Genomic DNA, 55,842 nt, shown 5'->3' on the forward strand with positions numbered 1-55,842 from the left:
CGCGCGCCGCACCTACGCCAACGTGCCCTCGCCCTCGCCGGAATTCGACCGGCTGGAGCCGAGCCTGGAAAACCGCGCCGGCGAGACCGAAGCGCCCTATTCCTACGACGAGTCGATCGAGGAGGCCGAGCGCTACGCGCCGCAGCCGCCGTCGCCGCGTCCGCGCATCGCCCCCGATCGCGACGTCAAGAAGCGCGCCCGCACCGGCTCCGCCTTTCCGTTCAAGAGCGCGATTGCCGTCGGCATCGTGCTCATCCTGGTCGGCGCCGGCATTCTCTGGGGCAAGCAACTGGTCCAGATCGTCAACGGCTTTCTCAAGCCGTCCGCGACGCAAGTTGCTGACACGCCGACGACGCCGGCGCAGCCGCAGAGCAAGCCCAAGATTCCCGATCGCGTCGGTCAGCCCTCGGCGGACCAGCCGGTCGCGCCGGTGGCGCAGAAGGTCGTGCTCTACGACGAGGATCCGTCCGATCCGAAGGGCAAGCAATATGTCGGCTCGGTGGTGTGGCGGCTCGAGCCGATCAAGGCCTCGGGCAACCAGAAGGCCGATGTCGCCGTGCGCGCCGACATCGAGATTCCCGACCGCAAGTTCAAGATGACGATGTCGTTCCGCCGCAACACCGATTCCTCGTTGCCGGCGAGCCACACGGCGGAGCTGACCTTCATCCTGCCGCAGGATTTCCCCGGCGGCAGCGTCTCCAACGTGCCGGGCATCTTGATGAAGTCGAACGAGCAGGCCCGCGGCACGCCGCTCGCCGGCCTCGCGGTCAAGGTCACCGACGGCTTCTTCCTGGTCGGCCTCTCCAATGTCGACGCCGACCGCGCCCGCAACGTCCAGCTCCTGAAGGAGCGCTCCTGGTTCGACGTGCCGCTGGTCTACGCCAACCAGCGCCGCGCCATCATCGCCATCGAGAAGGGCGCACCCGGCGAGCGCGCCTTCAACGACGCCTTCGCGCAGTGGGGCGATTAAGGCTCTTCTGTCATTCCGGGGCGCGCATAGCGCGAACCCGGAATCCATTTCACCGCGTACATGCCGCCCGATGGATTCCGGGCTCGTGCTTCGCACGCCCCGGAATGACGTCCGAGAGGACTACTGCGCCGCGGCTTCCCGCTTGCGCGATGCCGCGGCGGCGGCGTGCTGGCGGTCCATCACGGCGCGGCAGCCGGGGCTGACCTGCGCCTTGTTCCGCACCATGCAGGCGGTGATCCGCGGGATGTCGGGAATCTCGCTTGAGCACAGCCGCATGGCGTCACCCGAGCACATCTGCTGGGCTTCTTGCGTGAAGGCGAGACTGGGTGAGGTCTGGAGAGCGAAGGTGGTGGCGACTGCGAAGAGCGAAGCGATGGTCCGAAGGCGTGTCATGTGGAATGGATCCCCGAGTTCCCTTAAGGCTTGAGCCGCTTGGTTTTGGGGCGCCGCACGCGGCTTGATCTGCCGCATGTCGCAGCCTTCACATCGGGAGCTTCGATCCCGCGTGTGGTCGCTCGACTTCTTGATGCTCGAATCGAAAGTGCTGCGCCGCCCGAGCGAAGTATGCGCCATTGTCACGCGCCCGCAATGGCCGGCACAAAGGAATTCGCAATTGTTGCACGCCAGTCACGTCGCGCGATCAGATCAGCCGATCGGAGATGCTTGTTCCTCATCGCTCGCGCCGAGAGCGGCGGCGTGCTCCTCGACAGCGGTGACGCCCTTGGGCGTCAGCTCGAACAGATCGCCGTCCTTCATCACGTAGCCGTCGGCGATCAATTGCCCCATCTTGCCCTGCCGGTCGTCGGCAAAGGCAACGGACTGGCTGATGTCCCGCAGGATCGAGAGCTCTTCGTCGTGCAACATGGCGTCACTCTCCGTTCGCGGGTATGGGTCCGTCCTCACATGCCGTGGCTCTGAAACACCTTGCTGCAGGACTTCGACAGCTTGGCCCGGTTGGCTTGCAGGCAGCCTTGCACTGCCATCTCGTTGCCAAGGTCCTTGCGGCAGAAACGCTGAGCGTCTCGCGTGCAGGCCTGCCGCTCCTGCGGCGTGCCCATCTGACCTTGGGCCAGCGCGGGTGCCGTCGGCAGGCTGCTCAAGGCCGCCAGCGCAATCGTCGCCAGGAGAAGTCTGGCCGGGAGTAATTTGCGGGCCATTAGTCTAGCGGCTCCAGTCTGCCAGGGTTGAATTCAGGTCCAGCATGAACTCATCGCCTTGCCACTTGTTCCCCTTAAAGGAGCCCGGCGCCCGCTGTTCAAGGTTCCCGCTGCGCTGCTATAACGCCTGCAGAGTGTGAGGTGCTTGATGAAACGCTATCTGGTATTTGCGCTGGTCGTCCCATTCATCGGCGGGTTCCTGCTGCTGCTGACGACGACCTACCAGTCCGGCTATTGGGCCCAGACCAACCTCGGCGAGGTCGGCAAGCTGTTCGCGGTGTTCTTCAAGACGCTCCAATACAGTTACCTGTTCGGGTTCTTGCCTGCGCTGATGATCGGCGCAGTCGATGACATCCTGATCCACATCCGCCGGATTGGGCCGGTCTTGCGGATGCTCCTGGTCGGCCTGTTCGCCTTCGCTCTGGCCTCGCTCACCCACAGCTCGCGCGGGCCGGATTCGGGCGCGGTGCAGTTCATCCTGTACGGGCTCGTCGGTTTCGTGCCGGCGGTGATTTCATCCTGGCTGGTGCATCGCTACGTCGAGGAGCCGCAAGCCGCGCCGGTGCCGACCTGACGCGCGGCGTTCGGGCGCGGCCGCAACCTCCGCCGCGCTGGCGCGTTCACTGAAGGCCATGGCCATGCAAGACGACGACATCCTCGCTCCGCGCAAATCCCGTTCCGGGAGCGGCTCGCATGCGCGCTTTTCGCGCGACGAGGCGCGCGGCCCGATCATCGACCAGGACGGCCACGAGATCAGGCCGGAAAGCCTGGAGCAGGGATTTCGCGAGTTTCGTTTCGAGTTCGGTCAAGGCAGCCCGTTCGGCAATCTGACGCGCGAGCAGCGGATCGCGCGGCTCGAGGCGATCGCCAAGCTGCTCGACGTCGCCTTCATCCTGCCCGGCACCAACATCCGCTACGGCATCGACGGGCTGATCGGATTGATTCCCGTCGTCGGCGACGTCATCACCACCGCGATCTCGCTGTGGCTGGTGCGCGAAGCCCGCGCGCTGGGCGCGCCCTGGCACATCACGGCGCGCATGCTCGGCAATGTCGCGGTTGACGGCGTGGTCGGCCTCGTCCCGTTCGCGGGCGATGCCTTCGACGTCATGTTCCGCGCCAACACGCGCAACGTCCGCCTGCTCCAGCGCTGGCTGGAAAAGCAGCCGCGGATGTAGCCTGGCTGAGAGCGCTCGCCGCGAGTCCGACTGGTCGACAATGCGCTCGATCTCCCTGCGTCGTCATTGCGAGCGCAGCGAAGCAATCCAGAATCTTTCCGCGGAGGGACGCTGGATTGCTTCGCTGCGCTCGCAATGACGGATGAGAGATAGCGGGTGAGAAAGCCCCCAAACACAAAAGGCGCGACGACCTTTCGGCCATCGCGCCTTCTGCGCACATCGAACTTTGTTGCGAAAGCTTACGCCGCGTCGGCGTCGGCCTCCGCGGCCGGGGCCGGCTTGGGCCGGCGGGGCAGCGGGAAGGCATCGCTCTCGTACAGCGAGCGGATGCCGTTCTGGTCGAAGCGCGCTTCCTCGACCTGAAGATAGGCGCCGTTCAGCGAGTCCGTCGGCAACTGCTCCATCGCGAACTGCACGGCCTCGGCCGCAGTGCCGAACCGCCGATAGGTGAAGCCCGCGCGCTTCTTCTTGCGGATGGCGGCGGGGAAGAGCTCGGCGGAGGTGTTGAAGTTGAACGGACGCAGTGGACGCATGGTCAAAGACCTCGTGATCTTCTCTGGGGCTTTAAGCGCGTGGGGTTGGGGAGGGCAGGGGCCGCAATCGAGCGGGCCCGCCGCATGTCGTTGTCGCCCTCTAATATAGGCCGATTTGACAAAAATGCGACCCCCGCGATGCGAGATGATGAATCAGCGCATGGCAGCCCCGCGGAGACGAAACCTATCGATATATCAAAGGCTTATGTGACTTAAACTTTGCCAAGAAGCAGCAGCACGACCAGGATGATCAGCACGACCCCGCCGATCCCGATGCCGGAATGGCCAAGGCCATAGCCGTAGCCGCCGAACCGGCCGGACAGGCCGCCGACGAGATAGATGATCACCAGGATGATCAGGATGGTCCCAAGCGCCATGGCATCCTCCCTGGCGGCCACCGAAATGCGATGATCGGCCGCACCGCCAGAGCAGAAAAGCACATCGCGCCGCCGGGTTCCATGGGGGAACCCGGCGGCGGGCTTGGGTTTATTTGGGCTCGAGCTTCAGGGCCGCGGAATTGATGCAGTAGCGCAGGCCGGTCGGCCCGGGGCCGTCGGGGAAGACGTGGCCGAGATGGCCGCTGCATTTGGAGCAGAGCACCTCGGTGCGGATCATGCCGTGGCTGGTGTCCCGCTCCTCGTCGATGTGGCTCTCGATCGCGGGCTGGGTGAAGCTCGGCCAGCCGCAGCCGGAATCGAACTTGGCATCCGACTCGAACAGCACATTGCCGCAGCCGGCACAGACATAGGTGCCGGCACGGTGGTCGTGCTCATATTCGCCCGAGAAGGGACGCTCGGTCGCCTTCTCGCGCAGCACGGCGTATTGCATCGGCGTCAGCTCGCGCCGCCACTGCTCTTCACTCTTGATGACCTTGTCGTCGGTCGCTTTCGTCTTGGTGTCGGGCATGGGTCTCCCGTTGCTTTGGGGATCTCGCGATCAGTTGGTGGCCTTGCCGGCATTCACCAGCGTCGGCTTCTCGATGTAGTTATCCGCGAACAGCTTTTTCAGGTTCTCGACCTTCGGGATGTCGTTATAGACGATGTAGGGCTGGTTCGGGTGCAGCGTCAGATAATCCTGGTGATAGGCCTCCGCCGGATAGAACGCCTCCAGCGCGCCGACCCTGGTCACGATCGGCTTGTTGAACACCTTGGCGCCGTTGAGCTGGGCAATATAGGCCTCCGCGACCTTCTTCTGCTCGTCCGACGTGGTGAAGATGGCCGAGCGATATTGCGGGCCGACGTCGGGACCCTGGCGGTTGCGCTGGGTCGGGTCGTGCACCACCGAGAAGTAGATCTGGAGGATCTTGCCGTAGGAGATCTTCTTCGGGTCGTACTTGATCTCGACCACCTCGGCATGGCCGGAGCGGCCGCTCGACACGGTCTTGTAATCGGCGGTCGCCTTGGTGCCGCCGGCATAGCCGGAGACCGCGTTGACGACGCCTGCGGTGTGCTGGAAGACGCCTTGCACGCCCCAGAAGCAGCCGCCGGCGAGCACGGCGGTCTGGACGCCGCTCGCTGGCGCCGCGTCCAATGTAGGGGCTGGGATCACGACCGCCTCCTCCGCGGCCCGCGACGGCATCACGAAAGCCAGCGTCAGGGCGGTGGTTGCGGCGAGCAGGGTGGCGAGGGCGGTTCGGCGCATGGCATCCTCTTTCGGAAGGGCTGACAGTCTAGGGCGGTCGGGACCGGGCGAACAGCCTGCCCGGCCGCGTTTTCGCATCATCCGAGATACGGGCCGTACCGCAGATTGTTACGCCGGGGCGGACACGAGACCGTGAGGACGCGGCTGACGCGGCGACGGGCCGGCTTGGCGGGATGCGGAACTCCGCGCTAGATGAACCGGCGCGATCGATGATCGACCAAATGGTGGCTGGAGCTGGCCTGACAATATGCTGCGCGTCGTACTCCTGATCCTGGCCGTCCTCGCCGCCGGCACTTGCTTTGCCGCGGCCGATCCCCGAGCCGGCGACGATCTCGCTTTGTGCCGCGACCGCCAGGCTGAGCTGCAGGCCCGCGCCGCCGCCTGCGAGAATCTGCTGAGCGCCGATCGCCTCACCGCCAAGGACAAGGCGATCGCCCTGTCCGCACGTGGCAATGTCCTGCTCAACAAGCGCGACCATGTCCACGCGATCGAGACGCTGTCCATGGCCATCGACCTCGATCCCGACAACGTCGTCGCGCTCAACCTGCGCGGCCTCGCCTATGAGCGAAGCGGGCAGGAGGATCTCGCGATGGCCGACTACAACCTCGCGCTCCGGAAACGCCCGGCCTATGGCGTTCCCTACAACAACCGCGGCGTCATCCACGCACGCCGCGGTGCGCTGCAGAGCGCGATCGACGATTTCAGCCTGTCGGTCAAGTACACGCCGAAATTCCTGCTCGCCTGGACCAATCGCGCCCGCGCGCGCACGCTGATGAAGGATTTCGACGGCGCCATCGCCGATTTCGCCGAGGCCGAGAAGATTGATGCGGCTGCGCCGCAGATCGCCGGCAACCGCTGCGTCACCTACGGCATGATGGGCAAGTTCGACCGCGCCCTGGCCGATTGCAATGGCCTGATCGAAAAGCAGCCCAGGAACGCGTTCGCGATTAACAACCGCGCCGACGTCAACATGATGAAGGGCGATCTCGACGCCGCGCTGAAGGATTACAACACGGTCATCCAGATCAACCCGAACAATGTCCGCGCCCATTCCGGCCGCGGCCAGATCTACGAGCGCAGGAAGGATCTCGCGCAGGCCCGCGCCGATTATCGCGCCGCGGCCTATTCGCTGACGAGGTTCGACGAGACCGAGGTTGCGCGTGCCCGCGCCATCGCGCAGGAGCGGCTCGCCGCCCTGACGCCGAAGAAGGCGGCGAGCGCGACGACCGGCCGTCGCGTCGCGCTGGTGGTCGGCAACGGCGCCTACAAGAACGTCCATGCGTTGCCCAATCCGCCGCGCGACTCGAAGCTGATCGCGGGCGTGCTGCGCGACCTCGGCTTCCAGACCGTGATGGACACCAGGGACCTCACCCGCGATGCGTTCTTCCAGACGCTGAAGGCCTTCGCGGAGGAAGCGGAAAAGGCCGATTGGGCCATGGTGTATTATGCCGGCCATGGTTTCGAGATCGGCGGGGTGAACTATCTCGTTCCGGTCGACGCCAAGCTCACCGCCGACAAGGACGCCGAGACCGAGGCCGTCGCGCTTGAGCAGGTGATCGCCGCGGTCGGCGCGGCGCGAAAAGTGCGCCTCGTGGTCCTCGATGCCTGCCGCGACAATCCGTTCGCGCCGGCCATGCAGCGCACGCTGTCGCTGAAGCTGGTCGAGAAGGGCTTTTCCAACATCGAGCCAGGTGCGGGCTTCATGGTGGTCTACGCCGCCAAGCACGGCCAGACCGCGATGGATGGCGATGGTAGCCCCAACAGCCCGTTCGCCACCGCGCTCGCGCGCGAGATCAAGCAGCCGAAGGTCGAGATCCGAAAATTGTTCGACATCGTCCGCGACGACGTCTGGGCCGCGACCAGGCACGAGCAGCAGCCGTTCACCTATGGGTCGCCGCCCGGGCGGGAAGATTTTTACTTCGTCGCTGGGAAGTAGCCGCGCTCACGCCAGCGAATTGAACCAGTCGAACGCCGTCGCGTTTCCGTTCAGAACGGCCGCTTCGCCATAGAGGCTCGACAGGAACGTGCCGCGATGGCTTGCGCCGTTGACCGCGACGCCCGCGGCGAAATGCCCGCCGGCGGCGATTGCGGGCCGCACCAGCCGGGGATGCAGCGCCTCATCGGCCAGCCCGTAGTAAAATCTGATCGGGGAATCGTACTGCCAGTACGTCGCACCATTGCCACCAAGGCGACGCAGCAATGCGCTGTTGGTCTCGTTGGTGAAGCGATCGAAGAAGCCTTCGACCAGGAAATCGCCGGCGGGCGGAATGCTCTTCGCGATCTCGCCCTCGAGGCTGTAATCGGACCAGTATTTCTCCGCGAAGGCTTGATATTGGGGCTTGACCGCCGTCTTGAACAAGTCGGTCAGCCCGTAGCAGCGGCGATAGCTGCCGAGCAGGACGATCAGGCAGGGTGTGATCCAGGCCGGCGGCATCGGGTAGGAGGTTTCCGAGGCCGGAATATAGGCCGTGGGGTTCGTCCAATAGTGAAAGCTCTCGGCGAGATCATTGAACGGACTCTGTGTGGCGGTCGCCCGCACCTTGATGCCGCGGCGCTGCAGCTCCTGTTTCAGCCACTGCGTGTTCAAGGCGCCTTGCGACCAACCGTTCAGGAACAGGTTTGATTGGCGCAGGCTCAGTGTCCGCAATTCGTGCAACCCTGCCGTCAGGATGTCGAGGCAGCATTGCACCGTCGCGCCCTTCACGGCATAGGCTTCGCTCCGACCGTTGCGATAAGGGCCCTTGCCGACATAATCGGCCGCGACGACCGCATAGCCGTTGCCGGCGAAGCGCTGGATATTGAACAGGGTCTCGATCGAATCGACATTGTCGCGCAGCTCGTAATTTTCGTCCTTCAGCCGCAGCAGGTTCGACGGGACCTGGTCGAAGGAGAGGATCGTGCCGTGCTGCCATGACAGGAGCGGCAAGGTGCCGCGCGCGCCGACCGGAACCGCAAGCAGGCCGCTGACCTTGACGCGTTCTCCGGTATCCGGGATGCGCGTGAAGGTGACGATGCGCCGCAGCTCCACGTCGTTTCGTGCCGCATATCTTTCGGGAAAGGCAGCTGGCAGGATATTGCCTTCGTTGAAGACGGCATAGAACTTTGCGGCCAGCGTATTGAGCCGTTCCTTGGAGACGCGCACAGGCTTGCCCGCATCCGTGCGTCGTACCTGCGCCGGCAATGCAAAAGCGGTGTCCGGAATTGTGGTCGAGAGCGCAAGGCCCGCTGCCGCGCTTCCGGACTTGAGGAAGCTCCGGCGGCTCACTGCAACATCATCGAGCCGGCGATCGAGGTCATCAGGCTTTGTCGCGCGAGAGGTCATGCGTTCCACTCCGAGGCAGATCGCAAGCTGATACAGCACAAAGCCTAGCGGGCGGTGAACGCACCTAGTCGTGGGTGCTCATTGTGCGGGTCCGTGGCCCGGATGAGCGCAGCTACAAGCGGCGGATATCGCTACGCTCATCCGCGCTACGGCAGCTTCATACCACCACGCTCAGCCGTTTCGCGGCACGCGTGATGCCGGTATAGAGCCACCGCGCCCGCGAATCCTGGAACGCAAAGCTCTCGTCGAACAGCACGACGTCGTCCCATTGCGAGCCCTGCGATTTGTGCACTGTCAGGACGTAGCCGTAGTCGAACTCGTCATAGGGCTTGCGCTGCTCCCAGGCGATCTGCTCGACGCCGCCCTCGAAGCAATCGGCGCGCACAGAGACCTTGGTCACCTTGTGGCCGAAGTCCTCGTCCGGCGACAGCCGCATCGAGAGGATGCGCGACTTCGATCGCGAGGTGTTGCGCGACTTGACGCGCCACAGGCCGCCATTGAACAGGCCCTTCTTGCGGTTGTTGCGCAGGCACACCAGCTTGTCGCCGGCGACCGGGAACTGGTCCTCGATGTTCTGGCGCTGGCGCACCCGCATGTTGTAGGCGCGGCGCGTGTTGTTGCGGCCGACCAGGATCTGGTCGGCGCCCATGACGCGATCGGGATCGAGCTCCTTGCGCGAGACGACCTCGCTCTCGCCGTAACGGCCAATGTCGAGCTCGCGTCCCTCGCGCACGTCCATCGACATCCGCACGATCGGATCGTCCTGGGCCTGGCGATGCACCTCGGTCAGCATCGCGTCCGGCTCGGAATTGGTGAAGAAGCCGCCGCCCTGGATCGGAGGCAACTGCGCGGGATCGCCGAGCACCAGCAGCGGACAGTCGAACGACATCAGGTCGCGCCCCAATTCGGCATCGACCATCGAGCATTCGTCGATCACGATCAGCTTCGCCTTCGACGCCGGCGCATCGTCCCACAATTCGAAGCTCGGCTGCTCCTCGCCGGATTCGCGGGCGCGGTAGATCAGCGAATGGATGGTGGAGGCGCCGTCGCAGCCCTTGTTGCGCATGACGAGGGCCGCCTTGCCGGTGAAGGCGGCGAACTTCACCTCGCCGTCGACACCCTCGGCAATGTGCCGCGCCAGCGTGGTCTTGCCGGTGCCGGCAAAGCCGAACAGGCGGAACACCGGCGGCGTGCCGCCCCGTCCCGGCTTGGCCTTGAGCCAGTCGCCGACGGCCTTGAGCGCAGCATCCTGATGCGGGGTGAAAGTGGCCATGTCTGTCTTGAGGGAGCGGCGAATGAGGCGATTCGCCTTCCCCCAAACTAACCATTCGCCCCGCTGGTTCAAGCGCGGGCCCGTCGCATTTGAAGTCCGTTCCCGGCCGCCATCCTTCGAGACGCCCGCCTTTGGCGGGCCCTGAGGATGAGGGCTGAGTGCGCGGCGGCATTTTTGGCGGGCAAGATGCCGTTGAGCCTCATCCTGAGGAGGCTGCGAAGCAGCCATCTCGAAGGACGAGGCGTTCACTCAGGCGTCGCCAAACCCTACTGCCAGCCGGGAACGCCGCGCATGTCGGGCAGCTGGTGGGCGATGCCCTTGTGGCAGTCGATGCAGGTCTTTTCCTTGGTGAACAGGAAGCGCTGGTGCGCCACCGAGGCCCGCGGCGACTGCTTGGTGATGTCCATGGAATCGGCGCTGTGGCAGTTGCGGCATTCCAGCGAGTCGTTGGCCTTGAAGCGCGCCCATTCGTGCGCGGCGAGCTCGAGCCGGTGATCCTGGAATTTCTCGCGGGTGTCGATCGTGCCGAAGATCTTGCCCCAGACCTCCTTGGAGGCCTGCATCTTTCGCGCGATCTTGTCGGTCCAGTTGTGCGGCACGTGGCAGTCCGGGCAGGTCGCGCGCACGCCGGAGCGGTTGGTGAAGTGGACGGTCGACTTCAGCTCGGCGGAGACATTGTCCTTCATCTCGTGGCAGCCGGTGCAGAACTTCTCGGTGTTGGTGATTTCCAGCGCGGTGTTGAAGCCGCCCCAGAAGATCACGCCGGCGACGAAACCGGCCAGCACCAGGGTGCCGAGCGCGAACACCGAGCTCGGCCGGGTCAGCACCTGCCACAGCTCGAGCAGGAACGCCCGGCTGCGCGCGATGACGCCGCGCTTGGCATTCAGCTCCGCGTTGGGATCGTCGGCAGTCGTCGTCATCTGCGGCCACCCGGGCTTGCGCGTGACAGCAGCGTGTCGATGTCGGTGAAATCGTTGCTGACCGGAGGATTGGCGGTGTTCTGCGGCACGTGGCATTCGGTGCAGAAGAAGCGGCGCGGCGAGACCGAGGCCAGGAACTGGCCGTCGCGATCCATGAAGTGCGTGATCGACACCATCGGCGCCTGCGACTCCGCCGTGCGCGCCCGTGCATGGCAGGACAGGCATTTGTTGCCGTTGAGGTCGACCTGGTAGCCGTCGATATTATGCGGGATGACGGGCGGCTGCTCCGGATAGTTGCGCACCTCCTTCTCGGAGGTGTTGCGGTTCGGCAGCATCGGCGGCGCCGGGCCCTCGTCGTTGAGCGGGGTCGGGCCGCGCAGGCCGGAGCTCACGGTCTGCGCCGTCAGCGAGCTTGTGCCGGCTGCGATCGCGAAGGCGAGCAGGATGATTGCGGATCGTTTCATCATGACATGTTCACCCGCTCGATGCGCACGGCGCATTTCTTGAAGTCGGTCTGCAGCGAGATCGGATCGGTGGCGTCGAGCGTCACCTTGTTGATCAGCTTGGATTCGTCGAACCACGGCACGAAGACGAGGCCGCGCGGCGGCCGGTCGCGGCCGCGCGTCTCGACGCGGGCGCGGATGAAGCCGCGGCGGGAGACCACCTTCACCTCGTCGCCGCGGCGCAGCTTCGCCTCCTGCGCATCGTCCGGATGCATGAAGCAGACCGCTTCTGGAAAAGCCTTGAACAGTTCGGGCACGCGGCGCGTCATGGTGCCGGAATGCCAGTGCTCCAGCACGCGGCCGGTCGAGAGCCAGTAGGGATATTCGTTGTCGGGCGATTCCGCCGGCGGCTCGTAGGGCAGCGCGAAGATGCGGGCCTTGCCGTCGGCATGGCCGTAGAACTGCACGTTGGTGCCCTGCTTGACGTAGGGGTCGCTGCCTTCGCGGAAGCGCCACTTGGTCTCCTGGCCGTTGACGACGGGCCAGCGCAGGCCGCGCTCCCGGTGATAGGTGTCGAACGGCGCGAGGTCGTGGCCATGGCCGCGGCCGAACTGGGCATATTCCTCGAACAGGCCCTTGTGGACGTAGAAGCCGAACGCCTTGGATTCGTCGTTGGCATAGCCCGGCTCGATATCGGTGACGGGGAATTTGTCGACCTGGCCATTCTTGTAGAGCACGTCGAACAGGGTCTTGCCGCGATATTCCGGCTTCTTGGCGATCAGCTCCGCGGGCCAGACCTCCTCGATTCTAAAGCGCTTGGAGAACTCCATGAGTTGCCAGAGATCCGACTTCGAATCGCCCGGCGCGGGGACGAGCTGGTGCCAGAACTGGGTGCGCCGCTCGGCATTGCCGTAGGCGCCTTCCTTCTCCACCCACATCGCGGTGGGCAGGATCAGATCGGCGGCGAGCGCCGTCACGGTTGGATAGGCATCGGAGACCACGATGAAATTGTCGGGGTTGCGGAAGCCTGGATAGATCTCCTCGTTGACGTTGGGACCGGCCTGCAGGTTGTTGTTGACCTGCACCCAATAGGCGTTGATCAGGCCGTCCTTCAGCATGCGGCTTTGCAGCACGGCGTGCGCGCCCGGCTTGTCGGGAATGGTGCCTTCGGGCAGCTGCCAGATCTGCTCCGTGTGGTCGCGATGCTTCTTGTTGGTCACCACCATGTCCGCGGGCAGACGGTGCGAGAAGGTGCCGACCTCGCGCGCGGTGCCGCAGGCCGAGGGCTGGCCGGTCAGCGAGAACGGGCTGTTGCCGGGCGCGGATCTTTCCGGTCAAAAGGTGGATGTTGTAGACGAGGTTGTTGCACCACACGCCGCGGGTGTGCTGGTTGAAGCCCATGGTCCAGAACGAGACCACTTTTGTCTTCGGGTCGGCATACAACTCGGCCAGCGCCTCGAGCCGGTTCAGCGGCACGCCGGACATTTGGGCGGCTTTCTCCAGCGTGTACTCCGACACGAACTTGGCGAATTCGTCATAGCTCATGTCGGTGGCGTCGTTGGGTTTCGCCGCGCCCGTCGCCTTCTTCTGCAGCGGATGCTCGGGCCGCAGGCCGTAGCCGATGTCGGTCTGGCCGCGCTTGAACACGGTATGTGCGGCAACGAAGTCCTTGTTGACGCGACCGGTCTTGATGATGTGGTTGGCGATGGCGTTGAGGATGTACAGGTCGGTGTGCGGCTTGAACACCATGCCGATGTCGGCGAGGTCGAACGAGCGGTGCTCGAAGGTGGAGAGCACGGCGACGCGGACATGCGGTGCGGACAGCCGGCGGTCGGCGATGCGCGTCCACAGGATCGGATGCATCTCCGCCATGTTGGAGCCCCACAGCACGAAGGCATCGGTGGCCTCGATGTCGTCGTAGCAGCCGGCCGGCTCGTCGATGCCGAAGGTGCGCATCATGCCGGCGACCGCCGAGGCCATGCAGTGCCGCGCATTGGGATCGATGTTGTTGGTGCGGAAGCCGGCCTTGAACAGCTTGACGGCGGCATAGCCTTCCCAGATCGTCCACTGGCCGGAGCCGAACATGGCGACGCCGTTGGGGCCGCGCTTCTTGATCGCTTCCTTCCACTTCAGCTCCATGATGTCGAAGGCTTCGGTCCAGGTGACGGGCGTGAACTCGCCGTTCTTGTCGTACTTGCCGCCCGTCTTGCGCAGCATCGGCTGCGTCAGCCGGTCATGGCCGTACATGATCTTGGAGAGGAAGTAGCCCTTGACGCAGTTGAGGCCGCGATTGACCTCGGCCTTGATGTCGCCATGGGTGGCGACGACGCGGTTGTCCTTGGTCGCGACCATCACCGAGCAGCCTGTGCCGCAGAAGCGGCAGGCGGCCTTGTCCCATTTCAATTCGCTCTCCTTCCGCTCGGCGGCGAGGTTGGCGGCGAGCGCCGGTGCCGGCAGGCCGGCGGCGGCCGCGGCGATCGCGGCGGCCTCGAGCTTGAGCATCTGGCGGCGGTCGAGCTTCGGCGATGTCATGATGGCTCTTCCTGACTCAGGCGGTTTCAATGGCGTGGAAGACGAGCGCTGCGGAATAGACGTTCGGCAGCGACTGGATGGTGTTGAGCATGGTGCCAAGGCTGCCGGCATCCGCCGCTTCAGCCACGACGACGAGCTTTCCGCGCGTGTCGCGGGCATGAATCTCGCAGCCGGGAAGCGCTGCGATCTCCGCTTCCAGTTCGGCAAGGCGCTCGGGCCGCGCCTGCACGATGATGCTGGCGATCTCGGCGCCCGGCGGCGCGATGACGCGGTCGGCGCTGAGCATCCGGCCGGTGATCAAGGCGCGGCGGTTGAGTGTGGCGTGAGCCATGATGCCTGTCTTTCGCTGGTTGCCGATCAATGCGGGGAGGGCGGCGGGCCGGGAGGGCCGGCGAACATCTGGTAGATCCAGACGCCAAGGCCGTAACTGCCGACGGTCCCGACCGCGAGCACGGGCATCACGATCGCGGTCAGGAACAGGAAGGCGAAAATCTCCATGCGCTTACGGCGCACGCGCGACGTCGTGTCGTCAGGGGCCGACATATTCGGTCTCTTGAAGCTGTGGGGAATCGTGACGGCATCCGGGCCGTCGCCTTGCTGCACTTTAGATACGTTCCACCCGACAGCGCGTTGATTTGGATCAATGTCGGTTGGCTGCTTCTCGCTGCGCCGGAGGATGGATCGTCTCCCACGTGGCGGAATTGCGCATCCGTAGACAGCGTCGCCTCGCGCATTAAGATGCCGTTAACAACAACAAGCGGGAGAGCGACGCCATGAAGTTCGGCATCTTCTACGAGCTGCAGCTGCCGCGGCCCTGGGCGGCCGGCGACGAACTCGCCCTTTATCAGAATGCGCTCTCGCAGATGGAGCTCGCCGACAAGCTCGGCTACGACCATGCCTGGGTGGTCGAGCATCACTTCCTCGAAGAATATTCGCACTCGCCCTCGCCGGAATCGTTCCTGGCTGCCGCAAGCCAGCGCACCAAGAACATCCGGCTCGGCCACGGCATCCTCCAGCTCACCACCAATCATCCGGCGCGGGTTGCCGAGCGCGTCGCAGTGCTGGATTTGCTCAGCAACGGCCGCTGCGAGTTCGGCATGGGCGAGAGCGCCTCGATCACCGAGCTGGAGCCGTTCGGCCGCGACATGGAGACCAAGAAGGAGGTGTTCGAGGAGGCGGTCGCGGCCATCTTCCCGATGTTCAAGGACGCAGGCTCAGAGCATCACGGCAAATATTTCGACATCCCCTTGCGCAACGTCGTGCCCAAGCCGGTGCAGAAGCCGCACCCGCCGCTGTGGATGGCCTGCTCGCAACTGCCGACCATCGAACGTGCCGGCCGCCACGGCTTCGGTGCGCTCGGCTTCCAGTTCGTCAGCGCCGATGCCGCGCATGCCTGGGTGCACGCCTATTACAACGCCATCACCAAGCGGCTGCACAAGCTCGCCGACTACGAGATCAATCCGAACATGGCGCTGGTCTCGTTCTTCATGTGCGCGAAGACGGACGAGGAGGCGCGTGCCCGCGCCGACGGCGCCACTTTCTTCCAGTTCGCGCTGCGCTTCTACGGCGCCGCGCAGAACCGCCAGCGCCCCGCGCCCTACACCGTCAACATGTGGGACGAGTACAACAAGTGGAAGCGCGACAATCCGCAAGCCCAGGAGGCGGCGCTGCGCGGCGGCCTGATCGGCTCGCCCGAGACGATCCGGAAGAAGCTGAAGCGCTTCCAGTCCTCGCACATCGACCAGGTCATCCTGCTCAACCAGGCCGGCAAGAACAGCCACGAGCATATCTGCGAGTCGCTGGAGCTGTTCGGCCGCGAGGTGATGCCGGAGTTCCAGAACGATCCGGCGCAGGCGGCCTGGAAGCAGGGCGTGATGAGCGGCGAGATCGAGCTGGAAGAGATCGATACCGAGGCTTTCACCGATCGCTACGGCAAGCTGGCGATCAACGTGGCCCCCGCGAAGGCGGCGGCGGGGTAGCCTGTAAGCAACGACAGGTCCTGCTTCCTGGTGCTGAAGCGGTGCGGTGAGCCGCGCATCAGTGCGGCGTTTTGACCCGGAGCAGACCTTTCGAACCCTTCCGCATCCAGCAATGGCTAGGCGGCCGAGGTCGCGCGCCGTTGCGCTGCTTCACGCATATCGTCGTCCCGGCAAGCGCCCAAGCGGCGCGAGGAACGATTCAACACAGCGTGAGTTCGACCTCAAATCCAAGAAACAAAGCAAGAGGGTAACGCGATGACACGATCCGTGGAGGAGTTGAGACGGGAGTCCGAGCGTAGCCGCGCCGAGCTGGCGGCGACGGTCGGACGGTTGAAGGAGCAGATATCGGACACCGCCGAGGACATTCGCCACAAAGTCTCGCCGCAGCACATCAAATCCGAAGTCACCGAATACGTCAGCCACAAGACCCAGAGCTGGGTCGAAGGGCTCAAGCAACAGATCATGGACAATCCGATGGGCGCAGTGGCCGCGGGCGCCGCAGTGGGCGTTCCGTTGCTTCGGTTGGTGCGAGGTACGCCGTTGCCACTTCTCATGATCGGCGCAGGACTCGCCCTGACCTCGAAGACGGTGCGCGATCGTGCTGCAGACGTCACCGGCCCGGTCTTGGACAAAGCCGGGCACATGCTTGAGGGGGTGGCCGAGGGCGCACGGGCGATGCAGGGTGATGCCAAGGAGACGCTGTCCTCCGCGCAAAGCCGAACCGCTGGCATGGCTGATGACGCGCAGGAGAAGGCCGCCGGCATTGCCGCTGATCTGCGGGAGAGCGCGGCGCGTGCTGCCAGTTTTGCGAGTGAAAAGCTCAAGAGTGGCATGAATGCAACCAGGGATGCCGCCGCGAGCGCGCCTGACCAGGCCCGGCAGGCCATTGGCGACAATGCTGCGCTCATCGGCGGCCTGGGCATCGCGATCGGCGCCATCATTGCGGCTGCTCTTCCCGAGACCAAGGTCGAAGCTAAGGTTATGGGCCGGACGAGCGACGAGGTGAAGCAGGCTGCTGCCGCCGCGGCGCAATCCGGGTTCGAGGCCGCGAAAGACGCCACCACGTCGGCGGCCGATGCTGCGGTGCAAAGGGTCGCCGATGCTGATCTCGGCACCCATGCCAGCCGCATGACGCAGAACATGGCGGACACTCTGAAGGAGGCTGCGGACGACGTGGTCAAAGCTGCCTTTAGCCCCTCTCAAACCAACACCTGAAGGAAACCATCATGAGCGATTTGGACCCGCAGAACGTGAAGCAGTTCACAAAGAACCAGGACAAGGGCACCGCGAAGGACATGAAAGAGCAGATCGGCGATGCCGGAGCGGAGATGAAGCAGCGCGCCGGCGATGCGTTCCGGGCATCGGCCGACGTCGCGCGAGACAAGTTCGGCGAGGCCGCGGATTCAGCAAAGGGCGTCGCGGACGGAACCATGGACCAGATTCAGAGCCAGGCGCGCGAACAGCAGCGATCGGGCGCCGATTTCGTCGAGCGCCTCGCGGCCAACATCCGCGAGGCCGGACGGGCTTTCGAGAGCGACGTACCGTTCGCCGCACGCGGCATCGGTTCGGCGGCGGACTATGTCGAGGATGCCGCCCAGAAGATTCGGGACGGAAGCTTCCGAGATCTTGTCGCAGGCGCGACCGATTTCGCCAAACGTCAGCCGGCCGCCTTTCTTGGCATATCGGTGCTGGCTGGCTTCGCGGCCGTTCGCTTCCTGAAGGCATCGGGCGGACAGTCGTCATCCCAAGGGCAGCGCAACACCCCCGGCAGCACGTCGGGGAGCGGGCAAACGTCGGGCGGGAGACCGTTTTCGGCGGGAGAGCAAAACTGGAATCAGGAGTCCGGGACCCGTAACCCCCATACGCAACAATCCTCATCCTTCCAGGGCAGCACGTTACGATGAGCATCGAGCGCGATATCAAAACCAGCAAAAGCGAGTTCAGGGAAATCTCGACGCTGCTCGGCGAAGCCATGTCGCAGTTCGCCAAGCTGTTCCAGAACGAGATCGACCTGGCAAAGGCAGAACTTGGCGAGAAGCTCCAGAAGATCGGCGGCGCCGTCGGCTTAATCGTAGGCGGCGCCGTTCTGGTGATCCCGGCCATCGTCATGGCCTTATTCGCTCTATCCGCCGCATTGATCTCCGCAGGATGGTCGCAGCCGCTGTCATATCTGACATCGGCAGTCATCGCTGCGGCCGTCGCCGCCGCGCTGGTCGCCATGGGCATGAACCGGCTTGATATGCGTCAGCTGGCTCCCCGCGAAACGATCGGCCAGCTGGAAAAAGACAAGGACACCGTGAAGGGAATGGTGCGATGAGCAGCACAAAGACCGGCTTTATCGACAATCTGGTAACCGCCGCCAGGGACAACCCGCTTGCCGCGGCCCTCATCGGAGGCGGCGCACTTTGGCTGTTGGCCGGCGACCAGAGGCTGAAGACTGTGGCGCGTTCCGCTGCCGAGGCCGTCGAACCTGTTGCCGATATCGGGACAAGTGGTTTCAGGTCGGCAGCATCCGCGATCAAGCGGACCGTGGCGCCGCCGACCGCCCCCGAAATGGACAACGACGGCTCGCAAGGGTTCGGGGAGACCCTGCGTGGCGCGACCGCCGCCACTTCCGATACTGTCTCGCAGGCCGCCGAGGGCGTCCGGGATCGTTTCGACGAGGGCGTCGCCTTCGCGCAGGAGCAATTCAGCAAGCTGAGCAGTGCGCTTCCGACCAAGGACACCATGACGAGTGCGAAGTCGTCACTGGCGGACATGCTGGAGCGGCAACCGCTCGTGCTGGGGGTCGTGGGCATCGCGATTGGTGCGGCCGTGGCGGGCGCGTTCCGCGCCTCCGAGATCGAGAACCAGTACATCGGAGACGTCAGCGACGACGTGAAGGCCGACCTGAACCGGCGCGCCGGTGCGGTCTCGCAGGCCCTGCGTGAAGCCTCGGACACGGTTGTCTCGGAAATCAGCGATACCGGCGCCGAAATTGTGGACCGAGTCAAGCAGGCCGGGATGGACGCCGCGGCAGCTGCCCGCGCCGAGGTGAAGGCTCCGTAATGAGGCGAGGGAGAGCGGGGTGCGCTGGCCACGCGCCCGCCCTGGTTGGGTGATCAGGCAGGTGGGTTGTCCTGAAGGCGAACCCTAATCCCAGTATGGAATGGCCGGACGGGCGATCATCAGCCAGAAGATCATCAGCACGGCCGCGAACGCCGGAAAGCCGAAGGCGAACCACCACCAGAACAGACGGTGATAGCGGGGGGGCAGCTTGCCGTTGGTCGCGACCGCCGCCACGGCGAGATCGCGCATCTGCATCTGCATCCACACCACCGGCAGCCAGAAGGCGCCGATCACGAGATACAGTGCAATCGACGCCGCCACCCAGCCGTCGCCGAGGGAATACCCGCTCGACCAGGCGAGCCATGTCCCGGTGATCGGCTGCAGGATCACGGCACTCGCCGTGAACAGGAAGTCGGCCAGCACCACCGTCCGCGCGACGCCCGCGATCTCGCGCGGGTCGCCGCGCAGATGCGCCACCAGCATGAAGAAGGCGATGCCGGCCCCGGTGCCGAGCAGCACGGCAGCGCCGATGATGTGCGCCATCTTCACGAGGAAGTAGAGCATCAGCGATCCTCGCGGATGGCCATGGCGACCAGGTTGAGCATGATCACCGGCCAGATCTTCAGCATCGGTCCCAGCGGATCGGCCCACAGTCGCGGCACCAGCACGGTGCCGATCACGGCATAGGTGAGCGAGATGATCAGTGCGGCCCAGAGTCCGTAGCGGCTCAGAGGCCGCCAGAGAATGGCGATGCCGATGACGATGTCGGCGAGCGCGCCGGCGGTGACGACGAGCGCCGCGACGTTTCTTTGCAGCCCGCCTTCAAGCAGCAACGACATGCCGATGTCCCAGCCCGCGCTCAGCGAGATGATGCCTGTGGCGATCCAGAACGCGCCGAAGACGCCGAAGATCAGCGGCTTGAGCGCATACAGCTGTGCAAACCAGCGTTCCTGCACCGACGCAGGCTCGCGTGCGAGCGCGGTTTCGAGATCGCGCGGTGGAGTGCCGGTCAATCGACGCCAGGGCTCGGGATCGCCGGTCGCGCCGCGGCGCATTTCCGCCTGTGCCGTCGTGTTGATGGGCGTTGGCCATCCCAGCATCTGCGCAACGTCGCCCGCACGATAGGCAATTGAAGCCGCCCAGCGCGGCAGCTGCAGGCGATAGGCCGGGCGCCAGCGCAGCCAGGCGCGAAACAGCGCGACCGCATCGCTGAAGGCGATCCGCCGCGGGCCGGCCAGATCGACCGCGACCCGTGAAGGCGCGCCGGGCTGCAGGAAGAACAGCACGGTCTCAACGACGTCGTCGAGATGCACCGGTTGAATCGCCGCCGTGTCGGGCATGACCGGCAGAACCGGCAGCGCCGCCAGCCCGCGCAGCAGCGCGCTGCCACCATAGGCGGGCCGGCCGACCACGACAGAAGGCCGCAGCACCACCCAATCGAGCTCCCGCGCCATCAAGGCGGCTTCGCCCTCGCGCTTGGTGCGGGAAAAATCGCTGAGCGCATCGACATTGCTGCCGATTGCCGAGAACAGGATGACCCTGCGGACCCCGGCGGTCTCGCAGGCCGCATAGAGTGCCGCGCTGCCGGCGACATGAACGCCTTGCATGTCCTGTCCCTGCAGCGCACCCGCTGCATTGATCACGGCATCGACGCCGGCGAGAAGGCCCTTCCATTTCGACACATCGGTGGTCCGGGCGACGTCGAGCGCGACGTGGCGAGGATCGTGCGCCGCCGCGGGATGACGCGACACCGAGATGCAGTCATGTCCTTCGGCGGACAGCCTGGCGTGGATCGCCGATCCGATGAGTCCTGTAGCCCCGACGAGAAGGATGCGCATCGACTGATCCTTCGATGGGCGGCCCGGGCAACGCCCTGATCAAGCCTTGAAGATACGGACCAATAAAGCGGGGCTGCAATCGTTCCTCGCGGCGGAACTGATGGGTTTCGCTGCAGGCAGAGAACCGGACACCCCGCCCCGCGCAGCTCCCTTGAAGTTAGTCGCGGATGATGGAAAGGGTACGGAGCGACGCAGCGGCGTGATCCGCGAATGCCCTCACAGCCGGTGCGGTGCGCCGGGAACCGGGAATCACGACTTGAACCGGTACGGCCGGCGGCTCATAGGCCGGAAGAAGACGCACGAGCTTGCCCGACGAAATCTCGGCTTCGACCTGATAGGATAACAGTCGAGCGATGCCTTGGCCCGATGTCACGGCGGCAATGACCGTGTCGAGATCTGTCGTCATGAGGCGCGGCATCATGCGAACCGTGTGCAAGCGACCTCGATTCTGAAAACGCAGTTCGGTCGGCCCCGCAAATCCGGAAAAGAACACGACATCGTGCTTCGGTATGTCTCGCGGATGTCGAAGCTCAGGTTGCCTGCGCAAGTAGGAAGGGCTGGCGACCAGGACGCGACGGACCGACCCCACTGATCTGACGACGAGGCGCGAGTCGCGCGGCTGACCTATCCTGACCGCAACATCGATGCCTTCACTGATCAGGTCGAGCGATCTTTCGCCCATGACGAGCTCGATACGGATCGCCGGATGAGCGTCAAGGAAGCTCGATACGATCGGAGCGACATGACGGCGTCCGAAGATGGTGGGAGCGGCTATTCGCAGGATACCGTGCAGCGGAGCCCCCTCCGTCTCGACAAGCCTGCTCATGACGGTCGAGTAGCCGTTGACCAGCTCGCGGGCGCGCTCAGCAAAGTGGCGTCCGGCATCCGTCGGTGCAAGGCGGCGGGTTGTTCGCTCCACCAATCGTCTTCCGACCCTTTCCTCGAGGGCCGCAAGCGTGCGAGTGACCGCGGGAGGCGAACGCTTCAATCGCTTTGCTGCGCCTACCAGACTTCCAACCTCAACTATCGCGACGAATGTCGCAAGTTCATCGAGCCTGTCCATCGGATCATTCCCCGAAATGGAATTGTGACTTTCAGCATTAATTCTAGTGCAATTCAGGAGGTCGTAATAGCCTTCGAATGCGGTCGGCAGCGGAGGCGATCATGATCGCGGCAGCGCGAGAGGCCATAAAGGCTGATAACGCAGACGCAGTGCTCGCGTTTTTCAACGAGCATCAGTGCCCCGCCTTTGTTTCGCAACTCGTTTCGAAAGGTGCCCTCATGCCCGCAGCATTGGAATTTCTGTTGTGGTGTGTCGCGCTCGCAACGTGGCTGATGCTTCTTTGCGCGCTGGTCAGTGAGCGCTTGAAGCGGCTCTCAAAGCTTTTCAGTCATCTGCGCGAGATTGCTTTCAGGCACAGGGTGAAGTGACTCGGTGGGGCCATCGGATCAGCCTCATCTGAGAAAATCGCGACGATGCCGTCTCGAAGGGGGAGGCGCAGCGTGAGACCCGCCAATGGTGTCTGCAACAGCCGAGCGGCCCTGGGCGGCGGTGCTCGTGAGCGCTTCCGGTAAGATTCCGTTGCTGCTATCCTCTCGCAAAAGAGCGTCTTGCGGAGGAATACGGTGCGACCCAACGGGACAACCTTTCATCCGTCGGCCGGCGATGTCACGCCCGCGGTGCTCGCCATCGGCCGCTCCGATTTTCCCGATGTGCTCATCGACACGCTGCGCCGGCAGGCCGAAGTCGGCCATTGCATGGTGTTCGCGCTGAGCCGGGCAGGCGCGGCAAGCTGCCTGCTCGATGCCGGCAACATCCCGATCGGCGCCGATCTCGGCGCCGCCTATGCCGGCCAGTTCCACGAAACGGATCCCAACCGCGATGCGCTGTTCGAAGGCGAGGGCGGCGCGCCGATCATGCTGCCTCGCTTCGCGCCGCGCATGTACGGCGCGCGCTATCGCAAGATCTTCTTCCAGGATTCCGGCATCGTCGACAAATGTGCGACCGCGATCTGGACCGGTGACACCTGCTTCTACGTCAACTTCTATCGGATCGCCGCGCAGGGCCGCTTCAGCGCAGCCCAGCGCGAGCGGCTCGGGGCGATCGCACCGGCGATCGCAGCCAGTGTCGCCCGCCATTTCCAGGAGAAGCCGACGTCCGATCTTGCGTCCCTGTTCGCGACGCGCAAGCCGCTCTCCGCGCTCACCCTGCGCGAGCAGGAGGTCTGCCGCCATATCCTCGGAGGCTTCAGCTCGGAGGCGATTTCGCAGGCGCTCGGCATCAGCCTGCATTCGATCCTGACCTACCGCAAGCGCGCCTATGAGCGGCTCGGCATCTCCTCGCAGAGCGAATTGTTTGCGATCGTGCTGCGCCTGCTGACGGGTCCGCGCGGCCTGAACTAGGGGCTCCAAGTCCGCGATGTCCGTATCCATCCAATTTTAGCATTTGATTGGATCTGTAGTTGAAGCATTTGGCCTATTATCCGATGCGATTGCGGCGCGTAGGGCGGATCCGAGGATGAGAACATGCCAGACTGGCTTCTTGCACTTATCTGCTTGGTCGCCTTGCTGGGATTCATCGGCTATGCCTTTTACCAGGGCATGAGGGTCCCGCCGGATCGAAGCAATACGAACTTTGGACCCGGCCAGAATGACGGTTGGTCCGGCGGCTCTAACGGTCATTCCGGAAGTTAGCACACGTCGGCGCGGCCAAACGTCCGGCGAACCCGAGCTAACCCGACGATCGCTTCTCGACAGCCGCCGCGATTTTCTCCAGGGCGGCGTTTGTGTGCCGCAAGTCGACCAGCTGCTGTTCGCACATCTCGATGATCGTTCGTCCAGACCGCCATCCGAACGCCCGTGCGCCCCCTCGGCAACCAAGCCAGATCAGCGCTGCCAGAAAGACGCCGGCAGCGAGCCAGGATAGCGCCTGCTTCCGGTCGACGTCCGCGAAGGCCTGGCGGAGGTCGCCCTTGCGCAGGTACGCAATCGCGCGGCTGCCGTAGGCGGCATAGTCGTGGGCATATTCGGGATCAACTGCGATCACCCGGTTGTAGTCGGCAATGGCACGGTCAAAATCGCCTTTGGCAAAATAGGCGTTGCCCCGGGCCATGAGAGCGAAGCTATTGTTCGCATTCAGCTGGATGGTGGCGGTATAGTCGGCAATGGCGCGGTCGTTGTCCCCTTTCCTTTGATAGGCGTAGCCGCGCTCGCCGTATCCGACCCGCTTTCCATGGTCTGACAGGCCGGCTTCGAATGCCTGGTCGACGTCGGCTATTGCCCGGTCGTGGTCGTGCCGTTGGTTGTAGATGTGCGACCGGTTGAGCAGTGAGCCGCCAGCTTTCGGGTTTACCCGGATCGCCGCGGTGAAATCTTCCAGGGCGCGGTCATCGCGATCGGCGAAGCTTGTCCATGGCCAGGAACAGCCACGCGCATGATACAAACTCGACAGGTCTTCGCCGTTGTAGTCTCCGCTCTGGATCGCGCGTGTGCAGGCAGCGATGATCTCGGCAGAGGCTTCCTTCGTCCGTTCCAAACAGACTTGTCGATCGTCGGCAGCCGCTGGCCGGCTGACGACGGCGGCTGCGAGTGCCAGAACAACCAGCAGGATGTGGGCGGCAATGCCCGAGCGCATGACTTCGTCCCCGCGATGCCCGGTGTTCGCGCTAACCAGGAGACGGCTTTTCCAGAGCGGTCGCGATCCTCTCCAGCAATGCATTGGTTCGCCTGTTTTCCGCGACCTGCTGCTCGTATAGATCGACCCAGCTCGCCCCGGATGATGAGCGCCGGATCGTGCGCGAGTACCATAGCCAGGCGCCCACCAGCACCAGGAACGGCAACCAAGACACGATCAGATTAAAGACCCAGGATGAACCACCGCTTCCGCCTGGTGTGTTGGCGAACGCAAAGAAAACGACGAGAGCTCCGACGAGACTGACCCACAAGGCAATCAACAGAAGTCGAGATCGAAGCTTGGTCATTTCAGTCACGGCAGTTCCCTTTGGTCGGCTGACAAGGCCGATACTATCATGAGTTGATTTCTCCTCCATGCTCTCGCGCATGCGGTCGTTGCAACGTGGTTAGCCGCTTCTTTGCTGGACGCCTTGGCCATCATGACGCCCACCGTCACGAGGGCACACCGTGAAATTCGTTGCAATTGTCGGATTGAGCCGGAAGCCGTCGTTGCCTTTCGCTCAGGACGTTCGCGCGGGGTCCCTCAGCGGAAATTAACGTTGCGTCGCCAACATGCTCGACATGCATTCCAAACGGCGTCGTCAAGTGCCCTATCTGGTTCACACCAACAGAGAGCTCGGCCTGATGCTCCGGGGCACCAAGCCCCTCGCATATTTCATGGATATCGTCGGCCAGGAGCCGGACATCTGTATTCGGTATTGGCGCATGTTCGACCGGCATGTCGCTGAAGGCCGCCTGACGAAGCGCGAGCTGATCGAGCCATGTCCTGGGGCGCCGCAGCTCGAATATCGGATGCTGTTCTACACATTGCCCGGTCACGAGTGGCGGATTGACGCCATGCTTGCGCTGCTGAACGAGTCCGGAGCCTGGTCCGATGATCGAGAACGGCGCTTCGGCGAATTGCTCGGTTACGAGACCTGGCAGATCGACCATTGGCTGACGCATGGTCGCTCGCCGACCGACGCTTAGCTTGCTGTCCCGCACACTGGCAACCCTGCAGCGCTCGAGGAGCCCCTTGCTATGCGGAAAGTCGGGAACGATAGGGCGCGGTGAGCAGCAGCATGAACAGCGCTCTCTCGGCCTGGTACTTTGCTGCGGGTCGACTGGCTTCCCGGCCCTGCATCACCACCGCGCCTTGAATGGTGCAGACGCTCCAGCTCCATGTCCTGCGCCTGCGCTGCGCCAGGGTCACTTCGAAGATCGGAAATTCCGGTCCCGCCATTGCCGCCGCTTCTCGCCAGACATCCAATTTGGGCGAAGTTGAACCCGGAGCGCCGGCCTGTGTCTTCACCCATTTGGGTGAAGCGAAGCTTGCCCCTGCCGGGGCAGGCCACCGGACAAGTCTGGCGTCAATCTCTCAGCGGTAATTTGGGGATCGCACCGAAGAGGGCGGCTGCGCTCTTCTGGTTCCGCGTTCCCGTCTTGGCGAGGACGGCCTTGACCTGGGTGCGGATGGTTTCGCGGCTGAGCCCGTGATGCGCGGCGATGTCGCCGATCGTCTGTCCTTGCGCGATTCCGCGCGCAACGCGCGCCTCGCTCGGGGTGAGGTCGAACAGGCCGCGAATGAGGGCGAGGCTCGGGGCCTGTGAGGCGGTGACCGGCGTCGCGATGAGGAGGCCAACCGCTCCATCGAAGAGATCGCGGGCCTCGCCCGGCATCGAAACCAGATGAAGCACCACCCGATCGAGATCGCTGGCGCGACGCGCGGCGAAGGAGCACACGGCCTTGTCCGGCGCATCGAGTTGGGCGAGGCCGGCGCGCAGCAGGGTGTCGGCGGCGCGGTCCTTGATCGCGATCCGGTCCTTCGGCAACCATTGCAGAAGGTCGGTCATGGCTTCGATCAAGGCGTTGGCGGTCAGAACCCGCCCGGAGCGCGTGATCGCGAGGGCCGGCAAGCCGACCAGCGACAGCGCCTCGGTTGCCGCCCGCATCCGGGTGAGGCGCCAGCGTGTCGACAGCAAAGCCGCCCGCGCGAGATGGGGGCGAAAGCGGTCGAGAAAATCGAGGTCCTGCCGCGAAAAGGCAGGGCGGCCGGCCAGTCTTTCCATATGGAAGACGATGATCTCACCGGACGGGCTGCGGACCGCCGTCGCACAAGCGTGCTCGAAGCCCCACTTCTTGTTCCATTCCACCCGATAGGGATCGCGCTCCCATTCCTCCAGCGAAAATGCCTCGTGCTCGCCGACGAAGCCGGGGTGATCGAGCGCCAGGAGTCGCGGGGTCGTCTCCGTCCGGCTGGAGAGGTCGCCACGCAGGAACGCCGAGAACGCTTCGCGGATCGACGGCGACGTCACGACACCGTTCCAGACACCGGACCACTGATCGGAGTCCGAGGTGATCATGACCATGCCATAGGCGCCCGCGGCATGAGCGATCCTCTCCAGGACATCAGGCCAGAGCTCTGGAACGGTCGCTGCCTCGTGGATGCGGTCCACGATCTGCTCGAAATCGATGCCCGTCATTGCTGCGCTGGACCCATCAGATTCGACCGATCTTTCAGACGCGCGGCGTGCATTTCTGCAGCAGCCTTTGTGCTTCGCCCGCCCAAGGCCCTTGATACCAATCCGCTTCGGCGGAACCAATTGCTACTATTTCCCAAGCCGGCCCGGATGGACGGCTAGCAGAAATCATGTCCATATATCAACTATTTGACAGGTCAGAGGTTGTCCCGGCGGCTTTCAAGGTCGGTCTGATCCCGTAAGCCGGGGGCAGCGCTGAATGGACCACGGTTCTCGGCGCATCAACCTATCGGCGTTCGCGGGTAGAGGAGGCGAGCATGATCCTCATATGGCTTGGAGTGCTCCTTGTTTTCGGCGGCCTATTCCAAATGGCGTTTCAGCCCATTTGGCGAGGTCGATTCAGTGGTGGGAAGTGGCTTCGCTCCGGACGTGACACGCTGGAGCCTGAAAGGCCCGGTAGCGGCTTCGGCGTCAAATCGAACTGGCCTGGACTTGTGATGGTCGCGCTTGGCGGCGCTTTCTTGCTGGCCGGAGCTGCCATCTGAGTTGAAAGCAGACAAAGGCCTGAGAAGATACAGGATGGCCGAACCCGTCGAGCTGCGCCAGTTCAGAAGGCAGTGCAGGCCCTGGATATCGTGCTGAGCTGGAATTTTCTTCCAGAGGTGAATGATGCGCAACCCCGTCGCACCTTTGCCGAGTTGACATCACAGCAGTTCGACGCTGGCATGGTTGACGCGAGCGGCAGCTTTTGGCCCGCCTGTCCCAATCCATGGGGACAGACGGCGGCAACTGAAAGGCGCTAGCCTTGGTATCGAGGAGACGACAAGGGAGCGAAGCTTGAGCACCGCGCCGCGCATCGAGATCGACCCGGCTGCCTTCTGGGCCGACCCCTATCCGATGCTCGCCAAGATACGGAAGGAGGCGCCGATCGCCTTCGTGCCGCAGCTCGGCTCGACGCTGCTGACGAGCCGCGACGACATCTCGATCTCGGAGAAGCAGATCGACGTGTTCTCCTCGCACCAGCCCGCCGGCCTGATGAACCGGCTGATGGGCCACAACATGATGCGCAAGGATGGCGAGGCGCATCTCGTCGAGCGCCGGGCGATGTTTCCGACGGTCTCACCGAAGACGGTGAAGGGCTACTGGACCGCACAGTTCCAGGCCCATGCGGATCGCATCATCGCTTCACTCGAACCGGGCCGGATCGATCTCATGCGCGACTTCGCGCTGCCGTTCTCCGGCGAATGCCTGAAGTCGATCACCGGCCTTACCAATATCGGCTTTCAGGACATGGACGCGTGGTCGCAAGGCATGATCGAAGGCATCGCCAATTATGCCGGCGACCCTGAGGTCGAGGCGCGCTGTCATGCGGCGACCGCGGGCATCGACGCCGCGATCGACGACATCCTGCCGGTGATGCGCAAGCATCCCGACCAGAGCATTTTGGGCGTGCTGCTCGCCTCGGACATGCCGATGGAGAGCGTACGCGCCAACGTCAAGCTTGCCATCTCCGGCGGCCAGAACGAGCCGCGCAAGGCGATCGCCGGCACGGTCTGGGCGCTGCTGACCCATCCCGACCAGCTCGATCTGGTCCTGCGCGGCGAGGTGTCGTGGCTGCAAGCCTTCGAGGAATATGCCCGCTGGATCTCGCCGATCGGCATGTCGCCGCGCCGCATCGCAAAACCCTGGACCATTCGCGATGTGGCGTTCGAGCTCGACGAACGCGTATTCCTGATGTTCGGCTCCGCCAACCGCGACGAGAAGCATTTCGAGCGCGCGGACCAGTTCGACGTGCGGCGCGACACCTCCAAGAGCGTCGCCTTCGGCGCCGGCCCGCATTTCTGCGCCGGCGCCTTCGCCTCGCGCGCCATGATCGCCGACGTCGCGCTGCCGACATTGTTCGCGCGGGCCTCGCGCATCGAGCTCGCCGAGGACGAAGAGGTGCGGATCGGCGGCTGGGCCTTCCGCGGGCTGCAGAATCTGCCGGTGAGGTGGGAGCAATAGGCCGGTGGTGCTCGTGGCACGCCGCCCGTCACACGTTCGGTGTCATCGCCCGGCTTGACCGGGCGATCCAGTACTCCGAGACAGTTGTGGTTGAATCGCCGGGCCGCGGCGTACTGGATTCCCCGCCTTCGCGGGGAATGACGGCGAGAGGGTGGAGGGAGCTCCGCGCCTCAGCACCCACTACGAAATCATGCCATTCTGCCGCTGTTTTGCCCGACGAGTCAAACGCACTTCGGATAATACGTAAGTCGTTGTTTTCGCACGCCCGGCTACTGTGCATGGGGTTGTTTTGCGACTTTTTATGTTCCGCCGGTCCGGGCCCACCAAATCCGTGGAGCTCTCACATTCGCGTGCAGAAAAATTCCATCCTCATTCGCTTCACCGCTTGAAAGATTAATCACGCGCGCGGCATGCACCGCAGTGCTCGCATCGCTATTTTCCCGGACGTCTCGACACTTCCGATGACGCGCACCATCATTCGGCAAACGTGAATGATGACGGCCGCACGCGGCCGGGAGTGTGGAATGCAGCGTCGAGACTTTCTGAAACTTTCGGTTGGAACTGCGGCCGCCGCCGCGTTCGCATCGCCGGCGATCGCGCAAGGCGCGGTGAAGGAAATTCGTATCGGCTACCAGAAGACCGGCGTGCTGGTCATCACGCGCCAGCAGGCTGCCCTGGAAAGACATTTCGCAGCCTCAGGCATCGAGGTGAAGTGGATCGAGTTCTCCTCGGGCCCGCCGATGATGGAGGCGATGAACGTCGGCAGCGTCGATTTCGGCGCGGTCGGAGATTCCCCGCCTGTGTTCGCCCAGGCCGCGGGCGCGGCGATCGTCTACGCCGCCGGTCAGCCCATCACTAACGGCCAGGGCATCCTGGTGCCCAAGGATTCGCCGATCCGCGACATCACCCATCTCAAGGGCAAGCGCATCGGCTTCACCAAGGGCTCCAGCGCCCACAACGTCGTAGTGCAGACGCTGGAGAAGGCCGGCCTCACCTATGCCGACATCATACCGGTCTACCTGACGCCGCCGGATGCCGGCCCCGCCTTCGCCAATGGCAGCATCGAGGCCTGGGCGATCTGGGATCCCTATTTCGCCATCGGCGAGACCAAGCAGAACGGCCGCATCCTGATCAATGCGCGCGAGGTCACCAAGACCAATTCCTTCTACATCGCCAACCGCGAGTTCGCGAAGAACCATGCGGCGATCCTGCAGCAGATCGTCGACGTGACGACCGCGGCCGGCCAATGGGCCGAGCAGCACCGCGACGAGGTCGCAAGATCGCTCGCCGCGATCACCGGCGTTCCCTTGGATATCCAGACCGTCGCCGCCAACCGCGCGAACTTCGTGATCGGTCCTGTCACCGACGAGATCGTCGCGACCCAGCAGGGCGTCGCCGACCGCTTCTACAAGCTCGGCCTGATCCCGAAGCCGATTCATATTCGCGACATCGTCTGGCGCAACCCGGCAGCCTGACCGTGCCGACAACTCTTCCCGTTCAAAAAGGTCTGAACATGAAGCGCATCGTTCAACGCGTGATCGCAGCCATCGTGCTGTCGATCGGCATCGTCGCGGCCGCCGTCGGCACGACCTACGGCTAGGGGCAATCCATGAGCCAATCCAACGCCAACATCCTCTGGTTCCTGCCGACGCATGGCGACGGCCGCTATCTCGGCACCGGCATGGGCGGCCGCGAGGTCAATTTCAACTATCTGCGCCAAGTCGCGCAGGCCGCCGATCAGCTCGGCTATTTCGGCGTGCTGTTGCCGACCGGGCGATCCTGCGAGGATTCCTGGATCGTTGCGTCCTCGGTCGCGCCGTTCACCGAGCGGCTGCGCTATCTCGTCGCCGTTCGTCCCGGCCTGCAATCGCCGAGCGTAGCCGCGCGCATGACCGCGACGCTTGATCGCATCTCGAACGGCCGGCTCCTCGTCAACGTCGTCACCGGTGGCGATCCCGTCGAGAACAAGGGCGACGGCATCTTCCTCGGCCACGACGAGCGCTACGAGGTCACCCGCGAGTTCCTCAACGTCTACAGCGACCTGCTCGCCGGCAAGACGGTGAACGCCGAGGGCAAGCACATCCGCATCGAGGGCGGCAAGCTGCTGTTTCCCCCCGTGCAGTCGCCGCGGCCCCCGCTCTATTTCGGCGGCTCCTCCGATGCCGGCATCGACGTCGCGGCGGACACCGTCGACAAATATCTCACCTGGGGCGAGCCGCCGGCGCTGGTCGCCGAGAAGATCGCGAAGGTGAGGCAGGTTGCCGCCGCTCGTGGCCGCAAACTCTCCTTCGGCATCCGTCTACACGTCATTGTCCGCGAGACCAACGAAGAAGCCTGGCACGCCGCAAACGAGCTGATCAGGCACGTCAGCGACGACACCATCGCGCTGGCCCAGAAGAACTTTGCCCGTATGGACTCGGTCGGTCAGCAGCGCATGGCGCAGCTCCACGGCGGCAAGCGCGACAAGCTCGAGATCGCGCCGAACCTGTGGGCCGGCGTCGGCCTCGTCCGCGGCGGCGCCGGCACGGCTCTGGTCGGCGACGCCCAGACGGTTGCGGCCCGCATCAAGGAGTATCAGGATCTCGGCATCGATACCTTCATCATGTCGGGCTATCCGCATCTGGAGGAAGCCTATCGCTTCGCCGAGCTGGTGTTCCCGCTGCTCGCGCTGGAGCAGCCGAGCAACGTGACGAAGCTGCATTTCAACGGCGGTCCGTTCGGCGAGACCGTCGGCAGCGATTTCCGTCCGCAGCACCGGGTGTCGCAGTCATGAGCCTGATCGACAGCATTTCGCTTCCGCGCAGCATCCGCCTGCCGCGGGCCGACGGCCTGATCCAGTGGATCGTGCCGCTCGCCATCATCGCGGTCTGGCAGGTCGCGAGCGTCACCGGCTTCGTGCCGACGCGGGTGCTGCCGGCCCCGAGCGACGTCGTGCTCGCGGGCTGGAAGCTGCTGGTCTCCGGTGAGCTCGTCCGCAACATCTGGGTGTCGTTCTGGCGCGCCTCGGTCGGCTTTTTGATCGGCGGCAGCATCGGCTTCGCCTTCGGCCTCGCCAACGGCCTGTCGCAGCTCTCGGCCAGGCTCACCGATACCACCCTGCAGATGGTGCGCAACGTGCCGCATCTGGCGCTGATCCCGCTGGTCATCCTCTGGTTCGGCATCGACGAAAGCGCAAAGCTCTTCCTGGTGGCGCTCGGGGTGTTCTTCCCGATCTATCTCAACACGCTGCACGGCATCCGCACCGTCGATCCGCAGCTGATCGAGATGGGCCGCATCTACGGCATGACCGATGGCGAACTGTTCCGCCGCGTCATCTTCCCGGGCGCGCTGCCTTCGATCTTCGTCGGCATCCGCTTTGCGCTCGGCATCATGTGGCTGACGCTGATCGTCGCCGAGACCATCGCGGCCTCTTCCGGCCTCGGCTACATGGCGATGCAAGCGCGCGAGTTCATGCTGATCGACGTCGTCGTGCTCTCGATCCTGATCTACGCCCTGCTCGGCAAGCTCGCCGACAGCGCCTCCCGCGTGCTGGAGCGTCTGACGCTCTCCTGGCACCCCGCCTTCCAGAAACGTTGAGCGAAAATACTGGGAATCACATGCAGACAGCGCTTCGTACCTCTCTTCCCGAGACCGAGCTCGCCGGCCGCGCCACTTTCGCCCCTCACGCCCGCGTGGTGCGCGAGGAGCGGCAAGAAGAACACCGAGTTCAGGCCAGCGGCCTGCCGCTCAGCATCCGCGGCTTGCGCAAATCCTTCGGTGACAACGAGGTGCTGCGCGGCATCGACCTGCACATTCCCGCCGGCCAGTTCGTCGCGATCGTCGGCAAGAGCGGCTGCGGCAAGAGCACCCTGCTGCGCCTGATCGCCGGCCTCGACAAGATCGATGCGGGCAGCATCAGCTTCGGTCAGGAGATCCAGCCCGAGGACATCCGCGTGATGTTCCAGGAGCCGCGGCTGCTGCCCTGGGCCCGCGTGCTCGCCAATGTCGAGGTCGGCCTCGGCCGCGATCGTGCCTCGAGCGATGCGCATGCCCGCGCCGAGAAGGCGCTGATCGAGGTCGGCCTCGCCGACAAGCGCGATCAATGGCCCTCGGTGCTCTCAGGGGGCCAGAAGCAGCGCGTCGCGCTCGGCCGTGCGCTGGTCTCGCGCCCGCGCGTGCTCGCCTTCGACGAGCCGCTCGGCGCGCTGGATGCGCTGACCCGTATCTCAATGCAGCGCCTCTTGGAGCGGGTCTGGCGCGATCAGGGCTTTACCGCGATCCTGGTGACCCACGATGTCTCGGAAGCCGTGGCGCTGGCCGACCGCGTGCTCGTCATCGAGGAGGGCCGCATCGCCCATGACGTCACGGTTAACGCCGCCCGGCCGCGCCAGCGCGGCTCGGCCGAGCTTGCCGGGCTCGAAGGCTCGATCCTGAGCCACCTGTTGTCGGCGGACGATCGTACCTAAATAAAGGGAACCCCCGCTTGCGGGGAGTAGCGCCATGAATGTAGTGCCCCGCGAGCTCATGACCGAAATTCCCGTCTCGTCCGCCGATTTCCGCGGCGCCATGCGCCACCTCACCGGCGGCGTCAGCATCATCACGGCCGGGCGGGGCAAGGACATCTCCGGCATGACTGTGACCTCGGTCACCTCGCTGTCGGTCGAGCCGCCGACGCTGCTGGTCAGCATCAACCGCGACGCCTCGTCGTTTCCGCTGATCCGCCGCCACGGCGCCTTCGGCGTGAACATCCTCAATGCTGACCAACTCGACATTGCCGAACGCTTTGCCGGCAAGGGCGGGCTGAAGGGTGCGGATCGCTTTGTAGGCAGCCAGTGGGTGACGGCAGTCTCTGGTGTCCCGCTGCTGGCCGGCGCGCTCTCGGCCTTCGATTGCGAAGTCGAGGAGATCGTCGAACGGCACTCGCACGGCATCGTCATCGGCCGTGTCAGGGATATCAGGAGCTCGACTCGCAATGCCGCGCTGGCCTATTGGCACGGCCAATACGTGGCGGTCGACCAGGACGAAGACGCGGCCCGGCTCGCCGATGTCAGCCTTCCCGCGCGCGGCCGGCGCGGCATTTGATCGCCGTCGGCGAGCCTCGCGCAAGGCTGGCCTTTTCCGCCTCATCGCTCTAGAAGCGCTCCTGACTGTCCCGCCGGACGCATGGAGCGGAACGATGAAGCGCGTGGCAACCTTGATCTTCTACGCCGTCGGTGCGCTCGCGATCGCCTATCTCGCGCTCTACGCCTACGCGATGTTCTCTGGCTCTCCGATCGTGCCGGGCGATCCCATCCACATCTTCCGCAAGCCGGATGCGCCGAGTTATTCGTAGAACTTGGTCGGTCTCGTAGGGTGGGCAAAAGGCGCCCTTGCGCCGTGCCCACCATCTCTCCAAGGCGGCAACCGGAACGGTGGGCACGCTTCGCTTTGTCCACCCTACGCACCTCCGTTCACCCCCGCAGAATCGCCAGCGCCAGCGCCTGCGCGCGCGGCACGATGCTGTCGATCTCCAGATATTCCTCCGGCGTGTGCGCGAGCCCACCGACCGGGCCGAGGCCGCAAATGGTCGGCGTGCCGACCGCGGCGGTGAAGCCGGAATCGGCGCAGCCGCCGGAGAACTCGCCCTGCAGCGTGGTGAGGCCCACCTGTCTTGCGGCGGACTGATAGCCTTCGAACAGCGCCTTCGAGTCCGCGCTCTGCACCACCGGCACGAACTCGCCCTTGATCGACAGCGTCGCGCTGGTGCCCGGCACGTAGGAGGTCGCGACGATCTTTTCGATCGCACCCATGATCCGCGCGCGATCGGCCGGATCGACATAGCGCAGGTCGATCTGCCCTTCCGCGTAAGGCGCGGTCGTGTTGACGGACTGCCCACCCGAGACGAGGCCGACATTGAGCGTGATGCCCTTGTCGAGATCAGTGAGCGCGTGAATATGCACGATCTTGTGCGCGAGCTCGCCGATGGCGCTGACACCGGCGGCGAAGTTGGCGCCGGAATGCGCGGCCTTGCCGGTGATGGCCATGTGCATGAAGATGCCGCCCTTGCGCCCGGTGACGACGTTGCCCGTGGGCCGGCCCGGCTCGGAATTGAACACCGCGCGTGCCGCGCGTCCCTCGCGCTCGATCACCGGGCGCGAGGAGGGCGAGCCGATCTCCTCGTCGGAGGTGATCAGCACCTTGATCGGATGCGGTGCGCCGCCGAACTTGTGGAAGGCGGCGGCCACGAACACGTTCATGACGAGGCCGGACTTCATGTCGGCGACACCGGGTCCATAGGCGCGGCCATCCCGGATCGTGAATGGCCGCCGCGCGGCCTCGCCCTTGCCGAACACCGTGTCGCGGTGTCCCATCAACAGCACCGGCTTCTCGTTGCTGCCGGGCTTTGCCACCTCGGCATGGATCGCGTCGCCGAACGTGCCGTGGCTTTCGCGCCGGAACGGAATGCCATGCTCGGCAAAGTACCGCTCGAACCGCGCACCGACGGCATCGACGCCTTCCTTGTCGTAGGAGCCGGAATCGATGTTCACGACGTCGCGGAGCAGGTCGATCATCGCCTGCTTCTGCGACGCCAGCCAATCCGTGATTTGAGCTTCAGACATGTGGTCCCTCGCGTGGTTTTCGGGCGGGGTTATAGGGCGTGCCGCGCGGATGGCATAGTCACGTGGCGCGGTTCGGTCATGCGAAGGATGCGCTTGAGGTTCGTCATTGCGAGCGCAGCGAAGCAATCCGGTCTGTCGCCGCCGAGGGATTCTGGATTGCTTCGCTGCGCTCGCAATGACGGGGTGGCGGCCTGCGCCAAACGAAAATGCCCGGACTTGGCCCGGGCATTCGCGTCCGCTCGATGGTCGCGGGCGCCTACGCCCCCATCATCGGCATCCGCGGATATTCCCCGGGCGTGCCTGCGGGCGGGATCGGGATGCCGCCGTCGGCATATTCGTTGAGCTTGTTGCGCAGCGTGCGGATCGAGATGCCGAGGATGTTGGCAGCATGGGTGCGGTTGCCGAGGCAGTGCTTCAGCGTCTCCAGGATCAGGTCGCGCTCGACGTCGGCGACGGTGCGCCCCACCAGCGCGCGCGTCACCTGCTCGGCGGCCATAGTGGCATGCGCCACGGCCGGGGCGGTCTTGGCGAGGTCGAGGCGGTCGCCGTCCGGCGTGATGATGGCGTCGGGCCCGATCTCGTCGCCCTGGGCCATCAGCACCGCACGGTGCATGGTGTTTTCGAGCTCGCGGACGTTGCCCTGCCAGCGGTTGGCGGAGAGCACGCGCCGCGCCTCGGCCGAGAGCGGACGCAGCGGCACGCCGTTGGCATCGGCATATTTCTTCACGAAGTGCTGGGCGAGCTCAAGGATGTCGGCGGGACGCTCGCGCAGCGGCGGGATCTTCAAATTTACGACGTTGAGGCGGAACAGCAAGTCCTCGCGGAACGTGCCCTCTCGCACGGCCTCGGCGAGATTGCGGTTCGAGGTCGCGATGATGCGGATATCGACCGGAACCGGCTTGGTGCCGCCGACGCGGTCGATTACGCGCTCCTGGATGGCGCGCAGCAATTTCGATTGCAGGCGGACGTCCATCTCCGAGATTTCGTCGAGCAGCAGCGTGCCGCCGGTCGCCTCCTCGAACTTGCCGATGCGGCGGGCGACCGCGCCGGTGAAGGCGCCCTTCTCGTGGCCGAACAGCTCGGATTCCAGCAGGTGCTCCGGGATGGCGGCGCAGTTGATCGAGATGAACGGGCGCTTGGCGCGGGCCGAGCGGGAGTGGACGTAGCGGGCCAGCACTTCCTTGCCCGTGCCGGATTCGCCGGTGATCATCACCGAGGCGTCCGAGCCGGCGATCTGCTGGGCGAGCTTGATCACCTTTGCCATCGCATCGTCACGGTAGACCAGCTCGCGGGAATCGTTGGCGACGGCAGCCAGCACCGCGGCGATCAGCTCCGGATCTGGCGGCAGCGGGATGTATTCCTTGGCCCCGGCATGGATCGCAGCGACCGCGGCGCGGGCGTCGTTGGTGATGCCGCAGGCGACGATCGGGGCGTGGATGTGCTCGGCTTCCAGCCGCAGCACGAGGTCGCGGATGTCGAGCGCGACGTCGACCAGCAGGAGGTCGGCGCCCTTGCCCCCGCGCAGCACGCGCATCGCCTGCTCGTGATCCTCGGCATGGGTCACGGTGGCGCCGTTCTCCATCGCGATCTTGGTGGCGGTGGTGAGCTGGCCCTTCAATGTGCCAACGATGAGAAGCCGCATGTCAGTCTCCTGTCCGTCTGCTCGCGCCGTCGCGCGTCATGTCCTTTGTCAGCCGCGTTCGGCCTTGATGATTTCCGTCATGGTCACGCCGAGCTTGTCCTCGACCAGGACGACCTCGCCGCGGGCGACCAGCTTGTTGTTGACGTAGATGTCGATGGCCTCGCCGACGCGCCGGTCGAGCTCGAGCACGGTGCCCGGTCCGAGCTTCAGGAGCTCGCCGACGTCCATCTTGGAGCGGCCGAGCACGGCCGAGACCTGCACCGGCACGTCGAACACCGCCTCGAGGTCGGCGGCGGCACGCGCCGCATATTCGTCCTCGTTGTAGCCGACGTCGGTGCCGGCAGGCGGCATCGGGCCGTTGAGATCGGGCAGCGGGACCTGTCCGTCGGTGTCGCTCATGGTTTAGCTCCCCCTGCGGGACGCGATATAGCGTCCGACCATTTCGTCGATCTTGGCCGCGATGGCGCCGCGCTCCAGCACGACGCCGCCATCGGCCCATTCGATCCGGCAGTCGCCGGTGGCAATTTCCGGCTCGGCCAGGATCACCAGCCGGCCCTCGAAGCCGCTCTGCTTGGCGAGCCGCTCGATCTTCTCGCGCGCGCTGTCGTAGAGCGAATCGTTGATGCGGACGACGAGATGCGGCGTCGCGACCAGATGCGAGAAGCAGTCCTTGACAAGCGCGATGACCTCGCCGAGCGGCTCGGCGGCGACGAGGTCGGCGCACAGCTTGCGCGCCACCGCGATCGCGACCTCGACCGCCTCGGTCTCCATCCTGGTCTCGATGTTGCCGATGCCGGCGGCGACGCCGCGGATGGCGATGTTGATCTCTTCCATCGCGAGCGCGACGCGGCGGTCGCTCTCGGCCTTAGCCTCGCGCTGGCCGGCGGCAAAGCCGTCCTGATAGGCGCGGGCCTCGGCTTCCGCGACCTTCTGCGCGATCTCGGCCGCGGTCGCGGCCTTCTCGCGCGTCGCCCGTTCGGGCGCCGCGAAGTCGGTATCGAACAGGAATTTTGCCGGAGCGGCCATCAGTACACCAGCTCGTCGTCGGCGCGGTTCTTGGTCAGCATGATCTCACCCTTGGCGGCGAGGTCCTTGGCGAGATTGACCAGCAGCGCCTGGGCCTCGTCAACGTCGCGCAGGCGCACGGGGCCCATCGCCGCCATGTCGTCCTGGAGCATCTTGGCCGCGCGCGAGGACATGTTGCCGAAGAAGAAATTGCGGACGTCCTCGTTCGCGCTCTTGAGCGCGACGCCGAGCTTGTCCTTGTCGACGTTGCGCATCAAGGTCTGGGCGGAGCCGGAATCGAGCTTCACCAGGTCGTCGAAGGTGAACATCAGCGCCTTGATGCGCTCGGCGGATTCGCGGTTGTCCTCTTCCAGAGAGGTGATGAAGCGGGTTTCGGTCTGGCGGTCGAAATTGTTGAAGATTTCCGCCATCACCTCGTGGGCGTCGCGGCGGCGGGTCTGCGACAGGTTGGACATGAATTCGGTGCGCAGCGTCTTCTCGACACTCTCGATCACCTCCTTCTGCACCGCCTCCATCTTCAGCATGCGGTTGACGACGTCGAGCGCAAGCTCCTCGGGCAGGATGCCGAGCACGCGCGCGGCGTGCTCCGGCTTCAGCTTCGACAGCACCACGGCGATGGTCTGCGGGTATTCGTTCTTGAGATAGTTGGCGAGAACCTCTTCCTGCACGTTGGAGAGCTTCTCCCACATGTTGCGCCCGGCGGGACCGCGGATCTCGTCCATGATGCCGTTGACGCGTTCCGGCGGCAGGTATTGCTGGAGCAGCCGCTCGGTGGCGTCGAAATTGCCCATCAGCGCGCCCGAGGCCGACATGCGCGAGACGAATTCGAGCAGCATGTCCTCGACGGTGTCGACTTCGACGGTGCCGAGCGTCGACATCTCCAGCGAGAGCTGGCGCACCTCGTCGTCGTCGAGCAGGCCCCAGATCTTGCCGCCGTATTGCTCGCCGAGTGCCAGCATCAGGATCGCGGCACGCTTCGGCCCGGGCAGCTGCTCGAGGCCCTTGCCGTCGGCGGCGCGATTGCCGGCGCGCTGACCTAGCGTGGAGATCACGCTGGTGATGTCGTTCGAGTTGGCGTTTTGCAGATTAGCGGCCATGTCAGATCACTTCTTGATGCACTTGGCGTTGGTTATTTCGTCGGCTCAGTCAGCCACTGGCGGATGATTGCGACGGTTTCGTTGGGATTGCGTTCGGCGAGCTCGCCGACGCGGTGAACGGACTGGGCGTGGACCTGGCCCTGAATGGTGGCGACGTCGATGGCGCTGGTGCCGCCGCTCGGCAGCAGCGGCTGGCCGGCCGGCGCGGCCTCTTCCGAGGCGGCTGGGCCCGTCAGCACGCCGGAGATGGCGGCGGCGACCTCGTCGGAGGCGAGAATGCGCTTGACCAGCGGGCGGATCACCAGGAACAGCACGACGAGGCCGAGCAGCATCATCACGCCGAGCTCGACGAAGTACATGACGTCGTCCTTGGTGAACTGCAGCATGCCGAGAAAGCCGCCAGGCTCGCCGATCGGGGCGGTGGAGGGCGCGTCGGCGAAGCGCAGATTGACGACCTCGACCTGGTCGCCACGCTTCTGGTCGAAGCCGATCGCCGAGCGCACCAGCGTGGCGATGCGGTCGAGCTGCTCCTTGGTGCGGTCCTGGTAGGCCAGCTCACCCTTGTCGTTCTTGCTGTAGATGCCGTCGACCAGCACCGCGACCGAGATGCGGTTGACCCGGCCGGCCTCGGTCACCTCGGTCTTGGTGGTGCGGGAGATCTCGTAATTGTTGGTCTCTTCGGTCTTCTTGCTCTGGTCCTTGGGCGCGACGCCGTTGTTCTGCTGGTTGCCGGGCAGCTCGTTGTTGACGGTGACCTGGCCGTTGTTGTCGGCGGTCATGCTCTGCTCTTCGCGGGTCTGGCTCGAGCGCAACACGCGGCCTTCGGGGTCGAACTTGTCCGAGGTCTGGGTGACCTTGTTGAAGTCGAAATCGGCGGAGAGCTGCACGCGGGCGCGGCCCGAGCCGACCACGGAGGAGACGATGTCCTCGACCTGCTTGCGCATCCGCTTCTCGAAGGCGATGCGGCGTTCCTCGCCGATCGCCTGCTCCGGATCGGTCTGGGCGCCGTCGGCGAGCAGCTGGCCGGCCTCGTCGACGATCGAGACCCGCTGCGGCTTCAGGCCGTTGACGGCGGAGGCGACGAGGTGGCGGATGGCGCGGATCTGCTGGGCTTCCAGCGCGCCGCGGACGCGCACCACGATCGAGGCCGACGGCTCCGGCGCTTCGCGGGCGAATAGCGGCCGCTCGGGCAGCACCAGATGGACGCGGGCGGCCTGGATGCGGTCGATGGCCCGGATGGTGCGGGCGAGCTCGCCCTCGAGCGCGCGCAGATGATTGATGTTCTGGACGAAGGAGGTGGTGCCGAGCGCGTCCGACTTGTCGAACACCTCGTAGCCGACGCCGCCGCCCTTGGGCAGGCCGCCCTCGGCGAGCTTCATCCGCAGCCGCGTGACCTTGTCCTTGGGCACCATGATGATGGAGCCCTCATTGCGGATCTCGAACTGGATGCCCTGGCGTTCCAGGTCCTTGATGATGCTGGAGGAGTCTTCGACTGACAGGTCCGTGAACAGCGTCGTCATCTGCGGCGTGGTGACACGCATGATGACGAAGGCAAAGAAGCCGATGAGCGCGGCGGTGACCGCGATCATCGCCCCGAACCGGGCGGCACCGATACTTTTTAAGAAGTCCGCAAGACCTTGCAAGCAACCGCCCCGACCAATCCGACCCGCAACCGAGCGGTCGACTGGGCAATTATTGCCTAGGTGATGGTTTCGATATGGTTAACGAAGGTTAAGAGGTCGGACAAAAGTGCATCATGAAAAAAATCGGCCTCGCAGAGCGAGGCCGATTTTCGTCAAAAACCGCAGAATTCCGGATCGCCTACTGGCGATATTGCTGGATGCGGGTGGTGCGAAGACCCGCCAGACCGTGCTGGTCGATGGAAAACTGCCAGGAGAGGAATTCGTCGACCGTCAGGGTATAACGGCTGCAGGCCTCCTCGAGGGAGAGAAGTCCGCCACGGACAGCGGCGACGACTTCGGCCTTGCGGCGGATGACCCAGCGTTTGGTGCCGGGTGCAGGCAGATCCGCGATCGTCAACGGACTGCCGTCCGGCCCGATGACGTATTTTACCCTCGGGCGATGGGGTTCTGTCATGGCGTACTCACAAACTCTCAACCACTGAACTCACGCCGTAACCGTAACCCCCGCGGCTTAAAAATCCGCTAAGCCTAAGGGTTCAATACAATTCTCGTTGAATCTTGCGGGAACGCGGCCGACTCGGCGGGCGAAAGACGCAATCTCGGCCGGCTGAGCGGGGCAGAAGGCAAATACTTTACTAACAAAGAGGGTCTGCCGAGGTGCCGCGGAGGCCCTGATAGTCATCCCGGGGCGCGCGGAGCGCGAGCCCGGGATCCATAACCCCAGGAAGGGGTTTGACGAAGACTTGGGGGACCAGCTATGCGCTCCAACCACACCCTGTGGCTATGGATCCCCGCCCCCCGTGCGCAATTGCGCACTAGGCGGGGATGACACCGAACTTGTCGCTGCAGCGCTCCCTCAATTGCTCGTCGCAATGATGCTCTTGACCTGGCTCAGCGTGTAGCTGGCGCCGTCGATGGTGAGCAGCGGCGGCGACTGGGTCAGATCGACCGACGACACCACGCCCTGCACCTGCGCGGCGATGCCGACATTGTTGTTCGCGACGTCCTTGCCCGTGGCCGAGATCGTGTACTTGCCGTCGGGCCATTGCGTGCCGTCATTACCCATGCCGTTCCAGGTGAAGGGAATGTCGTTGCCGGCGGCGGCGGTATATTTGCCGTTGAACACGGTCTGGCCGCTCGAATTGGCGATGGAGATCTCGACGGTGGAGTCGGTCGGGACGTTGAGATGCCACACAGCCGTCGAGTTGGTCATCGTCGCGGTCGAGCCGTCGACCAGCGCGGTCTTGCCGACGAAGCCCAGCGCCTGGGTCGCCTGCGTGGTCTGCTGCAGAGTGACGAGCTGAGCCAGCGATTCGTTGGTCTTGAGCTGCTGCTCGACGCCGGCGAACTGCACCAGCTGCTGGGTGAACTGGTTGGTGTCGAGCGGATCGAGCGGGTTCTGGTTCTGCAGCTGCGTCGTCAGCAGGGTCAGGAAGGTCTGGAAATTGCCGGCGAGCGTCGACCCCGTGGTCGAGCTCATCGACGAATTCGACGAGGATTTCGGCAGGTCGGTCGTCCCGGAGACGACCGGGGGCGAAGTGGCGGCATTCGTGGTGGTCATTGCCAGATACTCCTCACACTCTGATGTCGACGCCGCTGCTCGATCCTAGCATGCGGCCATAGCCGCGCCCGATGGGCGCCGTGGAAACGCTGTCGTCCTCGCTGATGATCAGGCGGCGGGCATTGCCACCATTGTCGTTGTTCTGGCCTGAGTGCTGGCCCGATGAATTCTGGTCGCGCAGGCTGAAGGACAGACCGTTGCTGCCGGTCTTGAAGCCGGCATCGTCGAGCGCGCGCTGCAATTGCGGGGCATCCTGACGCAGCATCTGCAGCGTCTCCGGCTTCTCGACGGTGAGATGCGAGGTGACGTTGCCGGCGCGGTCGACGTTGATGCGCACGTCGATGCGGCCGAGCTCGGCCGGATCGAGGCTGATGTCGAACCGCGACTTGCCGGACCGAATGGCGGCTGCGATCTCGATCGGGATGCCGCTGATCGGCACCGCCGTAGTGTGGGTCGCCGCGGTCGCGGTGAGCGTCGCGGTTGATGCTGTCGCGGCCGAGGTCGTATTGGTCAGCGGCGCCTGCACGGCGGAGGCGGCCTGTGCGCTGGTATCCGTCGGAGCGAGTGTGGCTTGCGGGCCGGCATGCGCCGGCGCGGCCGACGTGGTCTGGGCCGGATCGGCGGCGCGGTCGGCGGGGCCCGCCTTGGCATCGGTCGCGACGTGATCGGGCTGCGGCTTGACGCCTTGCGCATGGGCGGCGTTGGCGGCCGGTGCTTGCGCAGCGACGTTCGCCTTGCCGGTGTCCTGGCCGATATTGGAGAGGTCGGTCTGGGCTTGCGCCGTGGCGGCCTCTTTGAACCCGGTCTTGGGCGTGCCCTGGCTGACCGCGGCGATCAGTCCGCCACCAGCTTTTCCATCGGTCGAGGCGGTCTCGGTCGTGCCGGCCGCGGCCTCGCCGAGCGTCGTCGTGGTCTCGGCATCGACCTCGGCGCCTGCGGCCTTGGCGCTCGCCGTGGCGGTATCGGTCTTGGTGCCGGCGATCTGGGCCGCGATGGAGGCGCTGGCGGCAAGACCTGCCGCGGCGATCGCGAGCGGCGCGGCGGCGGCATCGCCAGCCTGGTTCGCAGCTGCATTCGGGTCGACCGGGACGACCGGCGCGGCAACGATGATGCCGGGGTCGGGCAGGGCGGTCTGCGTCGTCGCGGACGGCGCGGCGGCAGCCGCCTCGACGGCGGCCGTGAGGACCTCGGTGCCATCAGTCGCGTCGCTCTCGGGCTCGTCGGATTTGTCGGCCGATTTGGCGTCGGCCGTCTCGGACTTGTCTTTGACCTTGCCGGCGTCCTTGGTCGGATCGCTGGGCGCCTCGCCCCTGTCATTCTCCGCAGGCGCAGACGCCTCGGTGTCGTCGCTCGCCTTGCTCTGCGAAGGCTGGTCCGTGGAAGAGGTGTCGCGCGACGGCCGCTCGGCCGCCGGGGAGGACGAGCTCTGCTCGTTCCGGCGCGGTGCGGCGTCCTGCGCGTTGTTGCCGCTGGCCTGCGTGTTGCTGTCGACCAGCGAGCCGAAAGCCTCGCTCGCCGGCGTGTCCTTCGGGGCTTGCGACCGGACAGGCTTCTGCTGCGCGCTCTGGATTTGCACGCTTGCCACGACATCTGACATCCGACCGACCACAGGCAACCCCTTGCAAGCAACTTCGCATCAAGAGGGAGCAAGGAGCGGGCCAGCGTCCCGAACTGAATATTTCAGTAACTTAATCAATGATTTGGCGACGTGGGTGCATTGCCGGGCCGCCGGCTCCGACCCCGCCATTTCTGCCGCCCCGGCAAGAATTGCCCTAAGCGGGGGCCCCGCGCGATTGCTTCACCGGAATGCCGCCTATATTAAAGAGGCTACTCTCAGCCGCTTTCGACTTGGGCAGTCGTGCTCTTCGGGAACCAAGGTTCCGGGGGATCGCCGCCGTCCCCCGAGAAAGCAAATCGCGGATCGCGCGTCGCCGCCGTCACAACGCTCTAGGGCCCATGCTCAACAGTCTGGATCTCGAAGGCCGTCCCGAGGACACCAGGGTCGTCGTTGCCATGTCGGGCGGCGTCGATTCCTCGACGACGGCTGCGCTGCTGAAGGCTGAGGGCTATGACGTCGTCGGCATCACGCTGCAGCTCTACGACCATGGCGCGGCCACCCACCGCAAGGGCGCCTGCTGCGCCGGCCAGGATATCCACGACGCCCGCGACGTCGCGGCCAAGCTCGGCATTCCCCATTACGTGCTCGACTACGAGGACCGCTTCCGCGAGTCCGTCATCGACAATTTCGCCGACTCTTACGCGCTCGGCGAAACGCCGGTGCCCTGCATCGAGTGCAACCGCAGCGTCAAGTTCCGCGACCTCTTGAAGACCGCCCGCGAGCTCGGCGCCCAGGCGCTCGCCACCGGCCATTACGTCGCCTCGCGCCGCCGGGGCGACGGCTCACGCGCGCTGGTCTGTGCGGCCGACGCCGACCGCGACCAGAGCTATTTCCTGTTCGCGACCACGCAGGAACAGCTCGACTTCCTGCGCTTTCCGCTCGGCGACATGACCAAGCCCGAGACGCGCGAGCTCGCGCGCCGCTTTGGCCTTGCGGTCGCCGACAAGCACGACAGCCAGGACATCTGCTTCGTGCCGACCGGCCGCTACACCGACATCATCACGCGCCTGCGCCCCAATGCGATGGACCCCGGCGACATCGTCGATCTCGAGGGCCGCGTGCTCGGCCGGCACAACGGCATCGCCAATTTCACCGTCGGCCAGCGCCGCGGCCTCGGCATCGCAGCCCATGCGCCGCTGTTCGTGGTGCGGCTGGACGCGGCGACCCGCCGCGTCGTGGTCGGCCCGCGCGAGGCACTGAAGATGCACCGCATCGCACTTCGCGACGTCAACTGGATCGGCGACGGCGACATCGACCGCGCCATCGGAAGCGGCCTCGAAATGTTCGTGCGCGTGCGCTCCACCCGTAGCCCCCAACCGGCCTGGCTGCGCGGCAGCAATGGCCGTTACGAGGTCGAGCTCGTCGCAGGCGAAGAGGGCGTCTCGCCGGGACAGGCCTGCGTGTTCTACGACGCAGCCGGCGGCCAGGCCCGCGTGCTCGGCGGCGGCTTCATCCAGAGCGCTGCGGCCAAGGTCGGCACGGGCACATCGCGCCCGCTCGCGGAAGTCGTGCGCGGCTGAGGGAATGACGACATCAAGCACAACTCATTGGGCTGGGTTCACCTCTCCTGTTGTGGAGAGGTGAAGTAAGGGCAGGGGCATGGCAGCAGACATCTCGCGGGCCGGGGTCGAGAAGGCCTATGGCCGCTGGGCGCCGGTCTATGATCTGGTATTCGGCAAGGTGTTCGACGCCGGCCGGCAGTCGACCATCGCCGAGGCCGACCGCATCGGCGGCCGCGTCCTCGACGTCGGCGTCGGCACCGGTCTTTCGCTCTCCGAATACGCGCGCACCACCAAGGTCTGCGGCGTCGACATCTCCGAGCCGATGCTGCGCAAGGCGCAGGCGCGTGTCCGGAGCTTACGTCTCTCCAATGTCGAAGTGCTCTCGGTGATGGATGCGAAGAACCTCGCCTTCCCCGATGATTTCTTCGACGCGGTGGTGGCGCAATATGTCATCACCGCCGTTCCCGATCCCGAAGGCACGCTCGACGAGTTCATGCGCGTGCTCAAGTCAGGCGGCGAGCTGATCCTGGTCAACCACATCGGTGCGGAGAGCGGCCCTCGCAAGCTGTTCGAGCTCGCTTTCGCGCCCATCGCCCGCCGCCTCGGCTGGCGCCCGGAATTCCCGTGGGCGCGCCTCGAGGGCTGGGCCGCAAGGCACGGCGGCGTCGCGCTCACCGAGCGCCGTCCCATGCCGCCGATGGGCCACTTCTCGCTGATCCGCTACCGCAAATCGTGATTGCCACCTGCGGGAACAGGGGGCCTCGCGCGCGCGTTTGCTTCCCATGCGCACGACAAACCTCATTCTTGCGGGCCTCCTGATCGCCGCCTCTGCACCGGCGATCGCGCAGGCCCCGCCCGCCCCGGCGACGCCGCCGCAAGCGACCGCGCCGCCATCCCCGCAACGCGCCGCCGGCTGTGCCCCATCCGATCGGCTGGCGACCACCCCGGAAGGCACCACCACCGGCCAGTCCCGGGAACCGCTCGGCGACAAGCTGGCCAAGACGGACGGCGTGCTCTGCCCGCCCGCGGGCGTCGATCCCGACATGCACGCCCCCGCGCCCAGCACCGACAGCAACACCCCGGTGATCCCGCCCCCCGGCAGCCCCGGCGGCGACCCCAATGTGAGGCCGAAATAAGGGCGCTTCCCGGGTGAGGGGGACCATCCGCGAGTTCGGCGCCGTAAAAAATCGCAAATTCTGGTGAGAAATCGGCCCGAAGCGGACTTGTCGCGCCGAAGCTTTAGCGAAGGCGGATTGACTTACCCCCGCCCCCTTCCTTATATGCCGCGCGTTCGCGAGATCGGCCTCAAGTCGCCGCCGCGATCCCTGTGGCGGGGTAGCTCAGCTGGTTAGAGCACGGGAATCATAATCCTGGGGTCGGGGGTTCGAGTCCCTCCCCCGCTACCACCTTTCCCCACACTCCTTTGACTTTATTTGGATAGGCCTTTTCGCCGAGCAGGGAGTTCAGCCGGCCTGCTATCTCGACGGCTAAACCACCTGGGCGTCCCGGTTGGCGGAGCACGGTGACCGTCTCGACCAAGTCTCTAATGGCTTCCGCGGCCTCTCCGTCGCCCGCACTGACACCTTTACCCACTGCCTCTTCAAGCCGACCGAGTTGCTCCTCATATCGTTTGAGGATGGCCGGATGCAGCGCAATTTCGTTCGGGGCGGATGGTTCCCTTTGCAACTCCTCAGATATTCGCTTTCGCTCGGCATCTAACGCAGTCGATCGCGGCCCGAGAACAGACGGATCGCCATGTCCCTTCGCGATCGCATCGACCAATCGTTCGATTTCTCGACTCAAATGCCCTAGCTGCTGCTCGAGGCGGTGTCGCTTTGCCTGTGATGTAGCTAGGAGGCGCTTCCGCTCCTCCAGATACGTTCGTACGTATTCCGAAAACACCTTCGGTGCACGCAGTTCGGCCCTGAGCCCGCTGAGGACTGCACTCTCGACCGCATCTAGATAAAAGGTCTTGGCATCAGAACATGTGCCGCTCTCTTTCGACGCGGAGCAGCGAATACGAGTGCGCCCTGATTTATCGCGTCCATTGGTTGCCATACCCGAACCACATGAGCCGCACCGGAGCAGTCCGGATAGCATCCGACGAGGCCGACGTTGGTGGCTGGGGTGGATGTGACCGCGCTCTTCCTTGCGTTGCTGAGCAGCCGTGAATAGCTCTGGATTGACAATTGCAAGATGCGGCACTTCAGCCATCTGCCAATCACTCTTCGGATTAGGTCGCGACAGGCGTTTTCCCGAGTCGGGGTCCTTCACCATCCTGACCTTGTTCCAGACAAGGCGCCCCACATAAAGTTCGTTTAGTAGAATGCCGGCGCCCCTCTCATGATTGCCATTGATTGTTGACGCATTCCAACCTCGGCCCCGCGGAGGAGATACCCCCTCGTTGTTGAGATCATGCGCGATTTCCCGAGGCGTACGGCCGTCCACGTATTCCTGAAAAATGCGCCGGATCACTTGTGCCTCGGCCTCGACAACCACTCGTTCACCACTTCTTCCAGGGACCGCTGCGTATCCGTACGTCAGGCCCCCACCAGCCAAACCTTGCTTAACCCGCCCCGCTTGGCCGCGACGCACTTTGTGCGCATTGTCCTCGCGATAAAGTTGCCCGACCAAGCCGCGAAGGCCCACCAGCACAGTGTTAACGACGCCCTCGTGGACCGCCCGGATCTCGATCCCGAGAAATGACAGCCGCTTATGAATGCCAGCCAGATCTTCCATGTCGCGAGAGAGGCGATCGAGCGCTTCGACGATCACTACGTCAAAGGATTTCTCCCGCGCCTGGTCCAACATCTGTAGAAGGCCTTCGCGGCCCATGACAGACCCGCCCGAACGAGCCCGATCTTCATGGGTGCTGACAACAATTAATCCTTCACGCTCGGCATAGCTCTGGCAAAGTGAAAGCTGATCCTCAATCGATCGCTCGTTCTGGAGATCGGTTGAGAATCGAGCATAGATCGTCGCTCTTTTCCTCGTTTCGATCGATGAGCTGTCTTTCATGATCCTCCCTCGCGGCCACACGGGCAAGTACTCGCGCGAGACGTAAGATCGCCTTGTCTGGATTCGTCGGCAAGAAAAATTTGCAATCGGCCTCCCCCACGATCGAACCTCTAGGTTATCGCGCAGCTCAACGAGGTGCACGCACCTGCGCTGGCGCCAGTCGACAAGACGACGTGGGGGGAACTGATCATCTCGAGCATCCTTGCTCGGATCATGACCAAGTGTAACGCCCTCCATGAGCTCGTCGTGCAATCGGATGCCCAGGCGAAGAAAAAGATACGAGCGAACGGCGTTGCATGGAACTGATACGGCTAGGAACCGCACAACCTCTCCATCTAGCCAATACCGAAGTGGAAATCCCGGGCTTCGCCACAGGACTATATTTCCGCCGTCGAATTCGCCACCAGTTCGGCCGATTGGAGTACTTCGCTAGACCGTGGGCGAGGAGGCGGTGGATGGTTCAACCGTCCTTAGGCCGGTCTACCTAGCCAACGTAAATGGCCTTCGCCGTTCTCGCAACGATCAGACGCGTCTTTGTCTCCAAGTGCGCTCCAATGATGCGGAAGTCGGGAATCGAATGCGTGGCTACGGTGAACAAGCCAGAAGCTCATAATTGCCCCCTCGCGATAAGCGGCTTCAGGATTGGGTGCGGGGGCAGGAGTGGTCGGCACAACGCTTCACTTTCTCCCTCGCAAGCCAGCTCAGCCGACCAAATCTGGCAGGTGCCTTGCGGAACATCTAGACGATAAAAGGCACGGCGCCCCGGGCAGCCGCCCACGGGTGCGAGGTGGCAGCGCTGCAGTACCGCGACGCTGGCGCGCGAAGTTAGTGGCGCACGTGATAGGGACAGCGCTTTCCGAGGGCCTCTTTGACGAGCGCCGAGTCACATCGTCATTTAACTGCGCTGGCAGCGCGGAGTCGGCAGTTTCAGAGCTTTGAACAGCGCAGAGGGCCGGCCCGCGCTGCCTCCCCCTAATTCTAAACCTTCTGGGCTCGGAATACCTCAACACACCAATGGGTGAGCCATGCCCGATCCTGCGCATCGATTGCTGTGAGCCAGAACCTTGGGATGCTCTCGCGATCTGCTGCATAAGCCGGCGGACACGTTCCTGGCAAGCGTCAGCATAAGTCGAGGCGGCTGCCCCATGTCGAGCGCAGCTGAGGTCGCATTTGTCACCAACGGACGGTTTCTCTGATCTGGATCAGCGACGTCGATTTGCGCCTTCTCTGCAGAGGAGGCTGAATTATCCTGGTGCAGCCAAACCCCGCCGGTTGCGGTTCGGCAGGCGACGGATCTTTGCCGCCCGTATGAGAACATCGCAGTTTTTGGCGAGAGCGAAGAGGCAAGCGCGTATATCAGATAGTCTATCTGATCATTGCGCAGCTACAAGGTCCTTTTCGATCGTCTTCGCCGAACAGATCATGGCAGGCCGCTAAACGACGGCGGCAGCACTTCCCTTCCGCGCGCATTTTCGCACCCGATCCCGCACATTCGCAGTTTTGATATTGCGAGTTGTTCCGCCGAGTCTCGGCGAAGCAAAATGGTGGCACGCCGTTGAGGAACCGGCAGACGCGAATTCAAAGCTATGCTGAGCAGAGATAACATCAACGCTGATCGCCCGCAGCCTCACAGGTTGAGGCCGCGCGAATTCTCTGGGATCCATCGCGAAAGATCCTGCGGGAATTCCGAGCCACGCGCTCACTCTACGCAAGAGGCGCGACTGCATTGCGGCCGCATAGCGGCCATTGCGTTGCTCGTGTGGCTTCATTTGGGAACGCAAGCCGTTTGGTCGCTCGCGCGAGAATGAATTACCGATGCTTGGTGAAAGAAGAGCATGCAGACGCTTGCGCCTCTACAAAAATCAACCCTCTGCCTGACATCGAGCTGTTCGGCGCGAACTTCATCGCGCAACTGCGCTCCAAAACGGCAGGAAGCCTGCCGCAGACGCTAGCCCGAGGAACAAGCGCCTCGAGGCCAACGCTCGCCGCCGCAAGCCGTGCTGGCCATACCTTGGTCTCTCGCAAAGCAAGGGCAGCCTAGAAGCGCTGGACTACGAGACCTTCGCCAGAATGGCGAACAGCGCCGGGAGCTATATCGGGGACAAAGGCCGCGGTGTAGTGAGGGAGCTAAGTGCTTATACGCAAAGACGCTCTGGATAACGGCGTTACGGAGCGGCCGATACCGCCGAGCCCCGCGAAGCCTGCTGCCTTCATGCAAGGTAGTTCAACGCGGTGTGCTCTTCGCGCCGCCGTGCTGTGCATGACTACCAATGCTGGTAGGTTACCCGAGGCCACTCTCTCGCTAAAGTCCCACTGTACCCTGAGGCGGCGGGCCTCACGGGAAAGCCGGGTGGGTTAGCCTTGTGATCCCCGAGGCTGACTACTGAGCCAGCGGCACGTGATAGCGACAGCGCCTTCCTTCCTCCAATGGGGGGTGCCGAGTCATGTCGCCCCCAGCGTTCCGGCGAAGCGGATGCGACAGATAGCGCATTTATCCACCCTCCCTGGTGGACATCGGCGCCGAGTCGCATCCGCGCTGCTTTGTCTCGAACTCGCTAATCGCGTCTAGTTTTCGCGCCTTACAGGAAGATAGGCTGGCGAGCTCATTAAGCATTTTGACGAATCGGAACCCAATCGTCCTCCACACGCGAACCCAGCGTGGAGCACGCGCCGGTAACGGCGCGAGGTATTCGAATTCGAAAGCAAGTGTGCGCAATCCGAATGGCCAATTCCTGCATGCTCGAAGAGCCCACGAGCCAGGGGGCGTGAAGTCATGCGGCGACCAGTCATTAAACGCGCGGTGGATTGGCTGAGTGTCAATCCGGCGCGTAGTCCCAATGCGGTTGCCGCTGATCGCAAGCGCGCCGAATGGCTGATCTGAGGCGTAATGCGATATCGCTGCCAACGGCAAGCGGCCCGACCACATGGGTCGCCTGCGTTTTATAGATTGCGCAGGTCTGTCAGCTTTCGGTAAGCCAGCCCCGATAAAAAAGCGTTGGGTTTAACGGGGCATGGCAGAGACAGCGCATGAGCTGAAGGACCACCATGTGCCGAGTCACGCTTCCGTTAAGCTCATTGCAATGCGGATGCGGCAGAGTGGTGCCTCATGATGCCCCCCAGGCTGCCAGGCGCCGAGTCGCGTCCGCAATGCTTCCAACTTGCGGGTTAGTTCTCCTTTCGATTTTGATCGTTTTTGCAAGCAATCAGCTTCTTGCCGCCGCTTAAAGCTCAGTTTGGAGCAGTTAGCTGGGTGGCAGGGAAAGCGTTGCCAACTGCATGCGTGGGGGAAAGGTGCTGATGCAAGTTCTGCTAAGTTCAACTGGCAGTGCGGCCGGGGTAGGGACAGCGTCTGCTCCATCGCAACTAAACGGCGCCGAGTCGCACCCACACCGCTTCCGATCCATTTTCGCCAACACTCAGGAAGGGAAAGAAGACTGCTTTGGCTTAGTCCGGTCCGCTGTTATCTTGATGCAATTGTGTTCGCCATGTGTGGCGACGACGACGCCCACAGCGTCGTCGATTCTTCAACGCGGTACTCCCTGTCGCCGGCTTTCAAGCTCTCGGATAATCTTCTCACTCTATCGCGCTTCGTCTGGACTTGCCCTGCCAACATTCTTGCGTGCGTTTGGCCTGACATTGTCTTTTATACACTGTGTTCTATGCACGCCCACGTGTCTGGTCATGCTGGTGTCTCCAATTGCTTTGCTTTAAGGCAAAGACCCAGTTTAGAGGGTCGCCGATGAGATGGGGCCGACCTATTTTGGTAGGTGCCCTTCATTACTTCTCGCAGATATAACTTAGTCACCCTTGAGAATTTGAGCCTCATGGGAGCAAAGGTGGCCAGCCCCAGTCTTTGTGACCGGGTTGGCCACCAGCGCTCGACATATGCCCTGGGGCAGCTACAGGCCAAAAATGCATACATTGGAGCGGCATATCACGACGCTGCGGTCGCAAGCGCTTGCGGTGCTTGTAGCAAATCAGGTCCGTGCCTCCGATCAGTCTCTGGGACTATCTGATCGCAAGGTGGCCACATTGAACATGGACGAAGTTCAGGCAATGCTAACCATACTCGATTGCATGAAACCCAACCTGCGGCCGAAGGAAGCACGGCAGATCGCTGCGCGCATACGCGCCCTTTTAGAGGGGGCGCATGAGTGTCAGCCCGTTCGGGTAGCATGTCTGTGAGCCCACTAGTGTGAGCTTTCGGTAGGTTGTCCAACAGGTCGTGAACGAGGAAGCGGACCTAGAGCGGTTCACGGATTTATTGAATCGGAAGGGATTCCGGATCAGGGGCGAACATGATTCAAGATGCTGGCTGGGCTGGAGGCCAGCATCCGATGGTCCGACCAATTTCCAACGATTTGCGTAAGCGCGCGGTATCCGCTGTTGCCAAAGGTGAGAGCTGCCGACCTGTGGCGGAACGGTTTGGCGTTGCGGTCTCGTCAGTTGTGAAGTGGTCACAGCGTTATCGAACGACCGGCTCGGTAGCGCCTGGCAAGATGGGTGGTCACCGCAAGCCTGTGCTTGATCCGCACCGCGCCTTCGTCGTCGAGCGGATCACTCAGACGCCGCACCTGACGCTGCATGGTCTGAAGGCGGAACTGGCAGCCCGCGGGGTCAAGGTCTCACACAATGCGGTCTGGCTGTTCCTACGCCGGGAAGGGCTGCGGTTCAAAAAAACACTGTTCGCCCTCGAACAGGCTCGCGCCGACGTCTCGCGTAGGCGCCAGCGCTGGCGATCCTGGCAGGCCGGGCTCGATCCGGGCCGGCTCGTCTTCATCGATGAGACCTGACCTGGATCAAGACCAACATGGCCCCTTTGCGAGGCTGGGGACCCAAAGGGGCGCGCCTGCGCGGCTTCGCTCCGCACGGTCACTGGCGTACCCTCACATTCCTGGGCGCGCTCCGCCATGACCAACTCACAGCACCCTGCGTCTTCGACGGCCCGATCAACGGTGAATGCTTCCGTGGTTACGTGAAGCACATTCTACTGCCAACTCTGCGCGAAGGCGACATCGTCATTCTCGACAATCTCGGAAGCCACAAGTCGAAAGCCGTCAGGCAGATGATCAAGGCTGCTGGCGCCAGGCTCTGGTACCTGCCGCCATACTCGCCCGACCTCAACCCGATCGAACAGGCCTTCTCCAAGATCAAACATTGGATGAGGCAAGCTCAGAAGCGCACCATCGAGGATACTTGGCGCCATATCGGTCACCTCGTCCAGGACATCCAGCCTCGCGAATGCGCCAACTACTTCGCCAGCGCCGGTTATGCTTCAATCAAAATGTGAAACGCTCTAGCGAAGCTTTAGCCCACTCCTGGAGAATTGATGGGCACGCATAAGGATGCGGCTCTGACACCGCCAGATCGAGAAGCCATGGTGGCGAGGGTGATCATAGTAGCCTGACAAAGACCAACCGCGCTCCAATTCAATATTTCGGCCAAGTCCGTCGCCAAGTGGGTCAAGCGTTCCGCAAGGGCAGGCGTCGATGGAGCGTGATCGCTCTACAAGGTTTGAACGCCGAGCCAAACTCTGCCTGCCACATGCGCCGAAGTCGGAGTGCGACGACCGCGCTACGCCGATTGCGCAGCTTGACCCGCCCAACCGGTGCGGCGCTATGAACGTGAACATCCCGGTGAGCTGACACATCGATATCAAAAAGCTGGGCAAGTCCAACCGTGCCGGCCGGTTGAAAGAGCAGCCTGTGGGTACGCGGCGAAGAACCTGGCCAGATTATGTCTACATCTGAATCGAGGATGCCTCCCCCAAATACCTTCCGCAAGGCGATGAAGAGCGATCGTCAGGGCTGCGCCGCGGCCCTCCTCAAGGCGGGGACGCCACAACAGTCGGCGTAAAGGCCAGCAAGTCATGACCGACAACGGACCCCGCTACGAACCTTTGCTTCCGCCAAAGCGGGCGAACGCCTCGGGCTCGAGTAAATCGGCACCAAGCTCTATGGGGGCTCTTTAGCAGATCAACATCTGCTGCTGCGCTGCTTGGAAATACGATCTTTGTCAGGAGCAGTATTGCGTCACCTCGGCGGACCTCAAGGAATTCTACACTGCACATCGTCGATCCAGCCCATGAGCTGCTCTAGAGCAGACCGGATCGGTCGCCGACCGCGGCAGCCGGTCGGCGAATCGGCGGAAGCCGACGTACGCCTGCATACCAAGCGAAGAAAGTCTCGCGGCGATGATGGCGCAACCAAAAGGATTTTCATCCATTCCCGGGCCATTTTTGAGCCGCCGATTTCTTTTTCTCTTGCGCAAGTTGACAATTTTCTTCCGCGCCCCTTAGGAAGTACCGTTAGCGCGGAAGGCTGAACATTCTTCAAACGAGAACAGTATACGCCGCGAAGCATGAGACGGAGGCAATCTTCATTACCACGGTTTCATCACCCCTCGATCCACCCCCTTATCTCGCAGCGGCCCTTCCACCATGGAGTTCGTAAACATCCGCAACAAGAACTCCGGGAGGCGGATCTATGTCATTCTCAGCGCAGGGGCTCGCGTTACTGTGCTCTCAACGCCGCAGTTGCGCGGATCTGCCAATCCCGTGACTAACTCATTGTTTGCTGTTTGTCCTTCTTGGATGAGCAGCAAATCAGTTGAGCTAAAGCCGAAGAGGTTCACTACGTTTCGCAGCAACTAGACTGCTGATCACCCGGCATATTCGATCATTTCGTCCGCTGTGGATAGCTACGACTTCGAAGTCGTCGGCGAATTAACCGAAGTTCAAGGCTTTGTCACATTCGCACCCGCAAAATCGAACTGAGGTCCAAATGAGCCACGTTTCGGAGCAGCCGATCGATCGCATCACAATTCCCATGCTGCAGCGGTGGAAGCAGGACGGTCGGCGTCTCGTCATGACGACTGCCTACGACGCGGTCGCGGCGCGTATCGCGGATCCGTCTGTCGACATCATTCTCGTCGGTGACAGTGTGGGTAACGTTTGCCTTGGGTTCGAAAATACGCTTCCAGTGAGCGTTGCGATGATGAACCATCATCTCGAAGCCGTGGTACGCAGCAAGCCTCGTGCTTTACTCGTCGCTGATATGCCATTTCTAAGCTTCCACGTTAGCGTCGAGGAAACGATACGCAATGCCGGCGGCTTCCTGCAGCGAGGCGCAGCTGCAGTGAAACTCGAGGGCGGTGGCAAGAGAATCGAAA

54 protein-coding genes, 1 tRNA gene and 3 pseudogenes (1 of these 58 cut by a window edge) are annotated in these 55,842 nt (G+C 63.9%); 26 read left to right on the top strand and 32 right to left on the bottom strand.

Features of this window, described 5'->3' with window-relative positions; genetic code table 11:
* Nucleotides 1-970, top strand: a pseudogene (locus XF30_RS09870) (hypothetical protein); the annotation flags it as partial.
* A gap of 120 nt (nt 971-1,090) precedes the next feature.
* Here the strand turns inward: XF30_RS09870 and XF30_RS09875 are convergent.
* The 3 genes from XF30_RS09875 to XF30_RS09885 all read right to left on the bottom strand — a co-directional run bounded on the left by XF30_RS09875 (nt 1,091) and on the right by XF30_RS09885 (nt 2,127).
* Entirely contained in the window at nt 1,091-1,363 is a 273-nt protein-coding gene (locus XF30_RS09875) for a hypothetical protein (protein WP_244608888.1), read from the bottom strand.
* Nucleotides 1,364-1,615: 252 nt separating this feature from the next.
* Complete coding sequence (locus XF30_RS09880) at nt 1,616-1,834, bottom strand: PIN domain-containing protein (RefSeq protein WP_192893089.1); 219 nt, start codon at nt 1,832-1,834, stop codon at nt 1,616-1,618.
* Between the two features lie 35 nt (nt 1,835-1,869).
* A complete protein-coding gene (locus XF30_RS09885; protein WP_109142546.1) occupies nt 1,870-2,127 on the bottom strand; it encodes a hypothetical protein in 258 nt (85 codons plus the stop codon).
* Between the two features lie 148 nt (nt 2,128-2,275).
* On the opposite strand from XF30_RS09885, the gene XF30_RS09890 reads away from it, so the two are divergent.
* Nucleotides 2,276-2,701: a DUF5413 family protein gene (locus XF30_RS09890; protein ID WP_035998913.1), complete on the top strand. Its 426-nt coding sequence runs from the start codon at nt 2,276-2,278 to the stop codon at nt 2,699-2,701.
* 58 nt (nt 2,702-2,759) lie between these two features.
* Nucleotides 2,760-3,302, top strand: coding sequence for a DUF4112 domain-containing protein (locus XF30_RS09895; protein WP_085972009.1), 543 nt, complete (start codon nt 2,760-2,762; stop codon nt 3,300-3,302).
* A 239-nt stretch (nt 3,303-3,541) separates the two neighbouring features.
* On the opposite strand, the gene XF30_RS09900 is transcribed toward XF30_RS09895, so the two are convergent.
* From XF30_RS09900 to msrA, 4 genes are all read right to left on the bottom strand, one after another.
* Nucleotides 3,542-3,835 (bottom strand): hypothetical protein, encoded by a 294-nt coding sequence (locus XF30_RS09900; RefSeq protein ID WP_109142547.1) that lies wholly within the window; start codon nt 3,833-3,835, stop codon nt 3,542-3,544.
* Between the two features lie 212 nt (nt 3,836-4,047).
* A complete protein-coding gene (locus XF30_RS09905; protein ID WP_192893090.1) occupies nt 4,048-4,212 on the bottom strand; it encodes a DUF3309 family protein in 165 nt (54 codons plus the stop codon).
* Between the two features lie 109 nt (nt 4,213-4,321).
* Nucleotides 4,322-4,741 carry a peptide-methionine (R)-S-oxide reductase MsrB gene (gene msrB / locus XF30_RS09910; RefSeq protein ID WP_109142549.1) on the bottom strand — a complete coding sequence of 140 codons (420 nt, stop codon included), beginning with the start codon at nt 4,739-4,741 and terminating at the stop codon, nt 4,322-4,324.
* 30 nt (nt 4,742-4,771) lie between these two features.
* Nucleotides 4,772-5,476, bottom strand: a complete 705-nt coding sequence (gene msrA, locus XF30_RS09915) for a peptide-methionine (S)-S-oxide reductase MsrA (RefSeq protein WP_109142550.1) — start codon at nt 5,474-5,476, stop codon at nt 4,772-4,774.
* 247 nt (nt 5,477-5,723) lie between these two features.
* On the opposite strand from msrA, the gene XF30_RS09920 reads away from it, so the two are divergent.
* A complete protein-coding gene (locus XF30_RS09920) occupies nt 5,724-7,412 on the top strand; it encodes a caspase family protein (RefSeq protein ID WP_109142551.1) in 1,689 nt (562 codons plus the stop codon).
* A 6-nt stretch (nt 7,413-7,418) separates the two neighbouring features.
* Here the strand turns inward: XF30_RS09920 and XF30_RS09925 are convergent, their stop codons facing one another.
* The 7 genes and pseudogenes from XF30_RS09925 to napE all read right to left on the bottom strand — a co-directional run bounded on the left by XF30_RS09925 (nt 7,419) and on the right by napE (nt 14,509).
* Nucleotides 7,419-8,798, bottom strand: a complete 1,380-nt coding sequence (locus tag XF30_RS09925) for an alpha/beta fold hydrolase (protein WP_204524493.1) — start codon at nt 8,796-8,798, stop codon at nt 7,419-7,421.
* Nucleotides 8,799-8,955: 157 nt separating this feature from the next.
* Complete coding sequence (locus XF30_RS09930; protein ID WP_035998929.1) at nt 8,956-10,071, bottom strand: ATP-dependent DNA helicase; 1,116 nt, start codon at nt 10,069-10,071, stop codon at nt 8,956-8,958.
* A gap of 266 nt (nt 10,072-10,337) precedes the next feature.
* Entirely contained in the window at nt 10,338-10,991 is a 654-nt protein-coding gene (locus XF30_RS09935) for a NapC/NirT family cytochrome c (RefSeq protein ID WP_109142552.1), read from the bottom strand.
* Nucleotides 10,988-11,458 (bottom strand): nitrate reductase cytochrome c-type subunit, encoded by a 471-nt coding sequence (locus XF30_RS09940; RefSeq protein WP_036022095.1) that lies wholly within the window; start codon nt 11,456-11,458, stop codon nt 10,988-10,990. Before XF30_RS09940 ends, XF30_RS09935 begins: the two co-directional genes overlap by 4 nt.
* Nucleotides 11,455-13,966 (bottom strand): annotated as a pseudogene (gene napA, locus XF30_RS09945) (nitrate reductase catalytic subunit NapA). Before napA ends, XF30_RS09940 begins: the two are co-directional and overlap by 4 nt.
* 16 nt (nt 13,967-13,982) lie before the next feature.
* Entirely contained in the window at nt 13,983-14,297 is a 315-nt protein-coding gene (locus tag XF30_RS09950) for a chaperone NapD (protein ID WP_109145636.1), read from the bottom strand.
* A 26-nt stretch (nt 14,298-14,323) separates the two neighbouring features.
* On the bottom strand, nt 14,324-14,509 hold the full coding sequence (gene napE / locus XF30_RS09955; RefSeq protein ID WP_018318384.1) for a periplasmic nitrate reductase, NapE protein: 186 nt from the start codon (nt 14,507-14,509) through the stop codon (nt 14,324-14,326).
* A 230-nt stretch (nt 14,510-14,739) separates the two neighbouring features.
* On the opposite strand from napE, the gene XF30_RS09960 reads away from it, so the two are divergent.
* The 5 genes from XF30_RS09960 (at nt 14,740) to XF30_RS09980 (ending at nt 18,993) form a co-directional block, all read left to right on the top strand.
* A complete protein-coding gene (locus XF30_RS09960; protein ID WP_109142553.1) occupies nt 14,740-15,945 on the top strand; it encodes an LLM class flavin-dependent oxidoreductase in 1,206 nt (401 codons plus the stop codon).
* A 255-nt stretch (nt 15,946-16,200) separates the two neighbouring features.
* Nucleotides 16,201-17,160 (top strand): DUF3618 domain-containing protein, encoded by a 960-nt coding sequence (locus tag XF30_RS09965; protein WP_109142554.1) that lies wholly within the window; start codon nt 16,201-16,203, stop codon nt 17,158-17,160.
* An 11-nt stretch (nt 17,161-17,171) separates the two neighbouring features.
* The gene (locus XF30_RS09970; RefSeq protein ID WP_109142555.1) at nt 17,172-17,849 is read left to right on the top strand and encodes a hypothetical protein; all 678 of its coding nucleotides are present in this window, start codon (nt 17,172-17,174) and stop codon (nt 17,847-17,849) included.
* Nucleotides 17,846-18,262, top strand: coding sequence for a phage holin family protein (locus tag XF30_RS09975; RefSeq protein WP_057028008.1), 417 nt, complete (start codon nt 17,846-17,848; stop codon nt 18,260-18,262). Before XF30_RS09970 ends, XF30_RS09975 begins: the two co-directional genes overlap by 4 nt.
* Nucleotides 18,259-18,993 carry a hypothetical protein gene (locus tag XF30_RS09980; RefSeq protein WP_109142556.1) on the top strand — a complete coding sequence of 245 codons (735 nt, stop codon included), beginning with the start codon at nt 18,259-18,261 and terminating at the stop codon, nt 18,991-18,993. Before XF30_RS09975 ends, XF30_RS09980 begins: the two co-directional genes overlap by 4 nt.
* 84 nt (nt 18,994-19,077) lie before the next feature.
* Here the strand turns inward: XF30_RS09980 and XF30_RS09985 are convergent, their stop codons facing one another.
* The 3 genes from XF30_RS09985 to XF30_RS09995 form a co-directional block, all read right to left on the bottom strand.
* Nucleotides 19,078-19,557 carry a DUF2269 family protein gene (locus tag XF30_RS09985; RefSeq protein ID WP_109142557.1) on the bottom strand — a complete coding sequence of 160 codons (480 nt, stop codon included), beginning with the start codon at nt 19,555-19,557 and terminating at the stop codon, nt 19,078-19,080.
* Nucleotides 19,557-20,831 carry an SDR family oxidoreductase gene (locus XF30_RS09990; RefSeq protein WP_109142558.1) on the bottom strand — a complete coding sequence of 425 codons (1,275 nt, stop codon included), beginning with the start codon at nt 20,829-20,831 and terminating at the stop codon, nt 19,557-19,559. The genes XF30_RS09985 and XF30_RS09990 overlap by 1 nt, the downstream gene beginning before the upstream one ends.
* Before the next feature lie 157 nt (nt 20,832-20,988).
* On the bottom strand, nt 20,989-21,894 hold the full coding sequence (locus tag XF30_RS09995; RefSeq protein WP_109142559.1) for a LysR family transcriptional regulator: 906 nt from the start codon (nt 21,892-21,894) through the stop codon (nt 20,989-20,991).
* A gap of 101 nt (nt 21,895-21,995) precedes the next feature.
* Between XF30_RS09995 and XF30_RS10000 the strand changes: the two genes are divergently transcribed.
* Nucleotides 21,996-22,262 carry a hypothetical protein gene (locus tag XF30_RS10000; protein ID WP_141697582.1) on the top strand — a complete coding sequence of 89 codons (267 nt, stop codon included), beginning with the start codon at nt 21,996-21,998 and terminating at the stop codon, nt 22,260-22,262.
* Between the two features lie 195 nt (nt 22,263-22,457).
* Entirely contained in the window at nt 22,458-23,234 is a 777-nt protein-coding gene (locus tag XF30_RS10005; RefSeq protein WP_109145637.1) for a helix-turn-helix transcriptional regulator, read from the top strand.
* A 328-nt stretch (nt 23,235-23,562) separates the two neighbouring features.
* Here the strand turns inward: XF30_RS10005 and XF30_RS10010 are convergent, their stop codons facing one another.
* Together XF30_RS10010 and XF30_RS39110 are read right to left on the bottom strand one after the other, a co-directional pair.
* Complete coding sequence (locus XF30_RS10010; protein WP_158284338.1) at nt 23,563-24,465, bottom strand: tetratricopeptide repeat protein; 903 nt, start codon at nt 24,463-24,465, stop codon at nt 23,563-23,565.
* Nucleotides 24,466-24,496: 31 nt separating this feature from the next.
* Nucleotides 24,497-24,820, bottom strand: coding sequence for a hypothetical protein (locus XF30_RS39110; RefSeq protein ID WP_225126228.1), 324 nt, complete (start codon nt 24,818-24,820; stop codon nt 24,497-24,499).
* Nucleotides 24,821-25,109: 289 nt separating this feature from the next.
* Between XF30_RS39110 and XF30_RS10020 the strand changes: the two genes are divergently transcribed.
* Nucleotides 25,110-25,493 (top strand): hypothetical protein, encoded by a 384-nt coding sequence (locus XF30_RS10020; RefSeq protein WP_244608889.1) that lies wholly within the window; start codon nt 25,110-25,112, stop codon nt 25,491-25,493.
* Nucleotides 25,494-25,542: 49 nt separating this feature from the next.
* On the opposite strand, the gene XF30_RS10025 is transcribed toward XF30_RS10020, so the two are convergent.
* The 3 genes from XF30_RS10025 to XF30_RS38005 form a co-directional block, all read right to left on the bottom strand.
* Nucleotides 25,543-25,746 carry a hypothetical protein gene (locus XF30_RS10025; RefSeq protein ID WP_050995847.1) on the bottom strand — a complete coding sequence of 68 codons (204 nt, stop codon included), beginning with the start codon at nt 25,744-25,746 and terminating at the stop codon, nt 25,543-25,545.
* Between the two features lie 127 nt (nt 25,747-25,873).
* Nucleotides 25,874-26,986, bottom strand: coding sequence for a helix-turn-helix transcriptional regulator (locus XF30_RS10030; RefSeq protein WP_109142562.1), 1,113 nt, complete (start codon nt 26,984-26,986; stop codon nt 25,874-25,876).
* 356 nt (nt 26,987-27,342) lie between these two features.
* Nucleotides 27,343-27,660, bottom strand: a complete 318-nt coding sequence (locus XF30_RS38005; protein ID WP_158284339.1) for a hypothetical protein — start codon at nt 27,658-27,660, stop codon at nt 27,343-27,345.
* Between the two features lie 160 nt (nt 27,661-27,820).
* Between XF30_RS38005 and XF30_RS10040 the strand changes: the two genes are divergently transcribed.
* The 8 genes from XF30_RS10040 to XF30_RS38430 all read left to right on the top strand — a co-directional run bounded on the left by XF30_RS10040 (nt 27,821) and on the right by XF30_RS38430 (nt 34,298).
* A complete protein-coding gene (locus XF30_RS10040; RefSeq protein WP_109142563.1) occupies nt 27,821-28,987 on the top strand; it encodes a cytochrome P450 in 1,167 nt (388 codons plus the stop codon).
* A gap of 524 nt (nt 28,988-29,511) precedes the next feature.
* Nucleotides 29,512-30,462: a sulfonate ABC transporter substrate-binding protein gene (locus tag XF30_RS10045; protein ID WP_109142564.1), complete on the top strand. Its 951-nt coding sequence runs from the start codon at nt 29,512-29,514 to the stop codon at nt 30,460-30,462.
* A 2-nt stretch (nt 30,463-30,464) separates the two neighbouring features.
* Nucleotides 30,465-30,587 carry a hypothetical protein gene (locus tag XF30_RS39760; RefSeq protein ID WP_260344179.1) on the top strand — a complete coding sequence of 41 codons (123 nt, stop codon included), beginning with the start codon at nt 30,465-30,467 and terminating at the stop codon, nt 30,585-30,587.
* Nucleotides 30,588-30,596: 9 nt separating this feature from the next.
* Nucleotides 30,597-31,760: an FMNH2-dependent alkanesulfonate monooxygenase gene (gene ssuD, locus XF30_RS10050; RefSeq protein ID WP_109142565.1), complete on the top strand. Its 1,164-nt coding sequence runs from the start codon at nt 30,597-30,599 to the stop codon at nt 31,758-31,760.
* Nucleotides 31,757-32,563: an aliphatic sulfonate ABC transporter permease SsuC gene (gene ssuC, locus XF30_RS10055; protein ID WP_035999023.1), complete on the top strand. Its 807-nt coding sequence runs from the start codon at nt 31,757-31,759 to the stop codon at nt 32,561-32,563. The genes ssuD and ssuC overlap by 4 nt, the downstream gene beginning before the upstream one ends.
* A gap of 20 nt (nt 32,564-32,583) precedes the next feature.
* Nucleotides 32,584-33,432 carry an ATP-binding cassette domain-containing protein gene (locus XF30_RS10060; RefSeq protein ID WP_036022154.1) on the top strand — a complete coding sequence of 283 codons (849 nt, stop codon included), beginning with the start codon at nt 32,584-32,586 and terminating at the stop codon, nt 33,430-33,432.
* A gap of 34 nt (nt 33,433-33,466) precedes the next feature.
* Nucleotides 33,467-34,048: a flavin reductase family protein gene (locus tag XF30_RS10065; RefSeq protein WP_109142566.1), complete on the top strand. Its 582-nt coding sequence runs from the start codon at nt 33,467-33,469 to the stop codon at nt 34,046-34,048.
* A gap of 94 nt (nt 34,049-34,142) precedes the next feature.
* On the top strand, nt 34,143-34,298 hold the full coding sequence (locus XF30_RS38430) for a hypothetical protein (RefSeq protein ID WP_192893091.1): 156 nt from the start codon (nt 34,143-34,145) through the stop codon (nt 34,296-34,298).
* Between the two features lie 118 nt (nt 34,299-34,416).
* Here XF30_RS38430 and XF30_RS10070 read toward each other — a convergent pair whose 3' ends face one another.
* From XF30_RS10070 to XF30_RS10110, 9 genes are all read right to left on the bottom strand, one after another.
* Nucleotides 34,417-35,565 carry a M20 family metallopeptidase gene (locus XF30_RS10070; protein WP_109142567.1) on the bottom strand — a complete coding sequence of 383 codons (1,149 nt, stop codon included), beginning with the start codon at nt 35,563-35,565 and terminating at the stop codon, nt 34,417-34,419.
* A gap of 256 nt (nt 35,566-35,821) precedes the next feature.
* Nucleotides 35,822-37,207 (bottom strand): sigma-54-dependent transcriptional regulator FlbD, encoded by a 1,386-nt coding sequence (gene flbD, locus XF30_RS10075; protein WP_035999037.1) that lies wholly within the window; start codon nt 37,205-37,207, stop codon nt 35,822-35,824.
* 48 nt (nt 37,208-37,255) lie between these two features.
* Nucleotides 37,256-37,606 (bottom strand): flagellar motor switch protein FliN, encoded by a 351-nt coding sequence (fliN, locus tag XF30_RS10080; RefSeq protein WP_035704875.1) that lies wholly within the window; start codon nt 37,604-37,606, stop codon nt 37,256-37,258.
* 3 nt (nt 37,607-37,609) lie between these two features.
* Nucleotides 37,610-38,233 carry a FliH/SctL family protein gene (locus XF30_RS10085; protein WP_109142568.1) on the bottom strand — a complete coding sequence of 208 codons (624 nt, stop codon included), beginning with the start codon at nt 38,231-38,233 and terminating at the stop codon, nt 37,610-37,612.
* The gene (gene fliG, locus XF30_RS10090; RefSeq protein ID WP_109142569.1) at nt 38,233-39,330 is read right to left on the bottom strand and encodes a flagellar motor switch protein FliG; all 1,098 of its coding nucleotides are present in this window, start codon (nt 39,328-39,330) and stop codon (nt 38,233-38,235) included. Before fliG ends, XF30_RS10085 begins: the two co-directional genes overlap by 1 nt.
* 32 nt (nt 39,331-39,362) lie before the next feature.
* Entirely contained in the window at nt 39,363-40,973 is a 1,611-nt protein-coding gene (gene fliF, locus XF30_RS10095) for a flagellar basal-body MS-ring/collar protein FliF (protein WP_109142570.1), read from the bottom strand.
* Nucleotides 40,974-41,151: 178 nt separating this feature from the next.
* Nucleotides 41,152-41,427, bottom strand: coding sequence for a CtrA inhibitor SciP (gene sciP, locus XF30_RS10100; RefSeq protein ID WP_002714638.1), 276 nt, complete (start codon nt 41,425-41,427; stop codon nt 41,152-41,154).
* 402 nt (nt 41,428-41,829) lie between these two features.
* Complete coding sequence (locus tag XF30_RS10105) at nt 41,830-42,534, bottom strand: flagellar hook assembly protein FlgD (protein ID WP_109142571.1); 705 nt, start codon at nt 42,532-42,534, stop codon at nt 41,830-41,832.
* 13 nt (nt 42,535-42,547) lie between these two features.
* Nucleotides 42,548-44,143: a flagellar hook-length control protein FliK gene (locus XF30_RS10110; RefSeq protein WP_109142572.1), complete on the bottom strand. Its 1,596-nt coding sequence runs from the start codon at nt 44,141-44,143 to the stop codon at nt 42,548-42,550.
* A gap of 347 nt (nt 44,144-44,490) precedes the next feature.
* Between XF30_RS10110 and mnmA the strand changes: the two genes are divergently transcribed.
* From mnmA to XF30_RS10130, 4 genes are all read left to right on the top strand, one after another.
* A complete protein-coding gene (gene mnmA / locus XF30_RS10115) occupies nt 44,491-45,672 on the top strand; it encodes a tRNA 2-thiouridine(34) synthase MnmA (RefSeq protein ID WP_109142573.1) in 1,182 nt (393 codons plus the stop codon).
* A gap of 79 nt (nt 45,673-45,751) precedes the next feature.
* Nucleotides 45,752-46,390, top strand: a complete 639-nt coding sequence (locus XF30_RS10120) for a class I SAM-dependent methyltransferase (protein ID WP_109142574.1) — start codon at nt 45,752-45,754, stop codon at nt 46,388-46,390.
* 46 nt (nt 46,391-46,436) lie between these two features.
* Entirely contained in the window at nt 46,437-46,790 is a 354-nt protein-coding gene (locus tag XF30_RS10125; RefSeq protein ID WP_057027990.1) for a hypothetical protein, read from the top strand.
* A gap of 193 nt (nt 46,791-46,983) precedes the next feature.
* Nucleotides 46,984-47,060 (top strand) — tRNA-Met (locus XF30_RS10130).
* On the opposite strand, the gene XF30_RS10135 is transcribed toward XF30_RS10130, so the two are convergent.
* The gene (locus XF30_RS10135; RefSeq protein WP_502696159.1) at nt 47,017-48,909 is read right to left on the bottom strand and encodes a recombinase family protein; all 1,893 of its coding nucleotides are present in this window, start codon (nt 48,907-48,909) and stop codon (nt 47,017-47,019) included. The two genes, XF30_RS10130 and XF30_RS10135, sit on opposite strands and share 44 nt — an antisense overlap.
* Before the next feature lie 4,100 nt (nt 48,910-53,009).
* On the opposite strand from XF30_RS10135, the pseudogene XF30_RS10145 reads away from it, so the two are divergent.
* Both XF30_RS10145 and panB read left to right on the top strand, forming a co-directional pair.
* Nucleotides 53,010-53,962, top strand: a pseudogene (locus tag XF30_RS10145) (IS630 family transposase).
* A 1,492-nt stretch (nt 53,963-55,454) separates the two neighbouring features.
* On the top strand, nt 55,455-55,842 hold the beginning of the coding sequence (gene panB, locus XF30_RS10155; RefSeq protein ID WP_109142575.1) for a 3-methyl-2-oxobutanoate hydroxymethyltransferase. 485 nt of this gene lie beyond the right edge of the window; 388 of the gene's 873 nt are visible here — the first part of the coding sequence; it begins with the start codon at nt 55,455-55,457; the stop codon falls past the right edge of the window.

It is taken from the genome of Bradyrhizobium sp. SUTN9-2, assembly GCF_003122645.1.
GTDB lineage: Bacteria > Pseudomonadota > Alphaproteobacteria > Rhizobiales > Xanthobacteraceae > Bradyrhizobium > Bradyrhizobium yuanmingense.

Excerpts from the sequence above, each read along its gene's own strand:
- fliN (WP_035704875.1), bottom strand. The coding sequence starts at position 37,606 with ATGAGCGACACCGACGGACAGGTCCCGCTGCCCGATCTCAACGGCCCG.
- XF30_RS10105 (WP_109142571.1), bottom strand. The coding sequence starts at position 42,534 with ATGACCACCACGAATGCCGCCACTTCGCCCCCGGTCGTCTCCGGGACG.
- XF30_RS09995 (WP_109142559.1), bottom strand. The coding sequence starts at position 21,894 with ATGGACAGGCTCGATGAACTTGCGACATTCGTCGCGATAGTTGAGGTT.
- XF30_RS10070 (WP_109142567.1), bottom strand. The coding sequence starts at position 35,565 with ATGTCTGAAGCTCAAATCACGGATTGGCTGGCGTCGCAGAAGCAGGCG.
- XF30_RS09940 (WP_036022095.1), bottom strand. The coding sequence starts at position 11,458 with ATGATGAAACGATCCGCAATCATCCTGCTCGCCTTCGCGATCGCAGCC.
- XF30_RS10045 (WP_109142564.1), top strand. The coding sequence starts at position 29,512 with ATGCAGCGTCGAGACTTTCTGAAACTTTCGGTTGGAACTGCGGCCGCC.
- XF30_RS10125 (WP_057027990.1), top strand. The coding sequence starts at position 46,437 with ATGCGCACGACAAACCTCATTCTTGCGGGCCTCCTGATCGCCGCCTCT.
- napE (WP_018318384.1), bottom strand. The coding sequence starts at position 14,509 with ATGTCGGCCCCTGACGACACGACGTCGCGCGTGCGCCGTAAGCGCATG.
- mnmA (WP_109142573.1), top strand. The coding sequence starts at position 44,491 with ATGCTCAACAGTCTGGATCTCGAAGGCCGTCCCGAGGACACCAGGGTC.
- XF30_RS10060 (WP_036022154.1), top strand. The coding sequence starts at position 32,584 with ATGCAGACAGCGCTTCGTACCTCTCTTCCCGAGACCGAGCTCGCCGGC.
- XF30_RS09905 (WP_192893090.1), bottom strand. The coding sequence starts at position 4,212 with ATGGCGCTTGGGACCATCCTGATCATCCTGGTGATCATCTATCTCGTC.
- fliG (WP_109142569.1), bottom strand. The coding sequence starts at position 39,330 with ATGGCCGCTAATCTGCAAAACGCCAACTCGAACGACATCACCAGCGTG.
- XF30_RS09965 (WP_109142554.1), top strand. The coding sequence starts at position 16,201 with ATGACACGATCCGTGGAGGAGTTGAGACGGGAGTCCGAGCGTAGCCGC.
- XF30_RS09975 (WP_057028008.1), top strand. The coding sequence starts at position 17,846 with ATGAGCATCGAGCGCGATATCAAAACCAGCAAAAGCGAGTTCAGGGAA.
- XF30_RS09960 (WP_109142553.1), top strand. The coding sequence starts at position 14,740 with ATGAAGTTCGGCATCTTCTACGAGCTGCAGCTGCCGCGGCCCTGGGCG.
- msrA (WP_109142550.1), bottom strand. The coding sequence starts at position 5,476 with ATGCGCCGAACCGCCCTCGCCACCCTGCTCGCCGCAACCACCGCCCTG.
- XF30_RS09895 (WP_085972009.1), top strand. The coding sequence starts at position 2,760 with ATGGCCATGCAAGACGACGACATCCTCGCTCCGCGCAAATCCCGTTCC.
- XF30_RS09875 (WP_244608888.1), bottom strand. The coding sequence starts at position 1,363 with ATGACACGCCTTCGGACCATCGCTTCGCTCTTCGCAGTCGCCACCACC.
- sciP (WP_002714638.1), bottom strand. The coding sequence starts at position 41,427 with ATGACAGAACCCCATCGCCCGAGGGTAAAATACGTCATCGGGCCGGAC.
- XF30_RS10065 (WP_109142566.1), top strand. The coding sequence starts at position 33,467 with ATGAATGTAGTGCCCCGCGAGCTCATGACCGAAATTCCCGTCTCGTCC.
- XF30_RS09935 (WP_109142552.1), bottom strand. The coding sequence starts at position 10,991 with ATGACGACGACTGCCGACGATCCCAACGCGGAGCTGAATGCCAAGCGC.
- XF30_RS09990 (WP_109142558.1), bottom strand. The coding sequence starts at position 20,831 with ATGCGCATCCTTCTCGTCGGGGCTACAGGACTCATCGGATCGGCGATC.
- XF30_RS10000 (WP_141697582.1), top strand. The coding sequence starts at position 21,996 with ATGATCGCGGCAGCGCGAGAGGCCATAAAGGCTGATAACGCAGACGCA.
- XF30_RS09970 (WP_109142555.1), top strand. The coding sequence starts at position 17,172 with ATGAGCGATTTGGACCCGCAGAACGTGAAGCAGTTCACAAAGAACCAG.
- XF30_RS09885 (WP_109142546.1), bottom strand. The coding sequence starts at position 2,127 with ATGGCCCGCAAATTACTCCCGGCCAGACTTCTCCTGGCGACGATTGCG.
- XF30_RS09880 (WP_192893089.1), bottom strand. The coding sequence starts at position 1,834 with ATGTTGCACGACGAAGAGCTCTCGATCCTGCGGGACATCAGCCAGTCC.
- XF30_RS10025 (WP_050995847.1), bottom strand. The coding sequence starts at position 25,746 with ATGGCGGGACCGGAATTTCCGATCTTCGAAGTGACCCTGGCGCAGCGC.
- XF30_RS09980 (WP_109142556.1), top strand. The coding sequence starts at position 18,259 with ATGAGCAGCACAAAGACCGGCTTTATCGACAATCTGGTAACCGCCGCC.
- XF30_RS09930 (WP_035998929.1), bottom strand. The coding sequence starts at position 10,071 with ATGGCCACTTTCACCCCGCATCAGGATGCTGCGCTCAAGGCCGTCGGC.
- XF30_RS10135 (WP_502696159.1), bottom strand. The coding sequence starts at position 48,909 with ATGGAGGGCGTTACACTTGGTCATGATCCGAGCAAGGATGCTCGAGAT.
- msrB (WP_109142549.1), bottom strand. The coding sequence starts at position 4,741 with ATGCCCGACACCAAGACGAAAGCGACCGACGACAAGGTCATCAAGAGT.
- XF30_RS09900 (WP_109142547.1), bottom strand. The coding sequence starts at position 3,835 with ATGCGTCCACTGCGTCCGTTCAACTTCAACACCTCCGCCGAGCTCTTC.
- ssuC (WP_035999023.1), top strand. The coding sequence starts at position 31,757 with ATGAGCCTGATCGACAGCATTTCGCTTCCGCGCAGCATCCGCCTGCCG.
- XF30_RS09920 (WP_109142551.1), top strand. The coding sequence starts at position 5,724 with ATGCTGCGCGTCGTACTCCTGATCCTGGCCGTCCTCGCCGCCGGCACT.
- flbD (WP_035999037.1), bottom strand. The coding sequence starts at position 37,207 with ATGCGGCTTCTCATCGTTGGCACATTGAAGGGCCAGCTCACCACCGCC.
- XF30_RS10120 (WP_109142574.1), top strand. The coding sequence starts at position 45,752 with ATGGCAGCAGACATCTCGCGGGCCGGGGTCGAGAAGGCCTATGGCCGC.
- XF30_RS09950 (WP_109145636.1), bottom strand. The coding sequence starts at position 14,297 with ATGGCTCACGCCACACTCAACCGCCGCGCCTTGATCACCGGCCGGATG.
- XF30_RS38430 (WP_192893091.1), top strand. The coding sequence starts at position 34,143 with ATGAAGCGCGTGGCAACCTTGATCTTCTACGCCGTCGGTGCGCTCGCG.
- XF30_RS10010 (WP_158284338.1), bottom strand. The coding sequence starts at position 24,465 with ATGCGCTCGGGCATTGCCGCCCACATCCTGCTGGTTGTTCTGGCACTC.
- XF30_RS09925 (WP_204524493.1), bottom strand. The coding sequence starts at position 8,798 with ATGACCTCTCGCGCGACAAAGCCTGATGACCTCGATCGCCGGCTCGAT.
- XF30_RS10085 (WP_109142568.1), bottom strand. The coding sequence starts at position 38,233 with ATGGCCGCTCCGGCAAAATTCCTGTTCGATACCGACTTCGCGGCGCCC.
- XF30_RS10030 (WP_109142562.1), bottom strand. The coding sequence starts at position 26,986 with ATGACGGGCATCGATTTCGAGCAGATCGTGGACCGCATCCACGAGGCA.
- ssuD (WP_109142565.1), top strand. The coding sequence starts at position 30,597 with ATGAGCCAATCCAACGCCAACATCCTCTGGTTCCTGCCGACGCATGGC.
- XF30_RS09890 (WP_035998913.1), top strand. The coding sequence starts at position 2,276 with ATGAAACGCTATCTGGTATTTGCGCTGGTCGTCCCATTCATCGGCGGG.
- XF30_RS09985 (WP_109142557.1), bottom strand. The coding sequence starts at position 19,557 with ATGCTCTACTTCCTCGTGAAGATGGCGCACATCATCGGCGCTGCCGTG.